The organism is Ruegeria sp. HKCCD7255, assembly GCF_013031565.1.
Lineage (GTDB): Bacteria > Pseudomonadota > Alphaproteobacteria > Rhodobacterales > Rhodobacteraceae > Ruegeria.
Genome location: NZ_WQAG01000011.1, coordinates 1 through 56,894 on the forward strand (window position 1 = coordinate 1; position 56,894 = coordinate 56,894).

The window sequence follows — 56,894 nt, forward strand, 5'->3', positions numbered from 1 at the left end:
GTTAGGCCTGCCGCCAGCGTTCGTTCTGAGCCAGGATCAAACTCTCAAGTTGAAATGGTCTTACAACCATATCCTTGACGTTCGAACCTCTGCACATCCTTGATTGTGCTATCGCCTATTCGGCTACTTGAGCATAGGTAGCTTGCGCTACGCTGCAGCTACTCGAGCTGACTAAACGATACCCCCAACCCGGCTAGGCCAAGGGACAATCAAGAGTCATCTGTTTGATGTACACTGGTTTCCTAAGAAACCGGTGAACCACTCAAACAGTGAAGCTGACACTGGTCATCGGGGCGAACCCCTACCAGCGCGATATACAGACACTCAATCCGTCGAAACGAACCAAACCGCCCACATATCTCTTCAGTTATCCATCAATGTCAAAGAACAAACACCCAAGACCCAAAAACAAGACCATAACGCCAATCACTCAGCGCCACCGCCCATGCCATAACCTCAGATGCCCACCGTCTCTCCGATGCGTCTCAACCGTCTTTCCAGTCCGTCACACCGTCTCTCCAGTGGGTCCGCACAACCTCAGCTGCGCCGGTGAAGGGCGTTCTAAGTAATACTCAAAACTTCCGCAAGAAGAAAAAACATGAAATCCGAGAAAAAGCGAAAAAATTATGTAATACCTTATTTATCAATAGCTTAAATACCCATCCACCAGCGAAACCTGTTGATGAAGGCAAGATCATCACCCCGGAGAAGAGCGGCACGATGCTTATACACATGGTTACCCACAGACTCAGGTCCTGTCAGGCGGAATCGATCCGTCTTGAGCGCGTCATCAAGCTTGAAAGCGGCAAGCGCAGCAGCAGCAGGCCGGATATGACCGAAAGGTAAATCAAGGGTTCTGGTTGAAACCCTTTGGCCAGCATCACGTAATGGAGCCCGCCTAACAAAACCGCCGGATAAACGAGGACATGCAGTTTGCGCCATCGCGGACCCAAACGCCGAACAAACCAATTGTTCGACGTTACTGCCAAAGGGACCAGCAAAAGAAATCCAGCCATGCCGACGGTTATGTATGGACGCTTAAGGATGTCCGCCCAAATCTGACCCAGCACCTGAACATCCAGAAACAGCCAGACCAAAAGGTGCAGAGTGACATAGGAAAAGGCGAGAACGCCAATGGCCCGGCGGAATTTCAGCAGGTTCAAACCCAGATACTGACGCAGGGGCGTTACTGCCAGGCCAAGGATCAACAATTGCAGAGCCAACTCGCCCAGCTTGTGTTCAAGCGCGGAGATCGGCTCGACGCCCAGACCACCCGTAAGCGCGCGATAGAGAAGCCAAGGAGCGGGTATCGCCCCAAAAAGATACACTGCCCAAACCGGGATTCTGCGAAGAGCCTGGTTCACTGCTGACATGGTTTAGTAGTTCTCCCTCAGGTCCATGCCTTCATAGAGGCCAGCAACTTCTGCTTCGTAGCCATTGAACATCAGCGTCGGAATGCGCTTGGCAAAGAGGCCACCGCCAACCTGGCGCTCGCTGGCCTGCGACCAGCGCGGGTGGTTCACATTCGGGTTTACGTTGCTGTAGAATCCGTATTCGTGCGGTGCTGACATGTTCCAGCTTGTGGGTGGTTCGTCTTCGGTCAGGGTGATCTTTACAATCGACTTGATAGACTTGAACCCGTATTTCCACGGAACCACCAACCGCAGAGGCGCGCCGTTCTGGTTCGGGATCGGACGATCATAGATACCGGTTGCCATGATCGTCAGCGGGTGCATCGCCTCATCCAGGCGCAATCCTTCACGGTAAGGCCATTCCAAAACCGGAAAACGCGTGCCGGGCATCTCGTCCGGGCGATAGGCCGTTTCGAAGGCCACGTATTTGGCACCTTCTTGCACACCTGCCATGTTAAGCAGGTCCGCCAGTTCGAACCCATTCCACGGGATCACCATCGACCAGGCTTCGACACAGCGAAAGCGATAGATGCGCTCTTCAACCGTCATCTCGGACATGATGTCTTGGAAATCATAGTCTCCAGGACGATCGACAAGGCCGTCGATTTGGACGCTCCATGGTTCGGTGACCAGAGTATGCGCGTATTTCGCAGGGTCGTCTTTGCGCGTCCCGAATTCGTAGAAATTGTTGTAGCTTGTGATTTCTTCCCAAGTGTTCGGCTCCAGCGCCTCTTGCGCGGCAGCTGGGCGTGTCATCGCCGTCAGCCCGACACCTGCCAGCCCGGCCATGATTTGCCGCCGGTTCAGAAACGCCGATCGCGGCGTTACGTCAGCATGTGTCAAAGTGTTGGTCCAGCGATGCGCCATTCCGGTCTCCGTCTTATAACTTTGCTCGGTGTTCGAGATAGCGTTTGTTAGCACAGAGCCAAGGAAACACGCGTAACGATTAAGAGACTAAGCTGTAATGAAATCCCAAAGTCCGTTGCTGCGGCGCTAAAGCAACTCTGCGCAAAACGATTGCGAACTTTCCGCCATTCCTGTCGAAAGCATTCCTGCGATCGAATATCTTGCGTCGCAAACAAAGTTTATTTTGGGATAGTCGAATTGCTTGTGTTCAAAGCCTTCCCGCTGTCATTTTCCATATTGTGGCGGTTTGTTCTTGTCTTTCCGGTCATGCTTGTTGCCCTATTCCTGTATGGGCTGGCGGGCGGATTGGTGGGTTTGTTGATAGACCTGCTGCTACCAGGTCTCTATTTCATTGTTTTCTTTTTCATCAGTGTTTCATCTGCTGTGATCCCTATTCTGGTAGGAAACCGACTTGGGTTTCTGGCAAGAAACATGACCCCGCGTGGCGGTTACAAAAAGCTCGTGGCCCCCGCTCTTATGTACGGGGCAACCGAGGCTATCCTGGGCGGCTTGTTGTTGGCCCCGATCATTGGGCTGCAATTGACCACCTCCCTAACCGGATTGAGCAACGGCTTCGAATCCGCTCCTGTCGAACCACTCAGCGCCGTGCTTTCAGAGCACAACCCTGTGGTGGCGCTGATTGTCATTTTGGGGTTCTCGGCAGTGCGCGCGCTTCTGATGGTGCCGATCGCAGCGGCCGCACTCGGCCTTGATCCCAATGACCGGCCCTACACACCGTTTAGAAATATCGGGAAGTCCTTTCTGCCTTTATTCATTCTGATAACGCTAAGCTACGTGCTGATGGTGGTCCTGATTATCGCCGCAGGCATTGGGTTTGCTGCATATGCCGACGGAAACCCCGCATTTGCCAATCCGCCTGTGTACAAGGCCGATCCTTCCTGGTCGAATATGATAGCGGTGTTTCAGCACTATTGGGTCATAGTTGTAGCGGTCTTTATTATCGGTATTTGGACGCTCAGCCTACAATGCGCGGGTGGCGTTCTAGCCTATTTGAAACTTCGCGATGGCGGTGCGTTTGTCCCAATGCCAGAGACTAAGGATCAGCCGCTTGCCGCGGCTCCATTTGGCGCACAACCTTCTGGTCCGCGAATGTCAGCTGAAGATCTCCGCGCCTTGCGCAAAAGTCGTGAATTTCGCGACAGCTAGCAAATTACCAAAATAGGTAAGCCCTGACAGGATGGCAGGGCTTGTCCTACTTATTCGGACAGATCAATGCACGACAGCATCGTCGGGACGTGGGCGTTCTGAAGTGCCCAGGCGATCCCCGATGATCAGCCCATCCGAACCGGCAGTCACAGGGATGGTCTCGCCGTCCTTGATCTCACCAGCCAGCAGCGCCTCTGCCAGAGGGTTCTGCAGCGCACGCTGGATCACACGCTTGAGCGGACGTGCCCCGAAGACCGGGTCATAGCCTTCGTTGGCCAGCCATTCCCTTGCGCTATCGTCCAAAGCCAGCTCGATCTTGCGGGCAGCCAGACGTTTCTGCAAACGTGCCATCTGGATATCGACGATGCCATCCATATCGGCCCGCTTGAGCCGGTCAAAGATGATGGTCTCGTCCAGGCGGTTCAGGAATTCGGGCCGGAAATGCGCCCGGACCGCGTCCATCACATCCCGCCGTGCCTGTGCGCTATCTGCACCCTCGGGCAATTGGCTGAGCGCCTGAGACCCGAGGTTCGACGTCAGGATGATCAGCGTCTGTTTGAAGTCCACGGTGCGGCCCTGACCATCGGTCAGAACACCATCATCGAGAACCTGCAACAGTACGTTGAACACATCCGGATGCGCCTTTTCGACCTCGTCAAACAGCACGACCTGATAGGGCCTGCGCCGCACCGCTTCGGTCAGCACACCGCCTTCGTCATAACCGACATAGCCCGGAGGGGCACCGATCAGACGAGCAACCGCGTGCTTCTCCATAAACTCAGACATATCGATGCGCACCATCGCATTGTCATCGTCAAACAGGAAATTCGCCACGGCCTTGGTCAGCTCGGTTTTACCCACGCCAGTGGGTCCAAGGAACAGGAACGAGCCCAGCGGACGGCCTTCATCGTTCAGGCCAGCGCGCGCACGGCGCACCGCATTGGCCACGGCGGTGACCGCCGCATCCTGACCGATCACGCGCGAATGCAGATCGTCTTCCATCCGCAGCAGCTTCTCACGCTCGCCTTCCAGCATTTTGGCGGTCGGGATACCTGTCCAGCGCTCGACCACGGATGCGATCTGTTCCGGCCGCACGGTTTCCTCGGCCATCATTGCGTTGCTTTCGGCGTTCTCGGCCTCGGTCAGCTGTTTCTCAAGCTCGGGTATGATGCCATAGGACAGCTCACCCGCTTTCGCCAGATTGCCTTCGCGCTTGGCGATCTCAAGGTCAGCCCGCGCCTTTTCGAGCTGCTCTTTAAGATCACGCGCGCCGGCAAGCTTGTCGCGCTCGGCCTGCCACTGGGCGGTCATCTCGGCAGATTGCTCCTGCAGGTCTGCCAGATCCTTTTGCAAGGTTTCCAGACGATCCTTCGACGCCGCATCATCCTCAAGCTTCAGCGCTTCTTCCTCGATCTGCATCTGCAAGATCTGACGGTCCAGCTGGTCCAGCTCTTCGGGCTTACTATCAACCTCCATCCGCAAACGCGACGCCGCCTCATCGACCAGGTCGATGGCTTTGTCGGGCAGGAAACGGTCGGTGATATAGCGATGCGACAGGGTCGCCGCCGACACCAGCGCCGAGTCCGAAATGCGCACGCCGTGGTGCAGTTCGTATTTCTCCTTGATACCGCGCAGGATGCTGATCGTGTCTTCGACCGTCGGCTCCTGCACCATCACAGGCTGAAAGCGACGGGCAAGGGCCGCGTCTTTTTCAACGTATTTGCGATATTCATCCAGAGTGGTCGCACCGATACAATGCAGCTCACCGCGGGCAAGCGCAGGCTTGATCAGGTTGGCAGCATCCATCGCGCCGTCGGATTTACCTGCCCCGACAAGCGTATGCATCTCATCAATGAACAAGATGATCTCACCAGCGGCTTCGGTGACCTCGGTCAGAACCGCCTTGAGGCGTTCTTCGAACTCGCCCCGGTATTTCGCACCGGCAATCAGCGCGCCCATGTCCAGCGCGAGCAGTTTCTTGTCTTTCAGCGATTCCGGTACGTCACCGTTGATGATGCGTAGGGCCATGCCCTCGGCAATCGCGGTTTTACCGACGCCGGGTTCCCCGATCAGAACCGGATTGTTCTTGGTGCGGCGAGACAGAACCTGCATCGAGCGGCGTATCTCTTCGTCGCGCCCAATAATCGGGTCGATCTTGCCTTCGGCGGCCGCCTCGGTCAGGTCTCGCGCATATTTCTTGAGCGCGTCATAGCCTTCCTCCGCCGACGCGGTGTCGGCGGTGCGCCCTTTACGGATGTCATTGATCGCCTCATTGAGTTTCTGGGCCGATACCGCGCCTGCCTCCAAGGCCTCTTTGGCTTTGGACTTCACCATACACAGCGCCATCAGCACACGCTCGACTGGTACAAAGCTGTCGCCCGCCTTGGTGGCGATCTTCTCGGCTTCGTCCAAGACCTTGGCGGTCTGACTGTCCATATAGATCTGGCTTGCATCACCGCTGACCTTCGGAATCTTGCCCATCGCAGCGTCCAGCGCTTCAACCACGCGGCCCGGCGCGCCGCCCGCGCGTGTGATCAGGTTGCTGGCCAGCCCCTGATCGTCATCCATCAATGCCTTGAGTATGTGTGTGGGCTCCAGCCTCTGGTGCCCTTCGCGCAGCGCAATGGTCTGCGCCGCCTGCACGAATCCCCGTGCCCGCTCGGTGAACTTGTTCAAGTCCATGCGTTCTCTCCTTTTCAAAGCGCCTCTTGTATTCTGCGCCCGCTTGGCGGCACGCATCGGTCGAGGCCTCACATTCAATCTGGGAAATATCTCTGCCGGTTCAAGAGGCTGATCCGCAAATTCCCACCCTATCTGCGAGGTACTGAATAGAGAGTGTATCCCCCTGTCATCGCAACCTCGCGAGCGCCATACATCTCGACCAAAGACCGCGCCACATCGCTGCCGGAAGGGCACGAGACAAGATCAGCCGCGTCATCCAGAAAATTCACGGTGAACGCGGTTTCACCGGTCAATTGACACTCATCATCTGTGGACCGATAGCCGCCGACAAATCGCAGATCATCATTCGGAGGGACAACCGCATCAACCGAGCTTTCAGAAGGTGTTTCCTGACAGGCAGCCAAGGCAAGACAGAACAAAACCAGCTTTTTCATATCGGTCCCTTTCAAAGAATACCCCAGTTTATCACGAGACCGCACCACTTGCATGGACACAAGCGCCCGAACCCGCTAGGACGCAGACGTTTGCCAAAAAGGAGCCCCCCAATGTCTGATGACCGTCTGATCCTTGCCCTTGATGTTCCCAACGCCCTGCAGGGGCTGGCACTGGCCGAACGGCTGGGCGACAGCGTGTCTTTCTATAAGATCGGGCTTGGTATGCTGACCGGTGGCGGGCTCGCTTTGGCCAATGAACTGAAACATGACCATGGCAAACGCATCTTTCTGGATATGAAGCTGTTTGACATTGGCAATACGGTCGAAAGCGCCGTGCGGGGGTTGGCGCAGTTTGATCTGGATTTTCTGACGGTTCATGGCGACCCACATGTGGTGCGTGCGGCAAAAGAAGGCGCTTCGGGGAAGGATCTGAAGATCCTGGCGGTGACAATTCTTACTTCTCTTAACCGAGACGATCTGGACGCCAGTTTGCTCAAAGCTGGCGATGTCCAGGATCTGGTTGTCGAGCGCGCGGCCAAGGCGCTGGAGGCCGGGGCCGACGGTGTAATTGCCAGCCCGCAGGAGGCCGCCCTGATCCGTGCTCTGCCCCAAGCCGATGGCCGTTTGATCGTCACCCCCGGTGTGCGCCCGGCAGGGGCAGCGTTGGGGGATCAGAAACGCGTGGCTACACCCGCTAGCGCCATCAGTGACGGCGCAGATCACATCGTTGTCGGTCGCCCGATCCATCAAGCGGATGATCCAAAAGCGGCCGCGCAGGCGGTTCTGAACGAGTTAAATTCTTTGACACGGCATTGAACGCACCTGCGGTTGGCCACAAAAATCTTACAGCTTCGCGGTCCAACAGGTTGACCTAACGTCAGTTTTGCCGATTCTACGCCAATTTGCCCCTGTGCCCGAAACCACACAACACATTCCGTAGATTGCACACATGCGGTTCCACGCTATCGAAAAACTGTGTTTTCGGCGATTCTAGCAGGGAATACTCCCCGCGGGCCGTGTCTTCCTGAGGTCCGTCACCTTCCCCCGCACTCTTTAATGCGGGGGGTTTCTTTCAAACAGATGGTGTTTCGGTTCAGTGCTGGGTATCCGCAAGGTAGTCCTGCAGCCGTGTTATCAGGTGAGGAACTGCCAAAGGGAGCGCCTCGAATCCTTTGGGCTTCATCATCATCCATCCCTGCCCTTCGTCCCCGAACACGATCTGATCCCGATTTGTTGGCGGTCTTTGGGCGACAAAAAACCAGTTCTGATCGTATTGCCGTGACCAGACAAAATCAGAAGGCATCAAACTCAGCCCTAATTCCTCAAGCGTTTCGCGTATCACGCAATCCTGTGGGCACTCGTCGTCCTCTCGGCCGCCTCCCGGAAAATCCAGATGCCCCGGAAACGGTATGGGTTTGTGACTGTCGCGTTGAATGACCAAAAGATCGGCGCCCAAGAACAACGCCACCTTCGCTCCGCTGAACTCCATCACTGGCTTTCCCTTTTGCACCCGACATATTAGCCTTTAGGGCATATTCCCGCCCGCGCCAAAGCGCTTCATACCGGATCGATGTAACATGCCCGGCCTGTGCCGAGATTGCCTGACATGTCTTGATGACCAACGGCGCTGCCCCAGCTGTGGCAGCCCACGGATTACATCGCATCCTGAACTGTTCGACCTCACCATTGCGCATATGGATTGCGATGCGTTCTATGCCTCGGTCGAGAAACGCGACAACCCAGAGCTGGCGGATAAGCCTGTGATCATCGGCGGTGGAAAGCGCGGGGTCGTTTCCACGGCTTGCTATGTGGCGCGCATTCGCGGTGTGCGCTCGGCAATGCCGATGTTCAAAGCCCTGCAGCTTTGTCCCGACGCCATTGTGATCCGGCCGCGGATGTCGGTCTATGCCGAGGTGTCGCGCGAGATCCGCAAGATGATGGATGAGCTGACACCCGTGGTCGAACCACTTTCGTTGGATGAAGCGTTCATGGATCTGTCCGGCACGCAGCGTCTGCACGGCGCCCCACCCGCCGTCATGCTGGCCCGTCTGGTCAAACGCATGAAGGATGAGCTGGGCCTGACCGGCTCGATCGGGCTGAGCCACAACAAATTCCTGGCCAAAGTGGCCTCGGACCTCGACAAGCCGCGCGGGTTCTCGGTGATCGGAAAGGCGGAAACGGCGTCCTTCCTGCATGACAAACCGGTACGTTTGATCTGGGGGATCGGCCCTGCTGCGCAAGAGTCACTGGAGCGCGCTGGTATTCGAACCTTCTCGGACCTCTTGCGCTGGGACCAAGAGGCGCTGACCGCAAGGTTTGGATCAACAGGATATCGGCTGTGGCATCTTGCACGGGGCCAGGACAAACGCCGCGTCTCGGCCCATGAACCGATGAAGTCTATCAGCAATGAGACCACATTCTTCGAAGACACTGCCAGCACCATGATACTGGATGGCCATATCTGGCGTATGTCTGAAAAAGTGGCCGATCGGGCCAAAGCCAAAGGTCTGGCGGGGCGCGTGATCACTCTGAAGCTGAAGAAAGCCAATCACAAGATCATCACCCGGCGCGTATCGCTGCGCGATCCGACGCAGATTGCAGACCGTATCTATCGCACCGCGCGCGCATTGTTCGATCAGGTTGGTGACAAGGGTCCCTATCGGCTGCTGGGCTGCGGCCTGTCGGATCTTTGCAACGAAGATCAGGCCGACATATCGGGTGACCTGCTGGATCCTGGCGCGGCCCAAAGATCGCAAGCCGAGCGCGCAACAGATGAAATCAGAAAGCGGTTTGGTTCGGACGCGATCCTGAAAGGCCGCGCATTGCGCTGAGCGCTATTCGGCTGCCAGCGGTGTTTGGTTCTGGCACAGACGGCAAATGTCCGAGATCACGTCTTGCAGAACCTGCCGGAAGTTCAGGAAATTGGCATTCGGTTCGATCCGGTCTTCATCCATATAAAGTGCCCGATCAATCTCTATCTGAACCGCGTGCTGATTCCGCATCGGGCGACCATACGTCTGCGTGACATATGCCCCGGCAAAAGGTGCATTCCGTGCAACCCTGAAACCGGCCGCGACAAAGGCGCTTTCGATATGATCGACAATCTCAGGTGCTGCAGACGCACCAAACCGATCACCCAGAACGATCTCCGGATGCTTCGAGTTGGTGGGCCCGCTCAGCGCGACTGCTTCATGTGGCATCGAATGGCAATCCACCAGAATCGCGTGCCCGAACTGTTTGTGAGACTCCAGCAGAAGCGATTTGAGCCGCGTATGATAGGGGCGCCAATAGGTATCGATGCGCAAGCGCGCCTCATCCATTGTCAGCTTGCCCCGGTAGATGGCCCGCCCATTGGCAACAACGCGGGGAATCACACCCAGCCCTGACGCGACGCGCGGATTGTGCCCCTGCCTCCGCGCGCCCTGGATCAAGGCGGGGTCAAGCTCTTCCGCGCTGCGATTCAGATCCAGATAAGCCCGCGGCATCGCAGCTGCGATCAACGGGGCGCCATGTGCTGGTGCCGAGGCAAACAATTGATCTACAAAGGCATCTTCCGAAGACCTAATCGCATGTTGCCCCAATACCGAGTGCCGTAAAAGCGCGTCTGGATAGCGCCGACCGCTGTGAGGTGAAGCAAACACCACGCATGAACTGCGCGTTTCGGGCATATCCAGAACGTAGGCTGAACTGTGCATAAGGTCTCCTTGTCGGATACGAACATAGACTGGAAAATAGTTCTTCCAAACCCCTTGATCCCCTTTCCGACTCCTTTTATAGAGCCCGCTACCGGCGCGGGGTTCCGCGCCCCATTTCGTTATGGGGCAGGTCACGCAAAGGTTCATGGGCGGTTAGCTCAGCGGTAGAGCACTTCGTTGACATCGAAGGGGTCACAAGTTCGATCCTTGTACCGCCCACCATGATTTCACTGTTCCGGGCTTCCGGGACACCCGAGTAACCCAGGCGCTGGCCACGTCCTTGATGAAGGCGCCGCAGATTGGAGACAGACCATGAAGGTCAAGAACTCGCTCCGCTCGCTCAAGAACCGGCACCGCGATTGCCGTATTGTGCGTCGCAAAGGCCGCGTCTACGTGATCAACAAGACGCAGCGCAAGTTCAAAGCACGTCAGGGCTGAGAACAGCATAAATCGAATTCAAAAAAACCGCGCTTTTGGGCGCGGTTTTTTTGTTTCTGGTCCAAACGATTGCCAACTAGAACGTATAGCCGGCGTGCAACATGATTCCGAACACCATCAGCAGGTTCAGGACCATGGAAATCCCGTTGCCCAGATAGATCGGCAACTTGCCCACCACCAAACCATAGACGAACCACAAAAGGGACAGCAGCGCATAAAGCGACCAGGATATAAGCGACTGGCCTTCGGCATGTTGGGAATGGGTGAAGTAGAGCTTGATAAGCTGCGGCACCGTCGCGAACGGGCCCGCGACGCCGACAAAGATCATAAAGCTTTCAAACCGCGCCAACCAATGGCCAAGATCCGACTTTTCCAGTTTTTCAGCAAGCGTTTCCGCCATGAGAACCCTCGTCGTCCATGTGATGCATCGTTCCGGCCGTGACCGAATAAAATCACGCAAACCCTAGCCCGAACACCCCCGACAACCAATACCTTTGAAATCGCAGTTTGCGCGACTTTTCTTGTGCGATGCCAGCTTCGCGTTCACCGGAACACGAGACATCAAGCCGGTGAAAACGTGGAAGAATGCCGAAGCGAAAACCGCCCCTGGGTTTAAGTTTACTAATTCTGTCAGTTTTACTTGCATCCTCAGCAAAATGGTATAATTGACTGAAACAGTCGGGTTGAAGCCCGCCACGAAATTCAACTTGGGAATCGATATGTTGAAATCTTCCACCTGCGTTGTTGCGGCGCTGACCGCTCTGATCGCAGCTTCAGCCGCCGCCGAAGGTGAGCTGAACCTATACTCTTCGCGCCACTATGACACGGACGAACGGCTATACACCGATTTCGAAGAGGCCACCGGCATCACGATCAACCGCATCGAAGGCAAAGCCGACGAGTTGATCTCGCGTATGGAGGCCGAGGGCGCGAACTCTCCTGCCGACATTCTGCTCACCGTGGATACGTCGCGTCTTGAACGCGCCAAGAACGCTGGGATTCTGCAAGCGATTGACAGCGACGTGTTGGAAGATCGCATCCCTTCCAACCTGCAAGACAGCGATAACCAGTGGTTTGGCTTCTCGCAGCGCGGACGCATCATCTTCTTCAACAAAGAGACGGTTGATACTCCACCAGCCACCTATGCGGATCTGGCAAAGCCTGAATACAAAGGTATGGTCTGCATCCGCTCGTCGACCAACACGTATAACCAGACCCTGCTGGCATCGATCATCACGCATCAAGGAACCGAGGCTGCCAAAGATTGGGCCGCTGGAATTGTCGAGAACATGGCCCGCGACCCACAAGGTGGCGATACAGATCAGCTGCGGGGCATCGTTTCGGGTGAATGCGATATCGCCGTTTCAAACACCTACTACTTTTCCCGCGCGATCCGCACGGATGTCAAAGGAGTTTCCGCCGAACGTGACATGATCGGGTGGGTCTTTCCCAACCAGGACAGCTATGGCGCTCATATGAACCTGTCGGGCGCTGGCGTTGCCGCGAATGCGCCGAACAAGGACAACGCGGTCCTGTTTCTGGAATACCTGGCCAGCGATCAGGCCCAACAATATTTCTCGGCAGGCAATGATGAGTTCCCGGCTGTCGTCAACGTCGAACTTGCGGACTCAGTCAAAGCTCTGGGTGAATTCAAGGCCGATGAGATTGATCTGTCGGATGTCGCCAAGAACATCCCCGAAGCGCAGAAGATCTTCGACGAAGTCGGCTGGAAGTAACCAAAATCCACTCACCGATCTAATGGGGGCGCAATTTCGCGCCCCTTTTTCTGTTGATTGTCGTATATTTTTATAGCACTATTCTCATATTCGCGATTCATTCTCACTTTAGGTCGATGCTAGATAACCTGTCAAACCGCCTCGCTACCAGATTGAATGAGCTACGCCAGTCTCGCGATTGGTCCCTCGACCACCTGTCGCAGGCCAGCGGTGTTAGCCGGGCAACACTGTCCCGCATGGAACGGGGCGATGTCAGTCCAACAGCAGAAACGCTAGGGCGCCTTTGCGCCGCTTACGGCCTGCCGATGTCGCGTCTGTTGATGATGGTCGAAGACAGTTTCGATCCCAAGATCCCTTTTGAACGCCAACCCGAATGGCGTGACCCCGAAACTGGCTTTACACGCCGTTCGGTCTCACCGCCTGCGACGGGGCTGAGCGGCGAGGTGCTTGAGGGGCATTTGCCACCGGGTGCAACCATTTCTTACGAGACCCCTCCGCGCCCGGGGCAGGAACATCATCTGATTTTGCTGGATGGCGCGTTGACGCTTACGGTGGACGGCACGGCACACGCACTCAATGCCGGGGATTGCCTACGCTATCATCTGGCTGGGCCAACGCGATTTGAAACCGGCCCCGCACGCGGGGCCCGCTATCTTTTGGTGCTGATATGATTACCCGCCTGACCGATGCCTATTTCGACAGCGCCGTGGATGACCTGACCGAGATATTGCATGCCTGTGTTCATACCGGTGCCAGCATTGGGTTCATCCTGCCCTTCCCGCGCGATCACGCGCGCAGCTATTGGCAGGATACAGTGCGACCGGGCGTGCAGACCGGGGCCGTGGACCTGTTTGCAGCTTACGAAGACGGGCGTATCCTTGGCACAGCACAGTTGATCCCGGCAGGGATGCCCAACCAACCACATCGCGCCGATGTCGCAAAGCTGTTGGTTCATCCAGAGGCGCGCCGGCGCGGGTTAGGCCGCAGCCTTATGCAATCGCTTTTTGATCGTGCCGCTGAACTAAACAGAACCGTACTTGTGCTGGACACCCGCAGTACCGATCCGTCGAAACTCTTGTACCAACAGCTTGGGTTTCAAATCGCGGGTGAAATCCCGGATTATTGCCGTAACCCCTTCGACGATCGATTGGAGCCTACAACCTATATGTTCAAGCACTTGGGCTGAACCTGCATCAGGTATCAATATCCAACGCAAGCGCATGAATACGCGGCACTATATCGCCCAACGCCTTGTGCACCGCGCGATGACGCGCGACACGTGACTGCCCGTCAAATGCAGCCGCCCGGATTCGCACATTGAAGTGGCTTTCACCACCCTCTTGATACCCCGCATGGCCGCGATGGCTTTCGCTGTCGTCCACGACCTCCAGTTCAGTGGGGTCAAAGGCCGCCTGCAGGCATTCCCGAATTTCATCCGTCACAGTCATTTTTCCGCTCGACGGCAAAAAACTTGCCGCTCCCCTCTTCTACTTTCTGAGCCTTAGATTAAACTGCTGCCTCCGAGTCGAAAAGACGCGTTCGAAGGAGCAGGCCCATGACGAAATCAGATCCGTTCGGATTCGATATGTCCGTATCCAGCGCAAAGAAAAAGAAACCGCGCGGACGTCGGGGCATGTCGGGCGCGTCCGAAACTTCGGTCCGCATCTGTGACCACCCCGATTGCGAAGAACCGGGCAAGTTTCGCGCCCCAAAGGCACCTGATGTGTTGGACGACTTTTACTGGTTCTGTCAGCAGCATGTGCGTGAATATAACCAGAAATGGAACTTTTTCGACGGCACGACCGAGGCCGAGCTGAACGCACAACGCTCGAAAGACAAGGTGTGGGAGCGGGAAACCAAGCCCATGGGCGACCCCGAGGCGCGGGCCTGGGCGCGGCTGGGCATCGAAGACCCACATCAGGTTCTGGGTGCAAACGGGACGCAGAACAAAGGCCGCACAGCCGGTACCGGTGGTCGCCGCCTGCCCCCGACCGAACGACGCGCGATCGAAATTCTCGAAGCCAATGACAGCTGGTCCAAGGCAGAAGTGCGCAAGGCCTATAAGAAATTGATCAAGGTTCTGCACCCTGACATGAATGGCGGTGACCGAAGTCAGGAAGAACAACTGCAAGAGGTCGTTTGGGCCTGGGATCAAATCAAGGACAGCCGGAACTTTAAGTGACTTTAGCCGAGCAACAGCCTCAGACGTTGACGGCCATGGCCGTCGACGTGCTGACCACGGCAGATGGCCGTGAAAAAACCGCGAAGTCGCGAGACTATGCTGCGCGCTGGCAGGCCGCTCGGGCTGCGGGTGAACTGATTGAGATTGGCGCTGCAACGCCCCCCGATCACCCCTCGCGCCCGGAAAAGCCCGAACTGCTCAGCCCGCGCGATGTGCCAAAGCGCAAGCCGGGATCCCCGGCAGGGCGTATCGCGTTGCTGCATGCGGTGGCGCATATCGAGTTGAACGCTGTGGATCTGCACTGGGACATCATCGCGCGCTTTTCCCATGTGCCGATGCCCATGGGATTTTACCACGATTGGGTGAAGGCGGCCGATGAGGAATCCAAGCATTTCAACCTGATCTGCGATTGCCTTGAAAACATGGGCAGCTTTTATGGCGCCCTGCCTGCCCATGCGGGCATGTGGCGGGCGGCCACCGATACGATGGAAGACCTGCAAGGCCGTCTGGCCATCGTGCCCATGGTGCTTGAAGCGCGCGGGTTAGATGTGACCCCTGGCATGATCGATGTCTTCCAGAAGGCCGGTGCAACCGACGCCGTTGATAGCCTGAAGGTCATTTATGCCGAAGAAGTCAGCCATGTGGCCTATGGGGCCAAGTGGTTCAACTTTGGCTGCGGGCGCGACAATAGCGACCCCAAAGAGGCGTTCCACGCGCTGGTCAGAAAATACTTCAAAGGCGGGCTGAAGCCGCCATTTAACGAAGAAAAACGGGCCGAAGCCGGGCTGCCACCCGATTTCTACTGGCCCCTGGCTGATGAGTTGCCCGCTTACGTGCGCTGATCCAGCGCATAACCTGACGCCCCCTCCTTAGACGTCCTTTCTTTGTTACAAATGCCTGTTACCGCCCCGAGTATGGGCCGGTGTTCAGGCCCATATCCGATTTGTCCGAAAGGAGATTTAGATATGGAAAACCTGATCTTCTCAGTTCACGCGACGGCATTATGGTGCGCCTTGGGCGCGGCCCTGCTGCTTTGTGGTTATCTTTCCTTGAACCTGCAGCGCCCGCAACTTGGGCTCTGGCCAAGCGCCAGCGGCTGGCGACATCATACCGCCTTTGGATTGTTCCGGTTGTTTTGCGGGGCAACCGTAGTCTTTGCGTTTAGCGAGGTTTGGGTGAATGGTTGGGGCCACTGGATCCGCTATGCCATCGGCCTGCCCATCATGGTGCTGTCCTTTGGGATTACGCTTTGGGGTTATCGTTTTCTGGGCCTCGACAACACCTATTGCGAAAGCGAGGGTCTGGTGACCGGTGGCATGTATGCCTATTCCCGCAACCCTCAATATGTGACGTCGGTCCTGGCCACGGTTGGGTTAGGGATCACCAGCGGATCCTGGACAACGCTGATGCTGGCGGCGATCCTGTTCGTGATCTACTTTCTGTTTGTCCTCAATGAAGAGCGGTGGCTGCTGCAAGGCTATGGCCGAGCCTTTCAGGACTATATGCAATCGACCCCGCGCTTTGTTGACGAACGCAGTCTGATACGCGTGCGCGACGCCCTTCTCGACTAGGCTGGGCCTATCAATAAGGCCAGTTTGAAAGAATAATCCGTTCAGCTTGCGCCGGGGGCGGCTTTCCCTTGCCCTCACCCGGAATATGTTGCACCACACACAGGTTCAAACCCGGTGAACGGGCCACAGGATAAGGACAAGGCGCATGGCTGACGGATCGATTGACGTAAACGCAAAACCTACCGAAGAAATCTCGGTCCGTGATGTGTTCGGCATTGACAGCGACATGAATGTCAAAGGCTTTGCCGAGGCCACCGATCGTGTCCCAGCCATCGACCCGACCTATAAGTTCGATCCTGAAACCACGCTGGCGATTCTGGCAGGCTTTAGCCATAACCGCCGCGTCATGATCCAGGGCTATCACGGGACGGGTAAGTCTACCCATATCGAACAGGTCGCTGCCCGCCTGAACTGGCCTGCGGTCCGAGTGAACCTGGACAGCCATATCAGCCGGATCGACCTGATCGGTAAAGACGCCATCAAATTGCGCGACGGGAAGCAGGTGACCGAATTCCACGAGGGTATCCTGCCCTGGGCCCTGCGCAATCCTGTTGCGATTGTGTTTGACGAATACGACGCGGGCCGTGCGGATGTGATGTTCGTGATCCAGCGTGTGTTGGAACATGACGGCAAGCTTACCTTGCTGGACCAGAATGAAATCATTACGCCGAACCCCAATTTCCGCTTGTTTGCTACGGCAAACACCGTTGGCTTGGGTGACACAACCGGCCTCTACCACGGCACCCAGCAGATCAACCAGGCACAGATGGACCGTTGGTCTTTGGTGTCGACGCTCAACTATCTCAGCCACGATGCCGAGACGATGATCGTTCTCTCAAAAGCGCCGCATTACAACACCGCTGAGGGCCGTAAAACCGTCAGCCAGATGGTCACCGTGGCCGACCTGACCCGGACCGCCTTCATGAACGGCGACCTGTCTACGGTCATGAGCCCGCGGACCGTAATCAACTGGGCGCAGAACGCCGAGATCTTCCGTAATGTTGGCTATGCCTTCCGACTGTCCTTCCTGAACAAATGTGACGAGCTGGAACGTCAGACCGTCGCTGAGTTCTACCAGCGTTGCTTTGACGAAGAACTGCCTGAGAGCGCAGCAAACGCAAGTCTGGGGTAAAGCTGCTTTGCATATCGGGCTGATCGGGGGAATTGGTGTTGCTGCGACGGTGGCGTACTACCAGCGCCTGACAGCCGCAGTTTCCGCGCAGGGACAGGCGCTTGAACTGACCATTGTTCATGCCGACGTTCAGGAATTGATCCGCAACAACCTGGCGGATCAACGTGACGCGCAAGCGCAGGTATATGCCAGACTGATCGACCGGTCGAAGGCCGCAGGTGCGGATTGCGCAGCGATCACGTCTTTGGGTGGTCATTTCTGCTTTGACGAGACAGTGTCTAGATCATCACTGCCCTTGGTTTCAGCAGTCAAGCCGCTTGATGCGTATTTCCAGACCCAGGGGATTTCCAAAGTCGGCCTGTTGGGAACCCGCGTCGTGATGGAAACCCGCCTGTACGGTCAGCTTCAGCATACGCTAGCTGTTACGCTCGATGATGAGCTCGAGCCCCTTGCCCAAACTTTTCAGGACATGGCGGTCGCTGGTACCTGTAGCGGCGATCAGCGATCCCTCTTTCTGGATGCCGGACGACGCATGGTTAATGAATTGGGCGCGGACGCTGTTGTTCTTGCCGGAACAGACCTCAACCTTGCCTTTGAAGGCCAGTCACCAGGCTATCGCGTCGTCGATGCACTTGATGTTCATATCGACCAATTGGCCAAGCTGGCCGCAGGTCATCTCTCACTGTCAGAAATCAAAGTAAGCGAATAGTCGAAAAAAAAGGAGAGCGGGAGCTCTCCTTCTCTATTTAGGCTTGGTTTTGTTCGAAAACCGTTCCGATCAGCCGAATTGAGCAACCTGGTCCTCGATCATCTCCGCCATTTCAACTGCCTTATCGATCAGGAACAACGCTTCCATTTTCGAAGAGGCCTTAAGAGCGACTTCTTTTCCGACCTGGAACGCCATTGTGGTGTCTGTCGAGCTCGAGTCGGCAACTTCGCTCAGTGGTGCGCGCAATTGACCGGGGCTGAGTTCCATTTCAGAATCGAGCAGCAGCAGGAACACACCGTTCCCCCAATAGGTCGCAAAATTGCGTTCGTTCTTGGTCGCCATTAACAGTGCGGCACCCGCAGCGCCCATGGTTTTGCGGAATTCCGCAGCACTGCTGGATTGGAAGATACGTTCGACTTCAGCCACTTTGATGGCGACGATTTTCGAAACCATCGAATGCATGGTCGACAATTGAATCACGTAGTTTTCAAACTCGGAAAGACCCATACAACCCGGCAGATCGCTAAAGAACAACGGATCGCTAAGACGCATTTCGCTCGATACTTCGGGCTCTTGCCACGTATACCCGTCTGCTTCGAATACTTCGATGGCCGCGCGTCGTTCAGCCGCCATGCGATATGCATCACCGAGGCGTTGCTTCAGATCCGAAAACTCAAACGGTTTGGTTACATAATCTGTCGCGCCTGCCTCGAACGCTTCGTCAATGTACTGCTTTTGCACCATGGCGGTGACCATGATGATAGGCGTAAACGTGTAGCCCGGCAGCTTTCTGGCTTCCTCACACAGAGCGATGCCATTCATTTGCGGCATCTGAACATCCAAAAGCAGGCAGTCGAACACCTCTTTCGGGTCATTCAAGATATCAAGTGCCTCTTGTCCGCTTCTAGCGGTCACAATGTCTTCATAGCCAAAGGCGGCAAGGACGCTTTCGAGAAGCTCCAGAATGCTTGGATCGTCGTCCACAGCAAGTATACGCATAACTTTTCACCAACCTCTTTGCACCGGGCATACCGAAGGCTTTTGATCACCATGAGTAGTTCGGAAATCCGGCGCGTGAAACATATAGGGTCTTAACAGTATGACTAAAGAAAGCGGCAAAAGGGTGACGTTAGATTGGCTCGCATATGTCTGCCCAAAACTTTTCGGCGTTCCGGTACAGATCAGCGGGCGAACACACGTCAAACGGGAACGCCGAGGTGTTTTATCCAGAACGCAAGCCACCTCAGCACCTGATTTGACCCGATCTTTTCGTTTCTCCGCCCGCCACAATCAGCCTGAGAGGCAGGTGAAACGAATCGAAATAAGAACAACTTATTATGTTTATTTTCAATATTTTAAAAGGCCCCTTTCGCGCTTGGGCCTCTAAGGCCAGCATGCCCGGAGTGTTAATAATTGGGCTTCCTGTGACCCAAGTGCCACTCTACACGCCTTGAGGGAGGTGAAAGTGACACACAATCAGGAATTTCTGCCATTTACGTCACTAGGTTGTAGACAATCCCTGCTGAATCTTGTCATAAGTGTGGCGAATGTATGGGAAAAATATGGACCAACCACTCAGGTATGCGCAGGAATATCCGGCGCCGGACGCTTTTCCGGACCTGCAACCGGCCAATGACACTCGGGCCGCACCAACAGCTGGAGCGCAACGCAATTTATATGCGTTGAAGCGCAAGTCTCCGACACCTCATGGTGAAATCGGCGGGGTTCAGGCGACCGTCATGAACTTTCGCAACATACATGAGCACGGCACCCTGCTCGCGAAATACCTTGAGATGCGCAAGCATATCTTTATCGACCGGCTGAACTGGCAGGTCGGTGAGGTAGACGGTATGGAATTCGACCAATACGACACCCCTGCATGCCAATGGGTGGTTCTACATGAATTCGGTGAGGTTCTTGGTGGTGTCAGGCTGATGCCTACCACCGCCCAATGCGGAATTTACAGCTATATGCTGCGCGATGCGCAACGCGGCATTTTGAAAGGTCTTCCGACAGACATATTGTTCATTGACGCACCTGTAAAAAGCAACGTTTGGGAAGCGTCTAGGTTCTTCATCAGCGATAGTGTTTCGTCTTCGCGCAGATTGGCGATCCAACAAGAGCTTTTTCACCAAATGACACTCGCAGCCCGAGCCGGTGGTGCGACAAGAATTTTGGGAATCGTCCCTGCGGTTTGGGCGCGGTGGTCACGCCGTCTGGGTGTTGGCGCATCACCTATCGGTGCAAAATTCTCAATTGACGGGACATGGAGCCAATCGGTCTTGTTCAACATCGAGAGCTACGCCAGCTGAAAGAGATTTGTCAGCTTACCGCGCTGCAATCGCCCGCATTCTAACCGCACCTAATCTGCTCGCGTGCGCGTGGCGCGCCTTGGCCTTTCGCGATAGCTAAGATCCAAGCGCGCCTCAATAACGTCAAGAAATTACCCAATTTCTTGTGCGTTTTCTTGGATTTCGCCGCCGTTTTGTCTCAGTTGCTTCCTAGTGTGCCTAGGCTAGTCGAGTCAGAAGCGGTTACAAGTATGAAACAGGTCAATCTCAGCAGCGATCGGTTCCAAAGCAAACTTGAGATGCGTGCACTCAAGCAGGCCACTCTCAGTGTGTTGGCCGTTGACGATGAACCCGGCATTCTTGAAATGCTCCAGTCTGCCTTGCCTGAATTGGAAAACTGTCAAGTCACGACCGCTACAACAGCCGACGATGCCTTGGAATTAATTCGAAGTGCCAAAACGCCCTTCGATTGTTTGCTTTTGGACATTCAGATGCCCGAAAAAAACGGCATCGAGTTGCTGCGCGAAATCCGACGCGAACCCGGCAACCAGGACACGCCTGTAATTATGCTCACGGCAATGGACGATCGCAAACATATCGAAGATGCGTTCCTCGAAGGAGCCTTCGATTACATCACCAAGCCCTTTGATTTCTTCGAGTTGCGCAGCCGCATGAATGCAGCACATCTGTTGATGATGGAGCGGATCAAAACGCAGACTTCGACAGCTTCGATCCGGAACCTGCGCGAAGAATTGGACCACAGTCAGCAGTTCAGGTTTGATGATCCGCTTACTCTTGATGGGCTACAACGCTGCCTTCGTTGCGTTGAGTTCAGCAACTATCTCGAACAGATGACGCGCGCGCGCCGCTCAGACACCTGGGTCACTGCCGTTAAACTGCAAGACGCTCAATATCGGTTTGATCTGGGCGACTATGGCGGCTTCCGTCGCGCCATCTCTGACATCGGAGAATGTATCGAAGGCGTAACGCGCGACAGTGAATCTATCTTCTCATATCGCGGCAGCGGTGTGTTCCTAATTGTGACCCACGGGCGCGAGTGTACAGATCAGATACCCTCAGAAGAGGTCCTAAACCAAAAGCTGGCAATGATCCTCAGCAACCGATGCGCCTCGGTCCATCTGAAAACTGTAATGAGCACGGCGGTTTCCATGCGTTCAATTTCCAAGGCCGGTGTCTCGGCAGCCCTAAACAAAGCCCTCGATCAGGTCAGCGAACGAGAGGACGCCTTTCGCAAAGGCACTATCGTACCGTTGCGACCCGTTTCTAAGGATGTGTCGGACACAAAGAAAAAGGGCACAGGGCGTCTATTCGAAACGGTGATGCAAGAGCTTTACGGGAACAATTCCTATTTGGCTCGGAAGTAACCTAGCTGACACGTTCGGCATTCAGGACAAGCGGCCCACTGGTGCGCATTGTGAATGTTAGAACCGGCTCGGGTATTTCAAAATCAGAAAGCGAGAAATTGATCCGCCTCAGCAACGAGGCCATCAAGACCATGATCTCGGTTTCTGCATATTGCGCGCCGATGCATATTCTTGGGCCGTCTCCGAACGGAATATACTGCCCACGGGGCAAATTGGCGTTCATGAACCGCTCAGGTCGGTACTCGGCCGGCGCGTCCCACAGTCGTTCATTCCTGTGTAGTGAATAAACTGGATAGAAAAGCGCGTCGCCCTTTGCGATCTTGATTCCTTTTATTTCAACATCTGCCGTCGCATCGCGCGCAAAGAATGCCGCCGAAGGATAAAGGCGCAGCGTTTCTTTGATATGGGCGCGAAGCAATGGCATCTTTTCAAGATCGGCAAATTCAATCGGCCCACTGGCGCGCACCGACAGGATCTCGTTTCGGATGCTGTTTTGGACTTCTGGGTTCAAAGCCAGCAAATAGTACCCCCACGCCAGGGCATTGGCCGAAGTTTCATGGCCGGCTACGACAAATGTCAGCAGGTTATCGACCGTCGTTTCCTTGTCCTCGAAATCCGTCTTCAACGCTTCGATCATGAAATCCAGAAAGTCTTGCGGCTCTTCCCGATTTTCCGCTCGACGTTGTTCAATGACCAGTCGCGCCAGATCGCGCATCTTGGTAACGGGTGCTTTGCTGACGACCCATTTCTTTCGCGGCAACCACTTGGGCAATCCCATCAGGTCAAAGAGCGAAAGATCGGAAATATAGTTAAAATAGGCGATGAGCCCAACACGGATCTGTTCGGCGCTGACCTCTTCATTTCCCGAGAAAATCACCCGAGAGATATTGGTCAGTGTAGACGCGGGCGCAATTTGAGCCATGTCCACGGGGCCTTCGTTTTCGGCCAGCGAGTCGGCGACCTCCATGCCAGTTTCGGCAAAGTGACGTGCAAGAACCGGCAGATTTCTGGCCGCGAAAAGCGGCGAATACCTGCGCCTCTGCTGGCGCCATTTTTCACCCTCAGACAAAATCAAACCGTTGCCGACGGCGGATCCGATGATGTCCTTGGTGAACTTCGCCTTTGGAAATGAGCGCCCCTGTCCAACAAGGAGTTCCGTGATCATTTCGGGATCACAAATGTAATGGATGTTCAAAGGGCCGCGAACATACGTCTCGCGCAACGTTTCTGCCGGTATGACTTCGAGCATGTTTCGCCCGGCCGATCTTGCAAATTGCAAAAGTGACACCGGTTCCTCGGCAAGCCTTGCCGAAACGGGGGTGACATCAAATTGCCTCATTTTCGTCATGCCAGCAGCGGTCAAACCGTAATTCCTTTAAGATTTTCGAGAACGCTCTGCCCCATTTACCGAGATATTTTCCGGATTGGCAACGTTATCGCCAATTTTTCGCCTCAACTCGGGCACTTAAGCAACAAGAAGTCTTTGGGCTCGACCGTTTCAACCAAACGGTTGCGCTGAACAATCACCGGGCTTGATTGATGACTATTGTCAAACTGTGAACCCAATTCCGACCAACTACGTCCTCATTGTTCAGCTAAGACCGAAACGAACGTTCGAATAACGAAGTTATTGCAATGACAGCCATCGAAGCAGCTCAACTGGCCCGGTCAAAGAACGAACCGGAAGACCGGCTACTGCAGAATATCAAAGACTACACGGCCATGAGCTTTGAGCTCTTGTGGCAGCGGCAAGCGATTTTTCTTGCCACGACGATACTGACCGCGTTCTTCTTTGATCCGATAAATGCGCTGTTGTTTTATGGCACAATCCTAATTTGCGAAGCTCAGGACCTTATCCTGGCCAAACGCGTGCCAAAGCTAAGGCCAGAACAGCACAAAGCCATCGCGATGATGGTCATGTGGATACTACTGAACACTATCCTCAGTTCGATCGCCATATGCTTGTACGCCGTCTCAGTCGCCTTCAAGCAAGAATCCGGTGGACATTTCACCCCTTTGTTCTTCCTTTTTGCAGCTGCCTTGTTCGCGGCGATGAACAACCATCAATTCGTTTGGGCAATGATCGTACGACTGGCCATGTACGGCATTTCGTTCATGATCATTGTCGTCAAAGACCTTTGGGTCGTCAGGCCACCGCTGTCGTCCGAGCTTTGGCTGCATTTCTTCACAGTTGTCTTTGTAATGTACTTTCTGATCGACTGTTCGCTTGTTTTCCTCAAGCTCTATCGCAGAAATCTGGAACAGTTGGAGAGATTGAAAGAAGAACATGAAAGAACAAAAGCGGCCTATGTCGCAAAAACCCAGTTCATATCGACAATTAGCCACGAGCTTCGCACGCCCCTAACTTCGATCAAGGGGTCGATCGACCTGATCAATTCCGGTGCTTTGGGTGAGGTTCCCGACAAGATGCTGAACCTCGTGCAGTTGGCCGGAAAGAACAGTGAGCGGCTGGCCTCGTTGATCAACGACATCCTGGACATCCAGAAAATGGAATCCGGTGAGATGAGTTATCGCGAAATCACGATCGACGCTCAGGCTTTGACCCGCGAGGCGATTTCGTCAAACCTTGGATTTGCCAGCGCCCACAACGTCGAAATCAAAGAAGATATTCCGAACTCGGAAGAACTGTTTGTGCAAGGCGATGACGTTCGTCTTCAGCAGGTCCTGACCAACATGATTTCCAACGCGGCCAAGTTTTCCTTTGACGGCGGGGAAATTACTGTCGGATGCAAGCGGATCGGCGACCGCGTGCGTTTCTTTGTCAAGGATCAGGGTATCGGAATACCGCAAGGCAGTCGCGACAAGGTGTTTGATCGTTTCTCACAGATCGACTCGTCGGACGAGCGTCATGCGGGTGGAACTGGGCTTGGCATGAATATTTCCAAGCAGATTGTCGAACACTTTGGCGGAACGATTGATTACGAAAGCACGCTTGGCAAAGGCAGCACGTTCTATGTAGATCTTCCGCTGTCCACCAAGGAAGATCGCGCTGCATCCACTGTTTCGGTGATACCGCAAGCCAGAATAGTACCATCCGAGTAAGGCACCCGCTGCTACAAATCCTTCAGGCCGAAGGCAGCCACTGGCTGAGCGCCATAAGACAAGCCCGACTTGAAATGTAGCTCCGAGCCGTCGACGCGCTTGATCTTGAAGGCTTTGCTGGTCAGATCTCGCGCCTCTTCGCCCGGCGGCAGTTCGCCATTCCATCCTCCAAGCGGATGATTGGCGCGGCGGTCAAAGTCGCAAAGATCGAATGTCTGAACGACCTTTACTGCACCGGGCAACTTTGTTCCTTCGCAGCGGTACTGCTTTGGAAATCGGGGATCGTTGCAGACCATGTCTTGAACCTCGACGTTATCATTCCACTCGAAGCGATCAAAAGCCTCGCGCGGCGGGCCGGCATTTTCTGGATACTCGGCATCGTAGAGACCCAACAGCGTATAGCGATCATTCCATTCGCTTGTGCGCCCCTTTTTTGCATAGGTCGTCCGCGTCTGGGCCGAGTTGAAGATTGACCAAAACCCTTTGCGTGCCCGCGGTGGCATATCGCCCGTCTTGTCCGGCGGCCCCAGGAATTTGAAAACCTTGCCGCCCTGATTATCCTGCCCGATCAAACCTGGTCGGCGGTCATTCAGAACCCAGTTGGCCAGAACGATAAAGTCCCGCATCGCGACCCCATCGATCGAGAACGCGGCGTGGCAATTGTAGAACCGATTGTTGTAGATACACCAGTCCTCGGCCCCCATCTCTGGCTCGACGGCGTTATCACGGATAAAGGCAAAGCTATTGTCGTGAATTCGCACATTGCGGTTCCGGGTTATGCGCGGTTCTTTCTTGGTGCCCTCGATCCGCTTCTCGCGAATGTCCATTCGGATGGCATTGAACGCGTGGCTGATCTTGCAGTTTCGAACCACAACCTGGCCTTCTATGTCGAAAGCCCCCAACATCGCGCCGTTGAAAAAACTGGCGTCAAAATGGTCGCGCTTTCCCTTCACCTCGGGCCAGGTATGGCGCCCATCCCACATGTCATGATCAGGGTCCTGCACCCATGTGACGCCATCCAGAACCAGACCTTTGGTGGGTTTCTGATCTGTTTGTCGCGCATACAGGAAATACCGCCCACCTGTGCCGCTACATCCCCGCACCGTCACATCCCTGCAGGATCTTAGGTAGATCGCATTGGGCCAGCAATTTTCAAAACTCAGGTTTTCGATCACGATATGATCTGCACCAAACAGTTTGAGAAAAGCAAAATCGCCATCCAGCGGCTCCAGCCCGCCATGTCGCCCGTCATCGCGTGTTTTCCCACCGTCCAGCATCGCGCGGCCTCGGCGTGGCCCGCGAATTGTGATGGGGTGTGCTTTTGTTCCCGAAATCGCAATCACCGCAGGGGTGGGATAACGGCCCGGCAAAAGCTCAATCGTATCGCCGGGCCTGGCCTTGCCAATCGCCGTTTGCAGATCAAACGCCCAGTCAGACGACTGATCGGTGTTGTCGCGTCGACGCAAGCTGGGGGCCGCAAAAATCAATGCCATAGCGTATCCAATCAATTTTCCTGAAACAGGAAAATTGAACGAAATTCGACCGCGCGGCGCAAGTGTTTTGCAACAAGGCGGCACCAAATGGCGCGGCTCACCGGACCTCTTACAGGATACTGATGATCAGCGGTTAGACGAACCTATTGACGTAGTTTTCCAGTTTCTCTTGCCGACCTGAGCGCGGATCCGGGTTGATCCCCTGGTCCAAGACGCGCGCGGTGATCTGGCCCAGATCGCTGTCCAACATCGCCTCAGCTTCCGGGTCGGACCAACCCGCATAGCGTTCGCTCAGCGCCGCCTCCAAACCGCCATCCTCGATCATCGCCGCAGCAGCTTTCAGACCACGAGCGCAGATGTCCATCCCACCGACATGAGCAGCCACCAGATCCTCGGCATCAATCGACTGACGGCGGATCTTGGCGTCAAAGTTGGTGCCCCCGGTGGTGAAACCTCCATCCTTGAGGATGTGGTAATAGGCCAGCGCCACCTCAGGCGTATTGTTTGGGAACTGATCGGTATCCCAACCCGACTGGTAATCGTTGCGGTTCATGTCGATCGACCCCAGCATCCCTTCTGCCGTGGCAACCGCGATCTCGTGTTCGAAACTGTGGCCAGCCAGAATGGCGTGCCCCTGTTCCAGATTCAGCTTCACCTCATTCTCAAGCCCATACTTTCTTAGGAACCCGATGCAGGTTGCGGCGTCGTAATCATATTGATGTTTTGACGGTTCCTGCGGTTTTGGCTCCACCAGAATGGTGCCTTTGAAGCCGATCTTGTGCTTGTATTCGACAACCATGTTCAGAAAGCGGCCCATGTGATCCAACTCGGCCGTCAGATTCGTGTTGAGCAAGGTTTCATACCCTTCACGCCCGCCCCACAGCACATAGTTTTCGCCGCCCAGTTTATGAGTCGCATCGATGCACGATTTTACGGTCGCCGCAGCAAAGGCAAACACGTCTGGATCAGGATTTGTACTGGCGCCTGACATCCATCTGCGGTGGCTGAACATATTGGCCGTGCCCCAAAGCAGCTTGGTGCCGACCTGCTGCATTTTCTCACCGATATAGTCGGTGATCTCGTTCAACGTGCGCAGATTGTCAGCGAAATTGCCCTGCTCGGGCCGAACATCAACGTCGTGCCAGCAGAAGTAAGGCTGCCCCAGAATTTCAAACATCTCAAAGGCGATGTCCGCCTTCAGACGGGCGCGGGACATGTCGTCTTGCGGGTACCAAGGGCGCTCAAAGGTCGGGCCCCCAAACGGATCGCCCCCTTCCCATGCAAAGGAATGCCACCACGCGACGGCAAAGCGCAGGTGATCTTCCATACGCTTGCCCATCACGATTTCGTCTGGGTTGTAATGGCGGAAAGCCAGCGGGTTCTTGCTGTCCAATCCTTCGTATCGAACTTTTTCGATACCCTCAAAAAAACCGCTGGTCATGGTCTTACCTACTCTGTTTTTTGTCCTGGTTGCTTGCCCAGAATAATCATGGACAGCAAATCGTCATCTGTAACGTCGGCGATGTCGACCGTTCCAACCAGTTTCCCGTTTTTCATGACCGACGCGCGGTCACACAGTTCCATCACCGCATGTACATCATGGTCGATCAGGAATATTCCGATCCCCTGCGCCTTGAGCTGATGGATCAGATCCGCCACCATCTGGGTTTCATGAGGGCCCAAAGCTGCGGTCGGCTCGTCCATGATCAGGATACGTGCATTGAAGTAAACCGCCCGTGCGATGGCAACCGACTGTCTTTGCCCACCCGAAAGCGCCGAGACCGGATCGTTGAACTTTTGAAAGTTCGGATTGAGCTGCGCCATGATCTTGCGGCATTCGGCCTCCATCGCGGCATCATTGACCAGACCCATTGGCGTGATCATCTCGCGCCCCAGAAACAGGTTCGAGGTCGCATCCAGATTGTCGGCCAGGGCAAGCGTCTGATAGATCGTCTCGATATTGTTGGCACGCGCATCGCGCGGGTTGCCGATCTCGACCGGTTTGCCATCAATCAGGATCTCGCCCTGATCCATCTGGTAAGCACCCGACAACACTTTGATCAGCGTCGATTTCCCCGCCCCGTTATGGCCCAGAAGGCCAACAACCTCACCGGGATAAAGATCGACAGAGACATGATCCACCGCCTTGATCCCGCCAAATGAGATCGAGATGTCCCGCATCTCGACCAGAGGCGGTTGGCCGGAGCCACGACCAGAACTTGAAACCTGTTTTTGAGTGTCCTGAGTTTCCATCACTTGGCCCCCAATCGCTTGCGGTATACGATGTCGATATAGACAGCCAGCACCAGAACGCTGCCGACGACGATGTTTTGAAACGGAGCATCCACCCCAACCATGGCCATGCCCGATTGCAACGCTTGCATGATCAACGCGCCCAGTATCGCGCCGTAGATCGTTCCAAGACCACCAGACAATGCGGTGCCTCCGATCACGGCCGCCGCGATCACCCGCAGTTCGTCCAGCGTCCCTATATCGTTCGAATGGTTGGCCAGACGCGCCGATGCGACAACGGCTGACACGGCACACAGAAAGCCCATCAAGGCAAAGATCTTTACGGTCAGCAGGCGCGTATTGATCCCCGAAAGCTCTGCCGCGTCCGGGTTCCCTCCGGTGGCAAAGATATACCGCCCAAACCGGGTTTTGCGTGCCACGACTGTCAGAGTGACGGCAACAATGATCAGAATAAGGACCGAAATCGGGATACCATATCCAACGACCAGCCCCTCGGGCATTACCTCACCCCGCGCCTCAAACATGCGCTCTAGCCGGCGCGTCGGGATCGCATAGCTGTTGACGATGTAGACATATCCTAGGATGGCGATCGCGATGATGGCCGCCAAAGTTGCCTCGGCCCAAACGGGTTTGACCGGGAAACCATGCGCGGACTTGGCACGCCTGCCGCTCCACAAGGCCCAGATCGCTACCGCCGTCGCGGCAAATCCAAACAGCCAGCTTGTGGTCGTGCCCAACGTACCGTTGGTACCACCAAACATGAGGAACGTGCTGTCCAGTGGGCCAATGGTCTGACCGCTGGTCATGTACCATGCCACGTTTCGCCAAACCAGAAATCCGCCCAATGTAACAATGAAGGCAGGGATTGTCAGATAACCCACCATCCATCCGTGGAACGCCCCGATTAGAGTGCCGACAAACAGACCAACGACAACGGTTATGGCCCATGTCAGCGGATTGTTCAGACCCATGCCCAGGATGTTCGGCAATAGCTCGGTCTGCGTCATTGCCATTACGGCTGAGGTGGTCGCCAAAAGCGCACCGACCGACAAGTCGATATGTCGCGTCACGATGATAAAGACCATGCCACAGGCCATGATGGCCACCGAGACGGTCTGAATGGACAGGTTGAACAGGTTTCGGGGTGTCAGAAAACGCCCGTCAGTGACGACGTTGAACCCGATGCAAAGGATGACAAAGGCGCCGATCATACCCAAAAGTCGCATGTCCAGTTCCAACTGCTGGAACAGGTTCTGCTTTGCTTTTTGAGGTACCGGCTGAGACGAAGTTTCGGTCATTTCCGATCTTTCATGTTCAGCAAAGGGTCCCTGGCCCAAAGCGCGGGCCAGGGACTTTTAGGTTTAGTTACAAGGTGCTGGGCCGTTCTCGACGCCCTGGCACAGATCCTCCAGAGGGATCCAGCCAGCATCTACAACAACCGACAGGTTGTCTTGTGTGATCGGAACCGGCGCCAGGAAGACCGAGTTCATTGTCGTGCCACCCGGCGAGGTCCAGCTGATTGCACCATCAACATCGCTCGGGCTTGTACCACCACTCAGGGCAACAGCAATCTCACCTGCCGCTTTGCCAAGCTCGCGCGCGTCTTTCCAGACGGACACAGTTTGCGTGCCCAGCGCAACCCGGTTCAGCGCCGCGTGATCGCCATCCTGACCCGAAACCGGAATACCTTCCATGCCTTGCGCGGTCAGCGCCGCAACAACACCACCCGCCGTGCCGTCATTCGAGGCAACAACCGCGTCAACGTTGTTTTCATTGGCGGTCAGGATCTGTTCCATGTTCCGCTGCGCGTTGGCTGGAAGCCAGCCATCGGTATAGGCTTCGCCGACGATGACGATGTCACCGCTTTCAACTGCGGCCTCAATGATCTCTTGCTGGCCACCGCGCAGGAAATCTGCGTTCGGGTCAGTGGGCGAACCCTTGATCATCACATAGTTGCCTTTGGGCATTGCTTCAAAAACGGCGCGTGCCTGCATGCGACCAACTTCGACATTGTCGAATGTCAGATAAAAGGCGCGATCGTCTTCGATCAGACGGTCATAGGCAATCACCGGGATGCCTTCATCTGCAGCCGCCTGCACGGCGGGGCCAATGGCCTGTGCGTCCTGCGCCAGAATGATCAGGGCGTCGACACCCTGCGCAATCAGGCTTTCGATATCCGCCAATTGTTTGGCAGAAGACGATTGCGCATCAGCCGAGATATATTCGGCACCTCCCGCCTCAAGCGCGGATTTGATCGCCGCCTCGTCTGTTTTCCAACGTTCTTCCTGAAAGTTGGACCAGCTTACGCCGACGACTGGCTCGGCGAATGCAACTGTTCCAAGCAGAACTGCAGCGGCCGAAAAACCGAGAATTCGTTTCATGATTTCCTCCCAATTGTCGAGCCAACGTCCTTGATTCGTGGCCCTCACGAATTTGGATAGCATATTTATTTCAGTCGGTAAAATATTTAGTGTTCAAAACCCTCCCACTTGGCTAAAAATGGGTAAGCTGCAGGAATCGGAACGGTAAGATGCTGAAAAGCAATGCTTCGCTAAAAACACTGGACCAAAGAAATGTAACGCGGCTTCGCGTTTTGGATCACATCAGGACGCGCGGATCGATTTCGCGGATCGACATCGCATCTGCTTTGAATACCAGTCCGGCAACGGTCACCGCTGCAACAGCCGATTTGATTTCAGCAGGCTTGATCCGGGAAGTTGAAGGCAATGCAAACGCAAATGCGGTAAAGCGCGGACGACCGCGTGTCTTGCTGCAGTTGGACGCAAGCGCCCATCTCGTTGCAGGGATAAAAGTGGCCCGTCAGTTTATCTCGGCCATTCTGGTAGATTTTGAAGGCAACGAAGTCGTCACGCATGAATACCCGCTGCAGAAGGCAAGAATGACACCCAGCGAGTTCGTTCAAACCATCGGAGCTGCATTGGATGAAACTTGTGCCAAATTTGGTGTCAGTGCCGATGCCGTGGCTGGTATTGCAATAGGTGTGGCCGGGCTTCTCGATGCAGAGCGAAACTTCGTCCATTGGTCCTCTTCGATCACCGAGCGCAATGTCGATTTCAGTAAACTGCTGACGGACGCTTTGCCTTGCCCAGCCTTTATTGAAAATGACGCAAACCTTGTGGCCAAGGGTGAGCAGCTTTTTGGTATGGGCAAGGGATTGAAGAACTTTCTGGTTGTGACGATTGAACATGGCGTTGGGCTGGGTATCGTCTTGGATGGCAAACTATTCCGTGGGGAACGCGGTTGCGGGGCCGAGTTCGGTCACCTCAAAGTGCAGCTCGATGGTGCATTGTGCCAATGTGGTCAGCGCGGCTGCCTCGAAGCCTATGTGGGCGACTATGCTCTGATCCGGGAAATGACGGTAATTGGGGCCAGTGAACAGTTGAAATCCGTCTCTGACATTTTCCAACGCGCGCATGACGGCGACGATCGCGCTGCGTCCGTGCTTGCACGCGCAGGCCAGGTGTTTGGGCTTGGAGTGTCCAATCTGATTAACCTGTTCGATCCCGAATGTATCATTCTGTCTGGAACCCAAGCCAATATCGACCACCTGTGCACCGATGAGGTGATGAACCGTATCGAGCGCGGCGTGGTGAAGGTTGATGCCCCACTGCCTGAAATCAAGATCCACCATTGGGGTGACCAGATCTGGACCAAAGGGGCCGCCGCATACGGAATCGAGCAGGTCTCGATCCTAAAAGTGAACGAGCTTGCCAAACATGCGTCTTAGTCCGGTTTTCACTCTTATCTTTGCAACAGCCGCAACTGCCGAGGTCGCGCTGCCAACGTTCGAACAGATCGCTATTCCCGAGCATGTCTATGACGGCGGATGGGAACACTTCGTCGGCGGGGGAGTGGCGGTGTTTGACTGCAACGGTGATGACCTGCCAGAGCTTTTTGTGGCCGGGGGATCCAACCCGGCGCAACTGTTCCTGAACACCTCGCAGAATGGGGTCTCATTTCGCAGCGCCACTCCCGACACTTTGACCTTAACCGGAGTCTCCGGGGCATACCCGCTGGATATCGACAGCGATGGCCTGATGGATCTGGCAATTTTGCGAGTCGGTGAGGATCTGCTGCTGCAAGGCAAACCAGACTGCGCCTTCGCGCCCTTCGAAGCCATAAGATTTCAATCCGCAGACCATTGGACAACCGCGTTCTCGGCCACTTGGGAGGCGGGCCAAACCCTACCGACTCTGGCCTTTGGCACCTATGTCGATCGGCTCAACCCAGATGGGCCGTTCGAAGCTTGCGGACCAACGCTGCTCTATCGCCCCGCAGGTACAACCTATGCAGAACCGCAGCATCTGACACCCGGCTATTGTGCGCTTTCCATCCTGTTTTCCGACTGGGCGCGGAGCGGGCGAGCAGATTTACGGGTCAGCAATGACCGGCACTATTACGTCCGAGGCGGCGCAGAGCAGATGTGGGCGATGGAACCTACGCCCCGGCTTTATTCTGCGGATGAGGGATGGTTGCCCTATTCGATCTGGGGCATGGGCATCGCCTCGCGCGATTTGACGGGCGACGGATACCCTGAGGTTTTTTTGACGTCGATGGGTGATCAGAAGTTGCAGGTGTTCGACCCGGTCGCGGATGGCCCGACATGGCGCGATGCGACCTATGACAAGGGGACCACTGCGCATCGACCGCATGCAGGGGAGGATGGACGGCCTTCGACCGGCTGGCACGCACAGTTTGCCGACGTCAATAATGATGGGCGTGACGATATCTTTGTGGCCAAAGGCAATGTCGAACAGATGCCGGACGCAGCGATGAGCGACCCCAACAACCTACTTTTACAGCAACCCGATGGGCAGTTCGTTGAAGCCTCGGTGGATGCGGGTGTCGCCTCGATGTCCAAGTCGCGCGGCGGAGCGGTTGTGGATCTGAACGACGATGGACATCTGGATCTGGTGGTCGTGAACCGCGGCTCTGCGCTGGAGGTGTATGAGAACCAGACCGGCCCGGGAAACTGGCTGCTTGTTGAGGTCGAGCAACCTGGGACAAACCGCGCAGCCGTAGGAGGGTTCATAGAAATCGAAACCGAACAGGGCCTGCAAACGCGCGAAATCACCATTGGCGGCGGCCATGCTGGTGGCATCGCGGGCCAGCATCATTTCGGCTTAGGCGACGCGGTTGAGGCCCGGTTACGGGTGATCTGGCCCGGTGGCACGGTTGGCCCATGGCAGAACGTAGCGCCCAATCAGATCATCCGCATTCAACGCTGATCATTGGTCGATAGGCAAACCGCTGGGCACCTGTTTCGGGACTCCCAGGCGCAGGGCCGGATCCTCAAGACTACCTAGAAAACTTATGATATCGCCGATTTCGGCGTCGCTCAGTTGGATCGGTCCCAGACCATTGGACGCAGCTATTGCATCGACAAGGGACGCGTCCAGCATTGGCTTTTCATCCTCAGCACCGGGGAATTCGGGCAAATGCGCCGACGCCACGGCGTAATCCCGCAGCGACTGCACCGGATCCAGATGATGGCGGACGACATCTTCCAACTCGGCATAGGCTCCGCTGTGCCCATAGGGCGCGGTCAGCGTAACGTTGCGCAGGGACGGCGTTCTGAATGCAAAGGCGTCGTCTGCATCACCAGTGACGCGCAATCGCCCATCATCGCGGGCATGGTTCTCAAATCGCGCAGCTTTGCCCGGCCCGATCTGCGGCATGGCAATGGAATGAAACCCGTGATCTGTCTGGAACCAGCCGGAATGGCAGCTGCTGCACCCGGCTTCGCCATAAAATAAATCCATGCCGCGCTGTTGAGCGTCCGAGAGGTCGCCTTCACCACGCATTGCCCGATCAAACGCACTGTTATCCGCGCGCCACTCGAACGCGATAAAGTCAGCGATAACGTTGGCGATACCGGTGAATGAAATCTCTTCGCCTGGATAGACGTCCTGAAACCGCTGCTGGTATTCTGGGATCTCGGCAACGCGCGCAGCGATCAAATCCCACGCACCACCTTCTTGCGACAGAAAGCCCAGCCGCACAGCTTGACTGATTTCGTTCTCCGAATAGTGTCCGGCCATTTCGTCAGGCGACAAAACCGGGAACATGGCCTGTGCCGCCAGCGCAGATTGGAACCCCGATCTCATATGCGTACTGAGCGGTGTTCTGATCCCGTCCGGTTCACCTGGCGCGGCCTCAAGCCGACCATCGTGAAAGAAGGTCGTGAATTCGGTTGCACCCAGGTTCCAAAGACCCGGAGAATTGCGGGGTATTCTCTGTTCCGGCAAGTTTTCGGGGTCAAGAACCCGCCCATCCCCAAGCCCTACACCGCCCTCGCCGACCCCCAGCGACAGGCCGTCCGAGGTTCCAAGATCTGGGTGATGACATGTGGCGCAGCTGATGTTTCGATTGCCCGACAGGATCGGATCGTAGAACAATAGCTGGCCAAGCTCGACCGCATTCAGATCCAGCTGCGGGAACTCGGGCTTGGGGCCAAGGTCCAGCGCTATTCCGACCGAGCCCGTCAAACACAGCCCGGAAACCGCGCCGACCAAAACACGTTTCACACCCGATCCTCCACAATCTCCAAGACCAGCTTTTGATAGTAGGGCTTTTCGGGCGAGTACAATACTGAAGGGAATGCCGGTGTGTTGACCGCATTAGGATAGCCCGACGGCTCGATACACAATCCGGCGCTATCCCAAAACGGATCAGACATCTGCGCCGCCGAATAGACCTGTGCCCCAGGTTGGTCGGAATAGACCCGCAATGTCAGACCGGATTCCGCAACAAGCTCGGCAACCGCTTCGTTGGTGGATCGCTTAGCATTGAAAACGAAAAAACTGTCCAGACCCTCTGCGCAGTCACCAATCGGACGCGCAGCAGTGAAGTCCCGCGTTGACCCCTTCACCTGGTGAATTCGACCGTTTGCAACACCCTGAGCGTCGGTGGCCAAAATTCGGTCGGACACGATCCTGAGATGTGCATCGGTCATACCGCTGAGATTACCCAGAGTATAATAATTGTGCTGCGCGATGCTGATCGGAGTTGGCCGATCCGGCTTGGCCGTTATTTCGTACGTCAGGCGCGGATATTTCAGCGTCACACGAACCTCAAATGCCACCAAACCGGGAAAACCACATTCCCCGTCTGGCGAGGCGTAATACATCACAGCCTGATTGGCCTTGGATTGTTGAATTTGCCAATATTGGCGCGACAGAGCGTGGAAACCGCCATGCAAGCTATTCGCACCTTCATTTGCGTCCAACAGGTATTCAACATCCTCCAGTCGGAACCGCGCCCCGCCGATCCGGTTGGCGACCCGTCCCACGATAGCGCCCAGATAGAACGGGTCTGACAGGTAATCCTGCGGGTTTTCATACCCAAGGATCAGCGGTGTTTCAACCAAAATCCAGCTTTGCGTGATCGCGCCATAGTTCAGCAACGAAGCCGACATGTCGTGATCTCTGAGAGTAACGCGTTCAATCTGCACGGCTTTGCCCCAGGCCTTTGTCTAACGCGCGGCCAAAGGGGCCACGGCTTTGTAATACTGCCTATACCGCTGATACGCGTTTTCATAAGCATCCAACAACTCGGCGCGCGGCTCTATATGTTCGGCAATCGATGGTGCGACCATTACGTCGCTTGGGGTGGCACCTGTGACCGCACAAGCCGCCAATCGCGCAGCACCCATCGCGGCCCCGAACTCACTGCCTTCGGGCAGGGCGAGCGGGACATCAAGCACCGTCGCAAGGGTTTCCAGCCAGAACCGGGATCGCGCGCCCCCGCCCACCGCCAGCAATCGGCTTGGCTCTGTGCCCGTGGCTTTCAAAGCCTCAAGGCAATCGCGCATTGCGAAACTCACTCCTTCCATCACCGATTGGGTCAAATCCGCCGGTTCTGATGACACGTCGATCCCAAGAAAGGCACCTCGAATGGCGCTGTCATTATGGGGCGTGCGCTCCCCCGACAGGTAGGGCAGGAAGGTGATCGCAGAAGGACCGTTCACTTGATCAGGCAGCGCTCCAGCCAAGGCACTGACAGGTTGGCCGAGATTGCGAGACAACCAGTTCATGCTGTTTGTCGCCGACAGGATAACCCCCATCTGGATCCACCTGTCTGGCACTGCGTGGCAGAAACAATGAACTGCGGTTTCCGGGTCGGGCGCATAGGCATTCTTGGCAACCAGCAGCACACCCGAGGTGCCCAGCGACAGAAAGCCCGTGCCTTCGTCAATCGCGCCGATGCCGCAGGCGGCGGCGGCGTTGTCACCCGCACCACCGGCAACAATGACCGGCCCGGACATCCCCCAGTCTTGCAACAACTGGGCCCGCACTTCGCCACTTGGCGCATTGCCCTCAACCAGATCGGGCATCTGGCTGGCGTTCATATGGCTCAACTCCAGCGCCGTGCCCGACCACGCGCGCTGCCCAACGTCCAACCAGGCGGTTCCCGCACTGTCGGACATCTCGCTGATGAACTCTCCCGTCAGCCAATAGCGCAAATAGTCTTTCGGCAGGAGGACCTTGGCTGTCTTGGCAAATATGTTGGGCTCGTGGGCCCGAACCCAAGCAAGTTTGGGCGCGGTAAAGCCGGGAAAGACGATATTCCCTGTGATTGCGCGCATGTCCGACAGGCCATCCAAAGCAAAGGCCTCATTGGCCGAGCGGGTGTCATTCCATAAGATGCATGGCCGCAGAACCTGCCCCGCCTCATCGAGCAGAGTCGCCCCGTGCATGTGGCCGCTCAGCCCGATGCCACGGACCGACGCCAGAGCGTTTGGGTTCGCCTGTTTCAGACTTGCGATGACTCGCTGACAAGCCTCAACCCAATCCGCAGGGTCCTGTTCCGACCACCCCGGCGACGGGGTCGAGGTTTCTATTGCGGCCTCAGCCTCAGCGATGATCTGCATCTGGTCATCGACCAGCAGCCCTCGCAGGCCCGAAGTGCCCAAATCCAGACCTAGAAACATGTTTGATCCTTCCCGATCACGCGCTTTTCAAGACAGCCGATGCTGGCCGCTATAGAACTCGGTCAATCCAGCTTGACCCAAGCTGAGTTGCGCGCCGCGCTTTGAACACAGGCACCTACGAATTTCACACCGCTCAGCCCATCCTGAACTGTTGGATAGACAACTGACGCGTCCGGCGTCTTGCCGTTTCGATGCGCTTGAATGGCCTCTGCCGCTTCGCTGTAGATATTGGCAAACCCTTCCAGATAACCCTCGGGATGGCCCGGAGGCACGCGGCTTATGCGGTTGGCCGCATCCCCTGCCCCGGCCCCGTTTCGGGTGATCAGGCGCTTGGGTTCGCCATAGGGTGTGAACCACAGATAGTTCGGATCCTCCTGCGCCCATTCCAGACCCCCCTTGTCACCATAGACCCGCAAGCGCAGAGCATTTTCATTGCCGGGTGCCACCTGCGAACACCAAAGCATCCCCCGCGCCCCGCCCTTGAAGCGCAACATGACATGAGCGTTGTCGTCCACAGGCCGTTCGGGCACAAAGGCCTGCAAATCGGCGGCCAGGCTTTCAGCCTCCAACCCTGTGACAAAGCAGGCCAGGTTATAGGCGTGCGTTCCGATATCCCCGGTTGATCCCCCCGCGCCCGAGCGCTCGGGATCGGTGCGCCATTCGGCCTGTTTGAAATCCTGCTGTTCGGTCAACCAGTCCTGCGGGTATTCCACCTGCACCACACGAATGGTGCCGATGTCGCCATTGGCCACCATCTCTTGCGCCTGCCGCACCATCGGATAACCGGTGTAATTGTGGGTCAGGATGAACAGAGCGTCCGAGCTTTCCGCTGCTTTGACCAGCTTTTTCGCGTCGCTCAGAGTCGAAGTCAGTGGTTTGTCACAAATGACATGAATGCCCCGTTTCAGAAACTCGCGCGCCGCCGCATAGTGAACATGGTTGGGCGTTACGATTGATACCGCTTCGATCCCTGATTTCAGCCGGGCCTCACGGATCGCCATCTGCTTGAAGTCATCATAGATCCGCGCAAGCCCCAAAGCCTCACCGCTGACCTGTGCTTTTTCCGGCGCCGAGGACAATGCGCCAGCGACAAGCTCGAACTTGTCGTCCAGTCGCGCGGCGATACGATGTACGCCGCCGATAAAGGCGTCGTTGCCACCACCGACCATACCAAGGCGAATGCGGCCCGCGTTCTCTTCGCTACGTCCAGTAACCATCAGTCGATCCCCAGCATCTTGCGGTTTGCAGCTTCATCGGTTCCGCCATCTGCGAAATCGTCAAACGCTTTTTCTGTGACGCGGATAATGTGATCCGAGACGAATTGCGCCCCTTCCCGTGCGCCGTCCTCGGGGTGCTTCAGGCAGCATTCCCATTCGACGACCGCCCAGCCATCGAAGTCATTCGCGGCCATTTTCGAGAACACAGCCCCAAAATCCACCTGCCCATCGCCTAGCGACCGGAACCGGCCTGCACGGTCGACCCAGCTTTGATAGCCCGAATAGACACCTTGCCGACCGGTTGGATTGAACTCGGCATCCTTGACGTGGAACATTCTGATCCGGTCTTTGTAGATGTCGATATTGTCCAGATAATCGAGGCACTGAAGGATGTAATGTGACGGGTCATAGAGCATGCAGGCCCGTGCATGGTTACCGGTTCTTTCCAGGAACTTCTCATATGTGATGCCATCATGCAGGTCCTCGCCCGGATGGATCTCGTAACAGACGTCGACGCCGCACTCTTCGGCGTGGTTCAGGATCGGCAGCCAACGGCGCGCAAGCTCATCAAAGGCGGTTTCAACCAAACCCGCCGGACGTTGTGGCCAGGGGTAAAGATATGGCCAGGCCAGTGCGCCAGAAAAAGTCGCATGCGCGTTGATCCCCAGGTTGCGCGAGGCCGACAACGCCTTTTTGACCTGATCCACCGCCCATTCCTGGCGGGCTTTTGGATTGCCCCGAACGCTTTCGGCGGCAAACCCGTCAAAGGCGGTATCATAGGCGGGATGCACCGCAACCAATTGCCCCTGAAGATGGGTCGAAAGCTCGGTAACCTCGACGCCGTTCTCCTGCGCCTGCCCCTTGAACGCGTCGCAGTAGTCCTTGCTGGTCGCAGCAGTTTCAAGATCAAACAGCCTGTCGTCCCAACTGGGAACCTGCACCCCCTTATAGCCGCATTCGGTCGCCCATTTGGTGATCGCGTCCCACGAGTTGAAGGGCGCCTCGTCTCCGGCAAACTGTGCCAGAAACAAAGCCGGGCCTTTGATTGTTTTCATGGTGTTTCCTCCCAGAACCCAAAACCCCTAACGGGGCAAATTTTCTTTCAGATAAATGTCAGTGCGGATACGTTCCTGTGCCCTGTTGAAAGGCACCTTGTCCGAAGTCGCGCGCAACAGGCGAACCGCAGAGCGAATGATATGCCCAGAATCTTGTGAAATTAGAGCGTCAAAGATCCCTTTTCGCAAGGCTTCGCGGCTAAGCGGGGTCAGTTCATGCGCAATGATCACCAGATCCTTGCCGATTCTGTGATCTGACAGAAACTGAACAAGACCTGCATTACCCGCAGCGGACGAATAGATCCCGACAAGATCAGGGTAGGTCTCGAAAATCTCGGGCAACAACTTGTAGATCAGTTTCGGGTCGTCACGACCTTCGACCGAAGCCACAACTTCGAGATGCGGAAAATCTTCCGCAACCACCAGGTCGAAACCCTGTCGACGTTCCAGGTGATCACGGGCAAGCCGCGATCCGGTCAAAACCAGAACCTTCCCTTTGCGATGCACAAAGCGCCCCATCAACTGTGCCGCGGTTCGCCCGGCCGAGACGTTGTCGATCCCGACAAAATGATCCCGATCCGAACTTGGCAAATCAGACACCAATGCGACCACCGGAACGCCTTTGTCGCGGGCTCGTTTCACAGCATCCCGAACCGATGGGGTTTCTGGCCCGAACACTGCGACACCGTCTGTTTCCCCGGCATCGATCCCGTCAAGAAGATTGACGATTTCTTGCGGATCAAAGGGCGCGACTTTCTTGATTGAGATGCGGGTCCGCTCGATGAATTGGTCACGGGATTGCTCGGTAATCTGCGCGGTTAACGCCTCGATGAACTCATTGTCCGTGTCGGGCAGAATGAACAAAAACCTGTACACGCGTTTTCGTGCCAGATTGGCCGCTGCCGTATCGCGGACGTAACCCAGCTTATCGATCGCCTTTTGCACTTTCTGGACGGTCACAGAGCGCACTCCGGGGCGTCTGTTCAGAACCCTGTCGACCGTCGCAAGGCTGACACCGGCCACACGCGCGATGTCATTGACCGTTGGCTTTTTCACCAATTCTAGTTTTTGTTTCTGGTTTTCCACGTGACTTTCAGCCCTCAAGCGCCTGCGCCAGACCTTCAAATAATAGGGCGACGGCCTCGGCACCGGGATCGTTATGCCCGATCAGGTTTTCGGCCGGAACATAGGCGGCGCGACCGGCTTTGGCACGATGAATCTGTGCGGTTGAGTCAGCCCCATTACGCGCTGCCTTGGCGGCCTCGGTCATGCCCGATTGAAGCGCTGCAAGCGCTGGGGCGAGCGCGTCAACCATTGTCCGGTCACCCACCTGTGCGCCGCCCACCTGACTGACCCTGTTCAACCCTTCAACCAGCGACTTGGAAATTGAGGCACCGCTGGCACAGGCATCGCCTGCAGCGTTGAAGAAGATTGCTAGAATAACACCGGATGACCCGCCCATGGTCTGGCTCAGCTCATTGCCCAGCGCCGGAAAAAGCTGCGTAAGGTCAGCCAGCGGCATCCGGTCTATGCTGACCTGCAAGGCGCGCGCTGCGGTCGCCAATGTGCTACCGGTGTCCCCATCCCCGGACTTGGCGTCCAACTCGTTCAGTCTGCTTTCCGCATTGATCAGCAGTTCCGACAGGCGCAAAATCGTCTCGCGCGTCGCCGGGTTATTCGACGGGATCGGATCGATTGGGGTCAACCCGTCGGGCAGCGGTGCAACCGGCACGGGCTGGATGGCGTTGACACCTGGCCATGCGGGTAAATCAACCGGGGTCTGGAGTGCCGCCAGATCATCGGTGGCAACTGGCAGGATCGACACGGAAAATCCATGCATATCCAAGGACGTCATCATCGGAGCAGGTCCGATGATATGCTGTGCGATACCCGTCTCGGTCAGCGCATGGGTCAGCACCGACATCTCAAGCGGCGTGGTCGAACCCAGGTTGTTGACCAGCGCCACACAGTCGCCCGACCCCACACGCTGTTTCAGCTTTTCGACCACCGTAGACATCGCCGTGACCGCATTCGAGAAATCGACCTGTTCCACCCCCGGCTCACCGTGGATGCCCAAACCAAGCTCGGCCTTGCCCGGCGCTATTCTCTCTTCTTTGGGCGATCCCGGTACGGTACAGGTATCCAGGCTCATCCCAATGCTGACGACCTTGTCGATCACGGCTTTGGCTGCAGTCGTAACAGTGGCCAAGTCAGCCCCGCCTTTTGCCAGCGCGCCCGCGATTTTATGCACAAACAAAGTTCCCGCGACGCCACGTGGTTGCGGCAGGTCCGGCAAGGCGATGTCGTCATCGACCACAACCATCTCGACCTTGCGCCCCAGCGCCCGCGCCCGCTCGGCTGCCAACCCGAAGTTCAACCGATCGCCGGTATAGTTCTTGACGATCAGCAGGCAGCCCGCCTCGCCCGTGACAGCAAGTATCCCGGCAAGTACCGCCTCAACCGATGGCGAAGCGAATACCTCTCCGCAAACGGCGGCGGTCAACATGCCCGCGCCAACGAACCCGGCATGGGCCGGTTCGTGCCCGGACCCACCACCCGAAACCAGCGCCACTTTCGACTTGTCCCAGTCCGACCGGTATACAACCTTGATATGCGGATAGCCGTCCAGCCGGGTCAGCGCGCCGCCGGACGCGGCCAAAAGGCCATCGATCGCATCGGTCACAAGGGTTTCTTTGGTGTTGAGGAACTGGGCCATGCTTTTGCTCCTTAAGTCACACGCGCACCGGACGCGTCAAAGTATAACGGGTTCTGTGGGCGGATTTTTATCATCTTTCCAGTAGGATAGTCCTGATGGACATCAATCAGGGTCACCACCTGATGCCCCTTCAGATCCAGATGCAACCTGGTCTGATCGCCCAAATGCTCGGCACGGATGACGCGGGCATCCGCACCTTCACCTTCAACGATGTTTTCCGGGCGTAGGCCGATCTGCGGGCCTTTGTGACTGCCACCGAACAAGTCGGACGGAAGAATGTTGATCCGCGGCAGGCCCAACCGGCTGGCGACATAGACGCTGCCGGGGTTCTCGTAAATGTCGCGCGGTGTGCCGTATTGAACCAAGCGGCCGTCTTCCAACACCCCGATATGGGTCGCCATTGTCATGGCCTCGACCTGATCATGGGTTACATAAAGCAGGGTCGAGCCCAGATCAGCCTGAATGCGCTTAAGTTCTACCCGCAGGTCGGCGCGCAGTTTGGCATCAAGAGAGCTTAGCGGCTCGTCCATCAAAAAGATCTGCGGATCACGCACCAATGCGCGCCCGATGGACACACGCTGCATTTCACCGCCCGACAGCTCTGTGGCCTTGTTGTCCAGCTTATGCGGAATCTGCAGGATTTCCGCGACCTCGCTTACCTTGCGCGTGATTTCATCCTCGGGTGTCTTCAGGATCGGCGAGCGCAGTGGGAAGGACAGGTTATCGCGCACCGTCATATGCGGATAGAGCGAGTATTGCTGAAACACCATTGCCACGTCGCGCTGAGCGGGCGTGTCCAGGCCAACATCGCGTCCACCGATGTGAACCGAACCCGCATCCAATTTCTCAAGCCCTGAAATCAGACGCAGTGTTGTGGTCTTACCAGCCCCGGTTGGCCCCAAAAGAACAACAAACGCACCGTCAGGGATGGTCATCGAGATATCCTTGACCGCTTCAACATTCCCAAACGACTTCGAGATATTCTTCAACACAACCTCAGCCATCGCCCAACACCTCATCGTTCAGCACTGACCGCAACGCCCGGCCCGATGACTTCTCGAACAGCGTGACTGTTGGAGAGCGAAAATCCAGACCCACGAGATCTCCGGGGGTAACCGTTTCACGCGCATCGATGCGGGCTTTCAACTCACCATTGGGGCTTTCAAGCGTCACGATCTGGGTCGTCCCCAGATATTCTGCTGCCAAAACTTTGGCACGGTAGTTACTGGCATCGGACAGGAACACATGTTCCGGGCGCACACCAAAGACCAACTCGCCTTCGGCTCCTTCCAGCAGTTTGGGCACCGCCTCATCATGACCGTTGAGCCGCACGGATTCTGCACCGGGCACCACCTTGCCCTGAAATGGTAGGAAGTTCATTGAAGGTGAGCCGATGAAGTCAGCCACAAACATGGTCGCGGGTTTGTCATAGATCTCTTGCGGTGTTCCAAACTGTTCAATTACCGCGTTGTTCATCACCACGATCTTGTCGCCCATTTGCATAGCCTCAAGCTGATCATGGGTGACGTAAACTGTTGTTGCGCCCATACGATCATGCAATGCGCGCAGTTCTTCGGCCATGTGTTCGCGGAACTCGGCGTCCAAAGCCCCTAGCGGCTCGTCCATCATGAAGGCCTTGGGCTCGCGCACAATGGCGCGACCAAGGGCCACGCGTTGCCGGTCGCCACCCGACAACCCACCCACCGGGCTGTCCAGAATGTCGGTGATCCCCAGAATGCCCGCAACCTCTTCGACCTTCGCCTTGACCGCTGCGCGCGGCATGCCCTGAGAGATCAACGGATAGCTGATGTTCTTTCGCACATTCATATGCGGATAGAGCGCGAACATCTGGAACACAAAGGCAATATCACGCTCAGACGGCGGGCTTTGACTGATCTCTTCCCCGTCCAGATAGATCTCACCCGATGTCGGCAGCTCGAGACCGGCAATCATGCGCAACGTGGTTGTCTTGCCGCAGCCCGAGGGGCCAAGCAGCATGAAGAACTCGCCGTCCGCAATGGTGAAAGAGCTTTCACGGACGGCCGTGAAGTCCCCAAACATCTTCTTTACGTTTTTGACGACGATCTCAGCCATCCGCAATCACCTCACCAATACGCAAGAGATTGCCATCAGGATCCCATAGCGCGGCCTCTCTCATGCCCCATGTCTTGTCTTCAGCGGGCATGAACTTGGGAAAGGCCCCAGTCTGCGGCAGCCCCAGCTGCGCGACACGATCTGAAAACTCATCAACATTGGTCGGCCGAATATAGACACCATGGTCGCAAGTTTCGGGCCGATTTTCGGGCTTTGCGAAAAAGTGAAGCTCTACCTTTTCATTGTTCATCAGCAGATAGCCTTCATCCTTGTACCAAGTGTCGAAACCAAGATCGGCATAGAAGTTCTGGGTCGCGTCAAAGTCGCGTGACGGAAGGATTGGGCAAGCTTGTTCCCACATCTAGTCGCCCTCCGGAAAATGGCTGACGATGATGAACATGACGGTTCCAATCAGCGTGACGATGAAGGAATAGGTGAAGGCCCACAGGACAAACGGCTGCATCAGCATCAAGACCCCAACAGCGATCAGAATGGTCGCCACCATTTCCCAGGGTCCACGGCGCAGCCGCAGCAATCCGTTCAGAAACTTGGTCATTTGCGCACCGCTCCGAAAGTGATCCCGCGCAGCAGGTGCTTGCGCATCAGGATGGTGAAGATCATGACCGGGATCAGGAAGATCGTAGCCCCTGCGGCGACGGCGGGCCAATCGAGTCCACCGATCCCGATGATTGTGGGAATGAAGGGTGGCGCTGTTTGGGCATTGGCCGAAGTCAGCAGTACTGCAAACGCATATTCGTTCCAGGCAAAGATCAGGCAGAAGATCGCGGTTGAGGCAATACCGGTCGCGGCCTGTGGCAGTACCACCTTGTAGAAGGCTTGGAACCGCGTGTAGCCATCGATCAGGGCGGCTTCTTCATACTCGCGCGGGATTTCGTCTATGAAGCCCTTTAGCAGCCACACTGCCAGCGAGATATTCACCCCGGTATACAGCAAGATCATCCCCAAATGCGTATCGCTGAGACCCAGATTGCGGAACATCAGAAAGATCGGGATCGCCACTGCAACCGGTGGCATCATCCGTGTACTCAGGATGAAAAACAGCAGATCGTCTTTCAAAGGCACCTTGAAACGGCTGAACGCATAGGCAGCCAAAGTGCCCAGAAAGATGCTCAGGAAGGTCGATCCAAACCCGATGATCACCGAGTTCATGAACCGTTCACCAAATTTCGAAGGTCCGACGATCACCATGTCGTATTGACGCACGATCTCATCCGCCCAGTTCTGTGGCGGGTTCGCTTCCAGAAACTCCTGTGTCTGGCGCGTGCGTGTGGTGAACAGGTTGACATATCCCTCAAGCGTCGGGTCGAAGACAAGCTTCGGCGGATAGCTGATCGCATCTGCGGGGGATTTGAATCCGGTCAGCAAGATCCAGACCAGCGGGATCATGGTGATCAGCGCATAGGTGATGACCAGTACACCGGCGATCCACTTCGACCGGTTGGTCGGTTCGGTAACAGAAAAGCCGCTCATCTCTGTTTCACCTTGTTCAGGGCTTTGACATAAATCGACGCAAGGCCGAAGACGGTGACGAACAAGATAATTGCATAGGCAGACGCATATCCCGTTCGCCATTTCTCGAACGCTTCACGTTTTAGATTGATCGAGGTCAGCTCGGTCGTTGATCCTGGGCCACCTCCGGTCAATTGCACCACAAGATCGAACATCTTGAAGTTCTCGATCCCGCGGAAAAGAACCGCCAGCATCAGGAAAGGCAGTACCATGGGAATGGTGATCGTGAAGAACTGCCGCAGCTTACTGGCACGGTCGATTTCGGCAGCCTCATAGATATAGTCGGGGATACTGCGCAGCCCGGCCAGGCAGATCAGCATCACAAACGGTGTCCACATCCAGGTGTCGACGATCACGATGGACCACGGCGCCAGTTTCACCGATCCCAGCATCTCGAAACTGGAGGGTTCTTTGCCCGTGAACCAAGAGATGATGTAATTGAATAAGCCGATTTGCGGCTGGTACAGAAACTTCCAGAAATTCCCAACCACAGCAGGGGACAGCATCATCGGCAGCACGATGATTGTTGTCCAAAGATCGTTGCCCTTGAATTTCTTGTTGATCAGCCAAGCCAGGGTGAAGCCGATCAGGACCTGAAAGAAAATCGTCCAGAACAGGAAATGCGCCGTTGCCTGCATATTCAGCCAGGTGTCAGAATCCGTCAGGATCCTCTCGTAATTTCTGAACCCTACATCCTTGATCTCGCGTCCGATCCGGTTGGCTTTGTAATTGGTAAAGCTCAGTTGGATGGTCCAGATCAAAGGAAAGATGTTGATCGCAAGCAGCAGGAAGATCGTCGGAGCAATGAATATCCAGGCGATCGCGCGGTCCGAAAGCCCCCGGATTTTTCGCGCAACTCTCACGGGCGTTGCCTGCGCAACGCGGTCTATGGTCCTGTCAGACATGTCTTGGCCAGTTCTTTTCGGTTTCGGACCTGAGGGTCGCAGAGCGGGCGACGGCCCGCTCTGAACCATTGTTCAGGACTACAGTTTGCCTTCGTCTTCGAAGACTTCGGTCCAGTCTTCGATCAGAAGATCAAGCGCTTCCTGAGCGGTGCCTTGGTCAGCAACCACATAGTCGTGAATGCGCTTTTGCATCGCCAGCAGCAGTTCCGCATAGGCTGGCTCTTGCCAAAAGTCCTGCACGCCCGCCATCGCTTCTAGGAAGTCGCCGGCAAAGGGCTGGCTGTCGACAAAACCCGGATCTTCCAGCACCGAATTATGCGCCGAATATCCACCCAGCTCCCACCACTTGGCCTGAACCTCGGGTTGGGCGAACCACTTGATATACTCAAGCGCTGCGTCCTGCTTGTCAGAATAGCTGACAACAGAAATGCCCTGCCCACCCAGGGTCGAGCCCGGCTGGTTCTGCGGCGGGTTCACGAAGAAGTCGATCTTGTCACCGCCGGTGTTCGGATCAGCATAAAGCCCCGGGAAGAACGCAAACCAGTTCATCGCCATGGCGACCTGACCAGACTTAAAGGCGTCCAGGCTCTCACCCATGTACGAGTTGGTATAGCCCGGAGGTGTCGCGGTCTCGTAGAATTCTTTGTAGAATTCCAAAGCTTCCACCGCCTCGGGCGAGTTTACCGCCCCTTCCATGTCGTAAGATCCTGGCGTGTTCTCATACTTGAAGCCCCAAGGGTACAACGCGCCGGTCACACCCATGGTAATCCCTTCGGATCCACGCTCGGTAAAGATAGCCGCACCATAGACGGTTTTGCCGTCAATCTCGCGGCCTTGGAAGAACTGGGCAATCTGCAACAGCTCTTTCTGAGACTGTGGTTCGCGCAGGTCCTGGCCGGTTGCTTCCTTGTAGGCGGCCTGAATTTCAGGATCTGCAAACCAGTCTTTGCGATAGAACCACCCGTTTGCATCACCCATGGCAGGCAAGGCGTAATAATTCGGCGTACCTTTTGGCCAAGTCGAATAAGCGTAGACGGTCGCCGGGGCGAAATCATCCATGCTGATCCCTTCTGCATCGAAGAAATCATTCAGCTTTACGTAATGCCCGTTCTCGGCACCGCCGCCGATCCATTGGCTGTCACCAATCAGCAAGTCACAAAGCTTACCGCCCGAGTTCAGCTCGTTCAGCATCCGGTCTGCAAAGTTCGGCCAGGGCACAAATTCGAAATTCATGGTATGGCCAGACTGGGATTCGAATTCCTTCGAAAGCTCAACCAGTGCGTTGGCCGGATCCCACGCCGCCCAACACAGTGTCAAATCGTCAGCATTTGCCTTGGTAGAAAGAGTAGTAGCGGCAAGGACTATTGCGCTGGCCGAAGCCAGTTTTGTGTAAGTCATCCATTCCTCCCTTTTTGCGCCGTCGACCGAGGATGTGCGAATCGCGGCATATGTCCAAGGCTATTTGAGGTACGCACCTCAAGTCTAGGAATTTTTGAGGTTCGTACCTCATTCGTAAGCAAAACTCACGTTTGCGGTTCAAACAAAAGCTCTTGGATTTGATGTTTGCGTCCAGAAACGGCGCAGAGTTTCATCGAACTATCGATAAGATAGTCGCACGACTTATGATCACACTCGCCAGCCAGCATTTCAAGCGAACGGCAGCTTCAGATGATCTAACTCTATCAATTTGCCCACAGTTGCGACAGGGTATTGGACTTAGAAATTTGCCTCAGCCTTCAAGCCAGGTGCCATAGTCGCTGACCAGCAAGTGCGTGGGCGCCTGGTCTTCTTCGACGTTCGAGAACCGACCAATCGGTTCGCGGAAGATGTTGTCAGTCTCGTCGTCATTGACGGTTGAGACCTCTCCGATCAACACATCGCCGCCTTCGCCCCAGAACGCGTGCCAGTCACCCGGTTGCAAGGTCACGCTTTCGCCCGGTGCCAGTTTGAGTTTCTCGCCCGGCCCATACGAGCGTCGGATGCCGTCACACCAAACCGTTCCCCCCTGGTCCGCCGCAAAAGAGCCATCCTCGTTCGAGCCAAAAAGCTCGATCACCAGCGTGGCACCACCGCGGTTGATGATGTCTTCGGCCTTGATGACATGTGTGTGCATCGGCGAAAGCTGATCCTGACGCGAGATCAAAAGCTTTTCGGCATAACACATGCCCCGACCCTGCTGCAGATCAGCCAGACGGCCATTTCGCAATGTGAACAGGAACAGTCCCATTTCATCAAAGCGCCCATCGCCATAGTCGGTAATATCCCAACCGCAGCGCGCGTCGATCAGATGCTGCGCCTCTGCGCGTCTTGCCTTGAACTCATCGGGTGTCCAATAGGCAAAGGGGGGCAAGGTAAAGCCAAAGTGACGAATCATTTCGTCAGCTTCGGCCATGATTTCATTGACTCTGGACCGCTTCACGCGACTTCTCCTGTGAGTTTCAAGAACTCTATTACCATCGCCGCCGTCCATGTGAAATGTGGACCACCGCATGGGGCGCCATTCATCGGGTCAAAATATTCGGCAAAGCCACCGATATGGATCAGCTTCATGCTGTCGGCGATGATACGGTCAGCGGTATCTTTGTGACCATCCCGTAGCAACCCGTCAGAGATCATGTAATTCACGATCAACCAGGACGGCCCGCGCCAATAGCGGGCACCGTCATAGCCTTCGACATCGGGATCGTGGCTGGGGATCAGATACTTGACCCGACGCCCCAGGTCATCAATGCGTGCCGCAATCGCGTCGGCGCGGGATTGTTCGATCCGCGCGAACACGGGCAAGAGTCCTCCGATGGACGGGCTGTCGATCAAAGCTTCGGCCGCGCGGTCGAAACACAAGTACTGCTGATGTTTGTCGCTCCACAGGGTCTCCATCGCGGCAAGACCTTTTTCTGCAAGACGGCGTTGCTCGGTCGCCAGGACATCATCGCCAAGCTCTTCCGCCAAAGCGGCGAGATCGGCGCAAGACCTCAGCAGGATCGCGTTAAAGCCAGGATCGACCACCCTGAAGGGTGATGCATCATGCAAAAGCGAGTTATCCCAACTAAGACTGCGGAAATGCTGCACAAGCCAGATATAGCGCTGATACTGCTCTTTCGTCGGCCGATGTGCCGGATCCGCGTGCATCGTGTCGCGACGGGTGAACTCTCCCACACCCTCTGTCGGAACGCGCGAAAAGGCATCATCCCAATCGATCGAATTGTCGCGCCCGGATTCCCAAGGGTGAATAATCGCCACCAGCCCCGTGCCATCCGGGTCACGGTTGGCAAAGAACCAATTGTGCCAAGCCGCGATCTTGGGCAACAAAGCCTTGGCTCGCCGCTGCGCCATATCCTTGTCATGCGCCCGATCATATAGGCGGCGAATGGCAAACCCGGTGACGGGCGGCTGTGTGATGCCCGAGGACGGAACCTTGCGATTGGTCGCCCAAACCTCGGGGCCAGGGAAGTATCCGTCATCTTCTTTGTGGAAGATGATATGCGGCACCATCCCGTCTTCCCACTGATGCTCGAAAAGAGTTTCTATCTCCGTCCAGGCGCGGGATTCGTTGATGTAATACTGACCCAACGCGGACAGGGCGCTGTCCCAATTCCACTGGAACGGATAGAGCCCATGGGTCGGTACCGTGTAATGGCCCAAGTCATTGCGCTCCAAGATCTCGACAGCTTGGTCATAAAGGACGTTATTCATTTTTATCTCCGGCGATCAGGCCACGGCAAATTGCGACTGTGGGTCGAACCAACGAAAGCACCTGTTTTGTGATGTTCCAGCGACCTTACTCCTCGAACCACTCTTCACGTTACTCTTTGGAATGAAACTGCAGACGTTACTCGCCACACCGCAAGTCCCTAACCAAAGGCTCACTCAGGTTTCAAGCTGATGTTGCTTTGCAGGTGATCAGCACAAGACCCCGCAGGGCGTTCGTTAGAAGAACCCTGGGAGAGATCGAAGTGCAAACAAGACCTAATCGACAGTGTATCCTCGAGTTGCATTGCTACTCCCAAACAAAGCTCAAAACCAGGTAATAGGACTAAGCCATCCGTGGCTCTGTGCGTTGCAATCGGATCGCAAGCACAATCATAGTCACCTGACGCATATTTCTTACAGATCCGAGTGAGTTTACGGGCAAACTGATATAACGTTATACCTGATGTCAACTCAAATCCATGGACCGGAGGGTTGCTTCGCCGAGGTTCTCGCTCCGAACGCCTTGCAAGCTCGCCTGCTTGAATTCAAAATCTGCCGCAGTTGTATTTCCAAGTGAGACCGATGGCTGAAAAACCAAAGCTCGAAACCGTGGCGAAAAAGGCCGGTGTTTCCATTGCCACGGCAAGCCAGGTCATGCGCGGCACCGGACGAATATCGGACAAAACCAGGACAAAGGTGCTCGAAATCGCGCGCGTTCTAAACTACGTGCCAGATGGGCGCGCGGCGTCGATGCGATCTGGCGAAAGCCGCGAGATCGGGTTTACGATTCACCAAATTGCCAACCCGTTCAACGCTGAGGTTATCAGTGGGGTGAGCGATTTGCTTGAGACCGAAGGCTTCCTCGTCTCGGTGCTTGACTCGCAAGACGATCCCAAACGCCAGAGGAACCAGCTGGAAACCTTCATACGCGGTTCACGCGGAGGTTTGCTTTGGGTCCCTGCCAGAAATACTCCGCTGTCTACTCTGGAACTGCTACGCACCCATCGAACGCCAACCGTTTCGTTCTTGCGCCGCGGAGACACCTCTGAATTTGATCACGTAGGGATCAAAAATTTTGAGGCGACACAAACAGCTACTCGACATCTTTTGGCTCTAGAACACAAGAAAATAGCGTTTCTCGGCGGTATCGCCGATGTCGAAGTCCGAAACCAGCGCATTGCCGGGTATAGATCGGTACTGGAAGCACATGGCTTGAACCATCCGGTGATCTGGGAATGCCCCGACAACAAGCTTTCTGGCATGAAAGCAATGGCTGGGCTCAAAGAGGCACATCCAGAAGTAACAAGCGTAGTGTGCAACGGAGATATGATCGCGATTGGTGCGTGTCTTGCTCTTGTTCGCATGGGGCTCACGCCTGGCAAGGACGTATCTGTCATTGGTTTTGACGATATTCAGGATGCAGCAGTTTCTGCACCGCCATTAACGACGATGGCGGTTTCGCCGTACAATCTTGGTCAACAGCTGGCTCAGGTTTTGCTGGAAAGAATACGAGAACCGAAACGGCCTGTTTCTTCGCATGAAGTTTCCGCAAAGCTTGTAGTTCGGGAAACCACCGGCATTGCGAAACCGTCGCGTGGAAAACTGCCGAAAAACTGAAACGGGCAAAAATCCCGTGGGGTCATGGTTTACAGCGATGGCAACACGACGCAGCGCCACGACAAAAAGAGCTTGATTTCCTTACGTCTTTAGCTCGGCGGTGTCAGGACGCTCGTCAACGTCGCAGTTGTTGCCAAAACCACCACCATTGTCAAAAACTCAAGCTCGATCGAACGGGTCAGGCGCTGCCCGGCCCTTGCATCTCCACTTCGCAGGGCCGGAACAAACTGAAGCTTGTTGAATGCTGCGAATATCAACAAGAGGCCAACAAGAAAGATTTTGAACAAAAGCGCACGACCATAGCCGGTTGCGAAGAGTGCCTGAATGCTGCCGGCAAGCGCCCAAGCCATTACCAGACCCGCCGCGACCAAGAGCGGCACAACAAGTACACCCACCTTGCCAAATCGGTACCCTAGCTCCGCCGCATCTGAAAGCTGCCCTGGTTCAAGCGCCATTCTGCGAAGTGGGGCAAAGACGCCAAGCCAAAACGCTGCGCAAAGCAGATGTAGGAAAAGAACAACTTGAAAACCAAACCGTCCAAGTTCCGGCACATGACCGATCAGAGCAAAGGACCAAAGCGCCAAGAGGCCTCCGCAAAGAGCAATCCAACGGCCAAATCGTGGGACAAAGCATCCAAAAAGAAGCAAAACGGCGGCTAGCACTTGGCATAAAAGCAGGTATCCCACGGATGTCTGCCACAGCAAACCAAGCATCTCGGGGTCGACCATACCATCGATCTCGCCTGTAAGTGCAGCTCCGCGAAGCAAAAAACCGACAACCGCCGCGATCAACGCTGAACAGGCCAGAACGATGGTCTGACGCTTCAACTCAGGGCTTATTCGCGCCACCAAACCAGAATAGACGCACCCGATGATCACAAGCCCGGTAGCACCGATAAAGCTTAGGTAAAGTACAAGCTTGGCAAGGATTGCGGCGACATTCCAAACGTCCAGCATGTCTATTCCACAGTAAAAGAAAACTCGCCTTGCATCGTGTGACCGTCCACACCCAAACCTCGCCACTCGATTACATATGTACCGCTGCCCTTGCTCGGCAACGGTATCGAAAAGTTCTGTTCGAAATTCGTTTGGTCACCCAGTTCGAGTTTGACAGCCTTCTCCTGTTCAAAGGCCAATCCAACTCGCGTTAACCTGATTTCCTGGTCAAATGTCAGCTCAACTTCACCCGGTGGATTGGGTATCTTTGCACCATCGGTTGGGGTCGTCGTTTCTACTTTCGAATGCGCCATGGCAAAACCGGATAGCAGGACCAAAATCACGAATGTCAGGATTGTCTTCATACTGTTTCTCTTGGTTTTTTCCGCGCCACTTTCCGGTCAAAACTTTTGGCGACCACCGCAGCGAGGTTACCATAGACCAGAACTTTGCTTGTTATGAAGCATCAATCGTCAGATTGACGAATGGCGAAACGCCATTTCGATCCGTTTCATTATCTACGCGGTTTTTATTCCTGACCCACAATGCGCCATCAAAACTTCAGGGTTCGCCGCTGCCCCGCGCAAGAAGCGGCCAGATTTCGAAGCCCTGGATTTGAGCGAGGAGAACAACAGTAATTAAACCAAGGATCACCGGTTCAATTATGTTCTTTTAACCAAATCCCGAAGGTGACAGCTTATTGCAGCAAAACCCGTCAGCCCAGGAATAGAACTTTAGGCTTGATCCCCTCCCCTATTTTCCTTAAACGACCGCAATCCGGCGCCGCGTTTTCGCGACTCCGGTGTTTTTGGTTTGTCTTCTGGCGTGGCGCCCCGCTTTCTTCGGCCCAAGGCGCGCTGATGGCAGACCGGACCAAAGGAACAGTCGACCTGATCTCTGGCGGGCTGCGGTGCAGGACCCGGTAGAAGACCAAGAGCTCTGAGGGCGCGCTCAAACTTCGTGGACCAACCACGAGCAGATAGGAGTACCTGCGATGGACCTGATCGCACAGCTTGAGGCGGAGCAAATTGCCGCCCTGGGGAAAGACATCCCCGATTTCAAAGCCGGTGACACCATCCGTGTCGGCTATAAGGTGACCGAAGGGTCGCGCACCCGTGTGCAGAACTATGAAGGCGTCTGCATCGCGCGCAAGAACGGCGAAGGCATCGCCGGCTCGTTCACCGTTCGCAAGATTTCCTTTGGCGAAGGTGTGGAACGTGTGTTCCCGCTCTATTCGACCAATATCGACAGCATCACCGTTGTCCGCCGTGGCCGCGTTCGTCGCGCCAAACTGTACTATCTGCGCACCCGTCGTGGTAAATCCGCACGTATCGCAGAAGTCACCAACTACAAGCCCAAGGCTGGCGCCGAGGCGTAAGGAGCGGAAAGATGAAAAAAGACATCCATCCCGATTATCACGTCATCAACGTCAAAATGACCGATGGCACCGTGGTTCAGATGAAATCCACCTGGGGCGCCGAGGGCGACCAGCTGGCTTTGGAAATCGACCCCTCCTCGCACCCTGCGTGGACCGGTGGCGGCACCCGTCTGATGGACGCAGGCGGCCGTGTGTCGAAGTTCAAGAAGAAATACGAAGGTCTGGGCTTCTAAGCCAAACCTATTTCGAATGCGAAAGGCCGCCTGTTTGGGGCGGCCTTTTTCGTTTGGGTCAGCTGAGCGGTGGATTAAGAAATCGTAATCTTTTGCCCATCCGGGCCGCAGGTTGCGCGCACATCTAAAGTTGACCAGAGCGTTACCCCAGGAGAGTGCAATGCTATCGCCCACCAAATTGCTCGCCGCCACCGCAACCGTGGCCCTGTTGTCGCAAGCCGCTATCGCTGGCCCTGCCGACCAAAGCACAGAGTTGACCCCGCAGGATGAATATCTGGTGGATGGGATGCCCCTTTGGGGACCGTTCACTCCGGATTTTCCGCTGTCATTGCTGATCGAAAATAGCGGTGAGGCTCAGACCTCGTTGTCGACAATGGTCTAGCGCCCACCGCCGCAGGCTTAGACCCAAACCGACAGCGCCACAGGCAGAACCAGGATTGTGGCCAGGGTCGAGACCAGAATAAAGCCCGCCACGTCGGGCCCGTATTCCGGCACATGCTGATCGATGAAAAGATAGGTTGCCACGGATGAGGGCATCAGGCAGCACAGGATCACCGCGCCGCGCTCCGCACCCGTAAAGCCGAACAGCCAGACCAAAGCACTGGCGATCACAACGGCCATGGCGAGGTGCAGCCCAGTCAGTAGCACCGCGCGCCAAAGGCTTTGGATTTGTAGCGTCGCGAGTGTATGGCCCAGTGTCAGCAACATCAGCGGGATCGACAGCCCGCCCAGTATGTCAAAGGATTTGGCGATGGGTTGCGGCAGGCTGGTCCCCGTCGCCATCAGCACCAATGACAGCGCAACCGCATAGATGATCGGCGACGTCGCCAGTTTCTTGGGGGAAAACGCGCCAGCCGGGATCCACATGCCGATGGTAAATATGCTGATCAGGACCACGACGACAAAACCCATCGTATAGGCCATGCCCGCATTGCCCAGAGCCAGCAACGTGATCGGCAGACCTATGTTCCCGACATTCCCGTGCATCAAGGGCGTCAGGAATGCGCGCACCGGAAGACGCATCAACCGCAGCGCCACAAACCCCAGAACACCAAAGCCCGCGATCGCCAGCGCGGCGGCCGCCATGACGTCCAGGAACGTTCCGACAGCAATGGTCGTAGCCGACAGGTGCGAGATGATCAGCGTCGGGTATCCCACCCGCGAGACAATGCCGCCGATCACCTTGTTGTCGAAAGGCGCTTTGGTCACGGCCAGCCCATAGCCGATTCCGGCGCAGATCAGCACGGGCAATACCACGTTGAGAACGTTGAGAAACAGGTGCTCCACCCAAAGCCTCTTGCGCTGATGTCTTGCACAGACTGTGGTTGAGCGGCAGGAATTTGACAAGCTTTGGCCTGTAACGCCCCCGCATCACGGGATTTTCCGGAAAACGCGCGCGGAACCTCAAAACCGCAGTGTGAAGTCCTTCCCTTCGACACTCACACAACATATAGTGGCATGCAACAACGTGTGGATAAACACGGCGGGACACTGGGAATACAGGCATGGCACATATCATCGTAGTCGGGAATGAAAAGGGCGGCGCGGGTAAATCAACCGTATCCATGCATGTGGCCACCGCGCTGGCACGACTGGGACACAAGGTCAGCACCCTGGATCTGGATTTGCGCCAACGCAGCCTGGGTCGCTATTTCGAGAACCGTTTAAACTTCATGAAAAGCGCTGGATTGAACCTGCCCAGCCCACGCCACCATGACCTGCCCGAGATTGATCCCAGCACGCTGAGACCCGGTGAAAATATTTACGACCACCGTTTGTCTGCGGCCGTGGCCGAGCTGGAAAGTGACAGCGACTTTATTCTGATCGACTGCCCCGGCTCGCACACGCGTCTCAGCCAGGTAGCCCATTCACTGGCCGACACTCTGGTGACGCCGCTGAATGACAGTTTCATCGACTTTGACCTATTGGCGCGGATCGATTCCAAGGGTGAGAAAATCCTTGGCCCCTCGGTCTATTCCGAGATGGTCTGGAACGCGCGGCAATTGCGGGCCCAAGCAGGTC

Annotated in this window: 56 protein-coding genes and 1 tRNA gene (1 of these 57 running past the window's edge); 23 read left to right on the plus strand and 34 right to left on the minus strand. The window is 55.8% G+C overall.

Annotation, left to right across the window (positions count from 1 at the left end):
* Positions 1-758 precede the first annotated feature (758 nt).
* Positions 759-1,373, minus strand: coding sequence for a protein-methionine-sulfoxide reductase heme-binding subunit MsrQ (msrQ, locus tag GOX45_RS17260; protein WP_171102412.1), 615 nt, complete (start codon positions 1,371-1,373; stop codon positions 759-761).
* Between the two features lie 3 nt (positions 1,374-1,376).
* On the minus strand, positions 1,377-2,279 hold the full coding sequence (gene msrP / locus GOX45_RS17265) for a protein-methionine-sulfoxide reductase catalytic subunit MsrP (RefSeq protein WP_171102413.1): 903 nt from the start codon (positions 2,277-2,279) through the stop codon (positions 1,377-1,379).
* Positions 2,280-2,516: 237 nt separating this feature from the next.
* Between msrP and GOX45_RS17270 the strand changes: the two genes are divergently transcribed.
* A complete protein-coding gene (locus GOX45_RS17270) occupies positions 2,517-3,485 on the plus strand; it encodes a hypothetical protein (protein ID WP_171102414.1) in 969 nt (322 codons plus the stop codon).
* 63 nt (positions 3,486-3,548) lie between these two features.
* Here GOX45_RS17270 and clpB read toward each other — a convergent pair whose 3' ends face one another.
* Positions 3,549-6,167 carry an ATP-dependent chaperone ClpB gene (gene clpB, locus GOX45_RS17275; RefSeq protein ID WP_171102415.1) on the minus strand — a complete coding sequence of 873 codons (2,619 nt, stop codon included), beginning with the start codon at positions 6,165-6,167 and terminating at the stop codon, positions 3,549-3,551.
* A gap of 128 nt (positions 6,168-6,295) precedes the next feature.
* Entirely contained in the window at positions 6,296-6,601 is a 306-nt protein-coding gene (locus GOX45_RS17280) for a hypothetical protein (RefSeq protein ID WP_171102416.1), read from the minus strand.
* A gap of 111 nt (positions 6,602-6,712) precedes the next feature.
* On the opposite strand from GOX45_RS17280, the gene pyrF reads away from it, so the two are divergent.
* The gene (gene pyrF / locus GOX45_RS17285; protein ID WP_171102417.1) at positions 6,713-7,417 is read left to right on the plus strand and encodes an orotidine-5'-phosphate decarboxylase; all 705 of its coding nucleotides are present in this window, start codon (positions 6,713-6,715) and stop codon (positions 7,415-7,417) included.
* 277 nt (positions 7,418-7,694) lie between these two features.
* Here the strand turns inward: pyrF and GOX45_RS17290 are convergent, their stop codons facing one another.
* Positions 7,695-8,090 (minus strand): NUDIX domain-containing protein, encoded by a 396-nt coding sequence (locus GOX45_RS17290; protein WP_171102418.1) that lies wholly within the window; start codon positions 8,088-8,090, stop codon positions 7,695-7,697.
* A gap of 88 nt (positions 8,091-8,178) precedes the next feature.
* Here GOX45_RS17290 and GOX45_RS17295 point away from each other — a divergent pair, with 88 nt between their 5' ends.
* The gene (locus GOX45_RS17295) at positions 8,179-9,432 is read left to right on the plus strand and encodes a DNA polymerase IV (protein WP_171102419.1); all 1,254 of its coding nucleotides are present in this window, start codon (positions 8,179-8,181) and stop codon (positions 9,430-9,432) included.
* 3 nt (positions 9,433-9,435) lie between these two features.
* Here the strand turns inward: GOX45_RS17295 and GOX45_RS17300 are convergent, their stop codons facing one another.
* On the minus strand, positions 9,436-10,296 hold the full coding sequence (locus GOX45_RS17300) for an N-formylglutamate amidohydrolase (RefSeq protein WP_171102420.1): 861 nt from the start codon (positions 10,294-10,296) through the stop codon (positions 9,436-9,438).
* A 147-nt stretch (positions 10,297-10,443) separates the two neighbouring features.
* On the opposite strand from GOX45_RS17300, the gene GOX45_RS17305 reads away from it, so the two are divergent.
* A tRNA-Val gene (locus GOX45_RS17305) sits at positions 10,444-10,518 on the plus strand.
* Positions 10,519-10,608: 90 nt separating this feature from the next.
* Complete coding sequence (gene ykgO, locus GOX45_RS17310) at positions 10,609-10,734, plus strand: type B 50S ribosomal protein L36 (RefSeq protein WP_008755722.1); 126 nt, start codon at positions 10,609-10,611, stop codon at positions 10,732-10,734.
* Positions 10,735-10,810: 76 nt separating this feature from the next.
* On the opposite strand, the gene GOX45_RS17315 is transcribed toward ykgO, so the two are convergent.
* Positions 10,811-11,134 carry a SemiSWEET transporter gene (locus GOX45_RS17315; protein ID WP_171102421.1) on the minus strand — a complete coding sequence of 108 codons (324 nt, stop codon included), beginning with the start codon at positions 11,132-11,134 and terminating at the stop codon, positions 10,811-10,813.
* A 319-nt stretch (positions 11,135-11,453) separates the two neighbouring features.
* On the opposite strand from GOX45_RS17315, the gene GOX45_RS17320 reads away from it, so the two are divergent.
* From GOX45_RS17320 to GOX45_RS17330, 3 genes are all read left to right on the plus strand, one after another.
* Positions 11,454-12,470: a Fe(3+) ABC transporter substrate-binding protein gene (locus GOX45_RS17320; protein WP_171102422.1), complete on the plus strand. Its 1,017-nt coding sequence runs from the start codon at positions 11,454-11,456 to the stop codon at positions 12,468-12,470.
* 116 nt (positions 12,471-12,586) lie between these two features.
* Positions 12,587-13,141, plus strand: a complete 555-nt coding sequence (locus tag GOX45_RS17325) for a helix-turn-helix domain-containing protein (RefSeq protein ID WP_171102423.1) — start codon at positions 12,587-12,589, stop codon at positions 13,139-13,141.
* A complete protein-coding gene (locus GOX45_RS17330; protein WP_171102424.1) occupies positions 13,138-13,656 on the plus strand; it encodes a GNAT family N-acetyltransferase in 519 nt (172 codons plus the stop codon). The genes GOX45_RS17325 and GOX45_RS17330 overlap by 4 nt, the downstream gene beginning before the upstream one ends.
* 7 nt (positions 13,657-13,663) lie before the next feature.
* On the opposite strand, the gene GOX45_RS17335 is transcribed toward GOX45_RS17330, so the two are convergent.
* Entirely contained in the window at positions 13,664-13,918 is a 255-nt protein-coding gene (locus GOX45_RS17335; RefSeq protein ID WP_171102425.1) for a BolA family transcriptional regulator, read from the minus strand.
* 107 nt (positions 13,919-14,025) lie between these two features.
* Here GOX45_RS17335 and GOX45_RS17340 point away from each other — a divergent pair, with 107 nt between their 5' ends.
* From GOX45_RS17340 to GOX45_RS17360, 5 genes are all read left to right on the plus strand, one after another.
* Positions 14,026-14,652 carry a J domain-containing protein gene (locus tag GOX45_RS17340; RefSeq protein ID WP_171102426.1) on the plus strand — a complete coding sequence of 209 codons (627 nt, stop codon included), beginning with the start codon at positions 14,026-14,028 and terminating at the stop codon, positions 14,650-14,652.
* Positions 14,653-14,687: 35 nt separating this feature from the next.
* A complete protein-coding gene (locus GOX45_RS17345) occupies positions 14,688-15,494 on the plus strand; it encodes a ferritin-like domain-containing protein (protein ID WP_171102633.1) in 807 nt (268 codons plus the stop codon).
* A gap of 123 nt (positions 15,495-15,617) precedes the next feature.
* Positions 15,618-16,223: an isoprenylcysteine carboxylmethyltransferase family protein gene (locus GOX45_RS17350; protein WP_171102427.1), complete on the plus strand. Its 606-nt coding sequence runs from the start codon at positions 15,618-15,620 to the stop codon at positions 16,221-16,223.
* A 145-nt stretch (positions 16,224-16,368) separates the two neighbouring features.
* Positions 16,369-17,355, plus strand: a complete 987-nt coding sequence (gene cobS / locus GOX45_RS17355; RefSeq protein ID WP_171102428.1) for a cobaltochelatase subunit CobS — start codon at positions 16,369-16,371, stop codon at positions 17,353-17,355.
* 7 nt (positions 17,356-17,362) lie between these two features.
* Positions 17,363-18,064 carry an aspartate/glutamate racemase family protein gene (locus GOX45_RS17360; protein ID WP_171102429.1) on the plus strand — a complete coding sequence of 234 codons (702 nt, stop codon included), beginning with the start codon at positions 17,363-17,365 and terminating at the stop codon, positions 18,062-18,064.
* Positions 18,065-18,133: 69 nt separating this feature from the next.
* Here the strand turns inward: GOX45_RS17360 and GOX45_RS17365 are convergent, their stop codons facing one another.
* Positions 18,134-19,048, minus strand: coding sequence for a response regulator (locus GOX45_RS17365; protein WP_171102430.1), 915 nt, complete (start codon positions 19,046-19,048; stop codon positions 18,134-18,136).
* A gap of 578 nt (positions 19,049-19,626) precedes the next feature.
* Here GOX45_RS17365 and GOX45_RS17370 point away from each other — a divergent pair.
* Positions 19,627-20,376 (plus strand): acyl-homoserine-lactone synthase, encoded by a 750-nt coding sequence (locus GOX45_RS17370; RefSeq protein WP_254430573.1) that lies wholly within the window; start codon positions 19,627-19,629, stop codon positions 20,374-20,376.
* 278 nt (positions 20,377-20,654) lie between these two features.
* Positions 20,655-21,740 (plus strand): PleD family two-component system response regulator, encoded by a 1,086-nt coding sequence (locus tag GOX45_RS17375; RefSeq protein WP_171209272.1) that lies wholly within the window; start codon positions 20,655-20,657, stop codon positions 21,738-21,740.
* Between the two features lies 1 nt (position 21,741).
* Here the strand turns inward: GOX45_RS17375 and GOX45_RS17380 are convergent, their stop codons facing one another.
* Positions 21,742-23,088 (minus strand): cytochrome P450, encoded by a 1,347-nt coding sequence (locus GOX45_RS17380; RefSeq protein WP_171102432.1) that lies wholly within the window; start codon positions 23,086-23,088, stop codon positions 21,742-21,744.
* 287 nt (positions 23,089-23,375) lie between these two features.
* On the opposite strand from GOX45_RS17380, the gene GOX45_RS17385 reads away from it, so the two are divergent.
* A complete protein-coding gene (locus tag GOX45_RS17385) occupies positions 23,376-24,803 on the plus strand; it encodes a cell wall metabolism sensor histidine kinase WalK (RefSeq protein ID WP_171102433.1) in 1,428 nt (475 codons plus the stop codon).
* A gap of 11 nt (positions 24,804-24,814) precedes the next feature.
* On the opposite strand, the gene GOX45_RS17390 is transcribed toward GOX45_RS17385, so the two are convergent.
* From GOX45_RS17390 to xylF, 5 genes are all read right to left on the minus strand, one after another.
* Positions 24,815-26,296, minus strand: a complete 1,482-nt coding sequence (locus GOX45_RS17390; protein WP_171102434.1) for a hypothetical protein — start codon at positions 26,294-26,296, stop codon at positions 24,815-24,817.
* Positions 26,297-26,429: 133 nt separating this feature from the next.
* Positions 26,430-27,737, minus strand: a complete 1,308-nt coding sequence (gene xylA / locus GOX45_RS17395; RefSeq protein WP_171102435.1) for a xylose isomerase — start codon at positions 27,735-27,737, stop codon at positions 26,430-26,432.
* A gap of 8 nt (positions 27,738-27,745) precedes the next feature.
* A complete protein-coding gene (locus GOX45_RS17400) occupies positions 27,746-28,549 on the minus strand; it encodes an ATP-binding cassette domain-containing protein (RefSeq protein WP_171102436.1) in 804 nt (267 codons plus the stop codon).
* The gene (locus GOX45_RS17405) at positions 28,549-29,847 is read right to left on the minus strand and encodes a sugar ABC transporter permease (protein WP_171102437.1); all 1,299 of its coding nucleotides are present in this window, start codon (positions 29,845-29,847) and stop codon (positions 28,549-28,551) included. The genes GOX45_RS17400 and GOX45_RS17405 overlap by 1 nt, the downstream gene beginning before the upstream one ends.
* 63 nt (positions 29,848-29,910) lie before the next feature.
* Entirely contained in the window at positions 29,911-30,930 is a 1,020-nt protein-coding gene (xylF, locus tag GOX45_RS17410) for a D-xylose ABC transporter substrate-binding protein (protein ID WP_171102439.1), read from the minus strand.
* Positions 30,931-31,079: 149 nt separating this feature from the next.
* On the opposite strand from xylF, the gene GOX45_RS17415 reads away from it, so the two are divergent.
* Together GOX45_RS17415 and GOX45_RS17420 are read left to right on the plus strand one after the other, a co-directional pair.
* Positions 31,080-32,297 (plus strand): ROK family transcriptional regulator, encoded by a 1,218-nt coding sequence (locus tag GOX45_RS17415; protein ID WP_171102441.1) that lies wholly within the window; start codon positions 31,080-31,082, stop codon positions 32,295-32,297.
* A complete protein-coding gene (locus tag GOX45_RS17420; protein WP_171102443.1) occupies positions 32,287-33,798 on the plus strand; it encodes a CRTAC1 family protein in 1,512 nt (503 codons plus the stop codon). Before GOX45_RS17415 ends, GOX45_RS17420 begins: the two co-directional genes overlap by 11 nt.
* Here GOX45_RS17420 and GOX45_RS17425 read toward each other — a convergent pair whose 3' ends face one another.
* The 16 genes from GOX45_RS17425 to GOX45_RS17500 all read right to left on the minus strand — a co-directional run bounded on the left by GOX45_RS17425 (position 33,799) and on the right by GOX45_RS17500 (position 50,712).
* A complete protein-coding gene (locus tag GOX45_RS17425; RefSeq protein WP_371808990.1) occupies positions 33,799-35,097 on the minus strand; it encodes a cytochrome-c peroxidase in 1,299 nt (432 codons plus the stop codon).
* Positions 35,094-36,023, minus strand: coding sequence for an aldose epimerase family protein (locus tag GOX45_RS17430; RefSeq protein WP_371808991.1), 930 nt, complete (start codon positions 36,021-36,023; stop codon positions 35,094-35,096). Before GOX45_RS17430 ends, GOX45_RS17425 begins: the two co-directional genes overlap by 4 nt.
* Positions 36,024-36,044: 21 nt before the next feature.
* Complete coding sequence (gene xylB / locus GOX45_RS17435) at positions 36,045-37,502, minus strand: xylulokinase (RefSeq protein WP_171102447.1); 1,458 nt, start codon at positions 37,500-37,502, stop codon at positions 36,045-36,047.
* Positions 37,503-37,564: 62 nt separating this feature from the next.
* Complete coding sequence (locus GOX45_RS17440) at positions 37,565-38,719, minus strand: Gfo/Idh/MocA family protein (RefSeq protein WP_171102449.1); 1,155 nt, start codon at positions 38,717-38,719, stop codon at positions 37,565-37,567.
* Positions 38,719-39,774, minus strand: coding sequence for a sugar phosphate isomerase/epimerase (locus GOX45_RS17445; RefSeq protein WP_171102451.1), 1,056 nt, complete (start codon positions 39,772-39,774; stop codon positions 38,719-38,721). Before GOX45_RS17445 ends, GOX45_RS17440 begins: the two co-directional genes overlap by 1 nt.
* 27 nt (positions 39,775-39,801) lie before the next feature.
* On the minus strand, positions 39,802-40,830 hold the full coding sequence (locus GOX45_RS17450; protein ID WP_371808992.1) for a LacI family DNA-binding transcriptional regulator: 1,029 nt from the start codon (positions 40,828-40,830) through the stop codon (positions 39,802-39,804).
* Between the two features lie 37 nt (positions 40,831-40,867).
* A complete protein-coding gene (locus GOX45_RS17455) occupies positions 40,868-42,490 on the minus strand; it encodes a dihydroxyacetone kinase subunit DhaK (RefSeq protein ID WP_171102455.1) in 1,623 nt (540 codons plus the stop codon).
* Positions 42,491-42,501: 11 nt separating this feature from the next.
* Positions 42,502-43,494 carry an ABC transporter ATP-binding protein gene (locus tag GOX45_RS17460; RefSeq protein ID WP_171102457.1) on the minus strand — a complete coding sequence of 331 codons (993 nt, stop codon included), beginning with the start codon at positions 43,492-43,494 and terminating at the stop codon, positions 42,502-42,504.
* A complete protein-coding gene (locus tag GOX45_RS17465) occupies positions 43,487-44,584 on the minus strand; it encodes an ABC transporter ATP-binding protein (RefSeq protein ID WP_171102459.1) in 1,098 nt (365 codons plus the stop codon). Before GOX45_RS17465 ends, GOX45_RS17460 begins: the two co-directional genes overlap by 8 nt.
* The gene (locus tag GOX45_RS17470) at positions 44,577-44,945 is read right to left on the minus strand and encodes a VOC family protein (RefSeq protein ID WP_171102461.1); all 369 of its coding nucleotides are present in this window, start codon (positions 44,943-44,945) and stop codon (positions 44,577-44,579) included. Before GOX45_RS17470 ends, GOX45_RS17465 begins: the two co-directional genes overlap by 8 nt.
* Positions 44,946-45,140 (minus strand): hypothetical protein, encoded by a 195-nt coding sequence (locus GOX45_RS17475; protein WP_171102464.1) that lies wholly within the window; start codon positions 45,138-45,140, stop codon positions 44,946-44,948.
* Entirely contained in the window at positions 45,137-46,075 is a 939-nt protein-coding gene (locus tag GOX45_RS17480; RefSeq protein WP_171102466.1) for a carbohydrate ABC transporter permease, read from the minus strand. The genes GOX45_RS17475 and GOX45_RS17480 overlap by 4 nt, the downstream gene beginning before the upstream one ends.
* A complete protein-coding gene (locus GOX45_RS17485; protein ID WP_171102468.1) occupies positions 46,072-47,019 on the minus strand; it encodes a carbohydrate ABC transporter permease in 948 nt (315 codons plus the stop codon). Before GOX45_RS17485 ends, GOX45_RS17480 begins: the two co-directional genes overlap by 4 nt.
* A 78-nt stretch (positions 47,020-47,097) precedes the next feature.
* On the minus strand, positions 47,098-48,417 hold the full coding sequence (locus GOX45_RS17490; protein WP_171102470.1) for an ABC transporter substrate-binding protein: 1,320 nt from the start codon (positions 48,415-48,417) through the stop codon (positions 47,098-47,100).
* A 331-nt stretch (positions 48,418-48,748) separates the two neighbouring features.
* Positions 48,749-49,438 (minus strand): D-lyxose/D-mannose family sugar isomerase, encoded by a 690-nt coding sequence (locus tag GOX45_RS17495; RefSeq protein WP_171102472.1) that lies wholly within the window; start codon positions 49,436-49,438, stop codon positions 48,749-48,751.
* Entirely contained in the window at positions 49,435-50,712 is a 1,278-nt protein-coding gene (locus GOX45_RS17500) for an amylo-alpha-1,6-glucosidase (protein WP_171102474.1), read from the minus strand. Before GOX45_RS17500 ends, GOX45_RS17495 begins: the two co-directional genes overlap by 4 nt.
* 579 nt (positions 50,713-51,291) lie before the next feature.
* Here GOX45_RS17500 and GOX45_RS17505 point away from each other — a divergent pair.
* Complete coding sequence (locus GOX45_RS17505; protein ID WP_171102476.1) at positions 51,292-52,326, plus strand: LacI family DNA-binding transcriptional regulator; 1,035 nt, start codon at positions 51,292-51,294, stop codon at positions 52,324-52,326.
* A gap of 89 nt (positions 52,327-52,415) precedes the next feature.
* Here GOX45_RS17505 and GOX45_RS17510 read toward each other — a convergent pair whose 3' ends face one another.
* Entirely contained in the window at positions 52,416-53,282 is an 867-nt protein-coding gene (locus tag GOX45_RS17510; RefSeq protein ID WP_171102478.1) for a copper resistance D family protein, read from the minus strand.
* 2 nt (positions 53,283-53,284) lie between these two features.
* Positions 53,285-53,626 (minus strand): copper resistance CopC family protein, encoded by a 342-nt coding sequence (locus tag GOX45_RS17515; RefSeq protein ID WP_171102480.1) that lies wholly within the window; start codon positions 53,624-53,626, stop codon positions 53,285-53,287.
* A 629-nt stretch (positions 53,627-54,255) separates the two neighbouring features.
* Between GOX45_RS17515 and rplS the strand changes: the two genes are divergently transcribed.
* The 3 genes from rplS (at position 54,256) to GOX45_RS17530 (ending at position 55,254) form a co-directional block, all read left to right on the plus strand.
* Positions 54,256-54,639 carry a 50S ribosomal protein L19 gene (rplS, locus tag GOX45_RS17520; protein ID WP_170575547.1) on the plus strand — a complete coding sequence of 128 codons (384 nt, stop codon included), beginning with the start codon at positions 54,256-54,258 and terminating at the stop codon, positions 54,637-54,639.
* Positions 54,640-54,650: 11 nt separating this feature from the next.
* Positions 54,651-54,872 (plus strand): 50S ribosomal protein L31, encoded by a 222-nt coding sequence (gene rpmE / locus GOX45_RS17525; protein WP_008757924.1) that lies wholly within the window; start codon positions 54,651-54,653, stop codon positions 54,870-54,872.
* A 160-nt stretch (positions 54,873-55,032) separates the two neighbouring features.
* Positions 55,033-55,254, plus strand: coding sequence for a hypothetical protein (locus GOX45_RS17530; protein WP_171102481.1), 222 nt, complete (start codon positions 55,033-55,035; stop codon positions 55,252-55,254).
* 17 nt (positions 55,255-55,271) lie between these two features.
* Here the strand turns inward: GOX45_RS17530 and GOX45_RS17535 are convergent, their stop codons facing one another.
* Complete coding sequence (locus GOX45_RS17535) at positions 55,272-56,159, minus strand: AEC family transporter (RefSeq protein ID WP_171102484.1); 888 nt, start codon at positions 56,157-56,159, stop codon at positions 55,272-55,274.
* A 218-nt stretch (positions 56,160-56,377) separates the two neighbouring features.
* Here GOX45_RS17535 and GOX45_RS17540 point away from each other — a divergent pair, with 218 nt between their 5' ends.
* Positions 56,378-56,894 carry the 5' portion of a division plane positioning ATPase MipZ gene (locus GOX45_RS17540; RefSeq protein WP_171102486.1) on the plus strand. The gene runs 293 nt beyond the window's last position, so the window shows 517 of its 810 coding nt (coding positions 1-517); it begins with the start codon at positions 56,378-56,380; the stop codon falls past the right edge of the window.

Coding starts and splice junctions, on each gene's coding strand:
- ykgO (WP_008755722.1), top strand. CDS start 10,609: ATGAAGGTCAAGAACTCGCTCCGCTCGCTCAAGAACCGGCACCGCGAT.
- cobS (WP_171102428.1), top strand. CDS start 16,369: ATGGCTGACGGATCGATTGACGTAAACGCAAAACCTACCGAAGAAATC.
- rplS (WP_170575547.1), top strand. CDS start 54,256: ATGGACCTGATCGCACAGCTTGAGGCGGAGCAAATTGCCGCCCTGGGG.
- GOX45_RS17440 (WP_171102449.1), bottom strand. CDS start 38,719: ATGGTTACTGGACGTAGCGAAGAGAACGCGGGCCGCATTCGCCTTGGT.
- GOX45_RS17390 (WP_171102434.1), bottom strand. CDS start 26,296: ATGGCATTGATTTTTGCGGCCCCCAGCTTGCGTCGACGCGACAACACC.
- GOX45_RS17290 (WP_171102418.1), bottom strand. CDS start 8,090: ATGGAGTTCAGCGGAGCGAAGGTGGCGTTGTTCTTGGGCGCCGATCTT.
- GOX45_RS17380 (WP_171102432.1), bottom strand. CDS start 23,088: ATGACGAAAATGAGGCAATTTGATGTCACCCCCGTTTCGGCAAGGCTT.
- GOX45_RS17375 (WP_171209272.1), top strand. CDS start 20,655: ATGCGTGCACTCAAGCAGGCCACTCTCAGTGTGTTGGCCGTTGACGAT.
- GOX45_RS17475 (WP_171102464.1), bottom strand. CDS start 45,140: ATGACCAAGTTTCTGAACGGATTGCTGCGGCTGCGCCGTGGACCCTGG.
- GOX45_RS17330 (WP_171102424.1), top strand. CDS start 13,138: ATGATTACCCGCCTGACCGATGCCTATTTCGACAGCGCCGTGGATGAC.
- xylF (WP_171102439.1), bottom strand. CDS start 30,930: ATGAAACGAATTCTCGGTTTTTCGGCCGCTGCAGTTCTGCTTGGAACA.
- GOX45_RS17470 (WP_171102461.1), bottom strand. CDS start 44,945: ATGTGGGAACAAGCTTGCCCAATCCTTCCGTCACGCGACTTTGACGCG.
- GOX45_RS17455 (WP_171102455.1), bottom strand. CDS start 42,490: ATGGCCCAGTTCCTCAACACCAAAGAAACCCTTGTGACCGATGCGATC.
- GOX45_RS17510 (WP_171102478.1), bottom strand. CDS start 53,282: ATGCTGGACGTTTGGAATGTCGCCGCAATCCTTGCCAAGCTTGTACTT.
- GOX45_RS17460 (WP_171102457.1), bottom strand. CDS start 43,494: ATGGCTGAGGTTGTGTTGAAGAATATCTCGAAGTCGTTTGGGAATGTT.
- GOX45_RS17370 (WP_254430573.1), top strand. CDS start 19,627: ATGGACCAACCACTCAGGTATGCGCAGGAATATCCGGCGCCGGACGCT.
- xylB (WP_171102447.1), bottom strand. CDS start 37,502: ATGTTTCTAGGTCTGGATTTGGGCACTTCGGGCCTGCGAGGGCTGCTG.
- GOX45_RS17405 (WP_171102437.1), bottom strand. CDS start 29,847: ATGACCGAAACTTCGTCTCAGCCGGTACCTCAAAAAGCAAAGCAGAAC.
- msrQ (WP_171102412.1), bottom strand. CDS start 1,373: ATGTCAGCAGTGAACCAGGCTCTTCGCAGAATCCCGGTTTGGGCAGTG.
- GOX45_RS17300 (WP_171102420.1), bottom strand. CDS start 10,296: ATGCACAGTTCAGCCTACGTTCTGGATATGCCCGAAACGCGCAGTTCA.
- GOX45_RS17325 (WP_171102423.1), top strand. CDS start 12,587: ATGCTAGATAACCTGTCAAACCGCCTCGCTACCAGATTGAATGAGCTA.
- GOX45_RS17335 (WP_171102425.1), bottom strand. CDS start 13,918: ATGACTGTGACGGATGAAATTCGGGAATGCCTGCAGGCGGCCTTTGAC.
- GOX45_RS17340 (WP_171102426.1), top strand. CDS start 14,026: ATGACGAAATCAGATCCGTTCGGATTCGATATGTCCGTATCCAGCGCA.
- GOX45_RS17385 (WP_171102433.1), top strand. CDS start 23,376: ATGACAGCCATCGAAGCAGCTCAACTGGCCCGGTCAAAGAACGAACCG.
- GOX45_RS17445 (WP_171102451.1), bottom strand. CDS start 39,774: ATGAAAACAATCAAAGGCCCGGCTTTGTTTCTGGCACAGTTTGCCGGA.
- GOX45_RS17315 (WP_171102421.1), bottom strand. CDS start 11,134: ATGGCGGAAACGCTTGCTGAAAAACTGGAAAAGTCGGATCTTGGCCAT.
- GOX45_RS17295 (WP_171102419.1), top strand. CDS start 8,179: ATGCCCGGCCTGTGCCGAGATTGCCTGACATGTCTTGATGACCAACGG.
- GOX45_RS17345 (WP_171102633.1), top strand. CDS start 14,688: ATGGCCGTCGACGTGCTGACCACGGCAGATGGCCGTGAAAAAACCGCG.
- GOX45_RS17515 (WP_171102480.1), bottom strand. CDS start 53,626: ATGAAGACAATCCTGACATTCGTGATTTTGGTCCTGCTATCCGGTTTT.
- GOX45_RS17280 (WP_171102416.1), bottom strand. CDS start 6,601: ATGAAAAAGCTGGTTTTGTTCTGTCTTGCCTTGGCTGCCTGTCAGGAA.
- GOX45_RS17485 (WP_171102468.1), bottom strand. CDS start 47,019: ATGTCTGACAGGACCATAGACCGCGTTGCGCAGGCAACGCCCGTGAGA.
- GOX45_RS17320 (WP_171102422.1), top strand. CDS start 11,454: ATGTTGAAATCTTCCACCTGCGTTGTTGCGGCGCTGACCGCTCTGATC.
- clpB (WP_171102415.1), bottom strand. CDS start 6,167: ATGGACTTGAACAAGTTCACCGAGCGGGCACGGGGATTCGTGCAGGCG.
- GOX45_RS17480 (WP_171102466.1), bottom strand. CDS start 46,075: ATGAGCGGCTTTTCTGTTACCGAACCGACCAACCGGTCGAAGTGGATC.
- GOX45_RS17500 (WP_171102474.1), bottom strand. CDS start 50,712: ATGAATAACGTCCTTTATGACCAAGCTGTCGAGATCTTGGAGCGCAAT.
- GOX45_RS17505 (WP_171102476.1), top strand. CDS start 51,292: ATGGCTGAAAAACCAAAGCTCGAAACCGTGGCGAAAAAGGCCGGTGTT.
- GOX45_RS17465 (WP_171102459.1), bottom strand. CDS start 44,584: ATGGCTGAGATCGTCGTCAAAAACGTAAAGAAGATGTTTGGGGACTTC.
- pyrF (WP_171102417.1), top strand. CDS start 6,713: ATGTCTGATGACCGTCTGATCCTTGCCCTTGATGTTCCCAACGCCCTG.
- xylA (WP_171102435.1), bottom strand. CDS start 27,737: ATGACCAGCGGTTTTTTTGAGGGTATCGAAAAAGTTCGATACGAAGGA.
- GOX45_RS17530 (WP_171102481.1), top strand. CDS start 55,033: ATGCTATCGCCCACCAAATTGCTCGCCGCCACCGCAACCGTGGCCCTG.
- GOX45_RS17490 (WP_171102470.1), bottom strand. CDS start 48,417: ATGACTTACACAAAACTGGCTTCGGCCAGCGCAATAGTCCTTGCCGCT.
- GOX45_RS17400 (WP_171102436.1), bottom strand. CDS start 28,549: ATGGAAACTCAGGACACTCAAAAACAGGTTTCAAGTTCTGGTCGTGGC.
- GOX45_RS17350 (WP_171102427.1), top strand. CDS start 15,618: ATGGAAAACCTGATCTTCTCAGTTCACGCGACGGCATTATGGTGCGCC.
- GOX45_RS17420 (WP_171102443.1), top strand. CDS start 32,287: ATGCGTCTTAGTCCGGTTTTCACTCTTATCTTTGCAACAGCCGCAACT.
- GOX45_RS17415 (WP_171102441.1), top strand. CDS start 31,080: ATGCTGAAAAGCAATGCTTCGCTAAAAACACTGGACCAAAGAAATGTA.
- msrP (WP_171102413.1), bottom strand. CDS start 2,279: ATGGCGCATCGCTGGACCAACACTTTGACACATGCTGACGTAACGCCG.
- rpmE (WP_008757924.1), top strand. CDS start 54,651: ATGAAAAAAGACATCCATCCCGATTATCACGTCATCAACGTCAAAATG.